The 57671-nt window shown below is 43.1% G+C and carries 39 protein-coding genes and 1 pseudogene (2 of these 40 only partly in view); 28 read left to right on the top strand and 12 right to left on the bottom strand.

Annotation, left to right across the window (positions count from 1 at the left end):
- The 7 genes from HB679_RS09720 to HB679_RS09750 form a co-directional block, all read left to right on the top strand.
- On the top strand, nt 1-254 hold the end of the coding sequence (locus tag HB679_RS09720; RefSeq protein ID WP_214071767.1) for a FecR family protein. It extends 898 nt beyond the left edge of the window; only the last 254 of its 1152 coding nucleotides appear in the window; the start codon falls outside the window, past its left edge; the stop codon is at nt 252-254.
- Nucleotides 255-615: 361 nt separating this feature from the next.
- The gene (locus HB679_RS09725; RefSeq protein WP_214071768.1) at nt 616-3981 is read left to right on the top strand and encodes a TonB-dependent receptor; all 3366 of its coding nucleotides are present in this window, start codon (nt 616-618) and stop codon (nt 3979-3981) included.
- Between the two features lie 11 nt (nt 3982-3992).
- Nucleotides 3993-5471 carry a RagB/SusD family nutrient uptake outer membrane protein gene (locus tag HB679_RS09730; RefSeq protein ID WP_214071769.1) on the top strand — a complete coding sequence of 493 codons (1479 nt, stop codon included), beginning with the start codon at nt 3993-3995 and terminating at the stop codon, nt 5469-5471.
- A gap of 44 nt (nt 5472-5515) precedes the next feature.
- Complete coding sequence (locus HB679_RS09735; protein ID WP_214071770.1) at nt 5516-8089, top strand: zinc-dependent metalloprotease; 2574 nt, start codon at nt 5516-5518, stop codon at nt 8087-8089.
- Between the two features lie 436 nt (nt 8090-8525).
- Complete coding sequence (locus tag HB679_RS09740; RefSeq protein WP_214071771.1) at nt 8526-9368, top strand: DUF2911 domain-containing protein; 843 nt, start codon at nt 8526-8528, stop codon at nt 9366-9368.
- Nucleotides 9369-9835: 467 nt separating this feature from the next.
- Nucleotides 9836-10681, top strand: a complete 846-nt coding sequence (locus HB679_RS09745) for a metallophosphoesterase (protein WP_214071772.1) — start codon at nt 9836-9838, stop codon at nt 10679-10681.
- A 76-nt stretch (nt 10682-10757) separates the two neighbouring features.
- Nucleotides 10758-11099 (top strand): HopJ type III effector protein, encoded by a 342-nt coding sequence (locus HB679_RS09750; protein ID WP_214071773.1) that lies wholly within the window; start codon nt 10758-10760, stop codon nt 11097-11099.
- Nucleotides 11100-11431: 332 nt separating this feature from the next.
- Here HB679_RS09750 and HB679_RS09755 read toward each other — a convergent pair whose 3' ends face one another.
- The 7 genes from HB679_RS09755 to HB679_RS09785 all read right to left on the bottom strand — a co-directional run bounded on the left by HB679_RS09755 (nt 11432) and on the right by HB679_RS09785 (nt 23505).
- A complete protein-coding gene (locus HB679_RS09755) occupies nt 11432-12820 on the bottom strand; it encodes a putative sulfate exporter family transporter (protein WP_214071774.1) in 1389 nt (462 codons plus the stop codon).
- 235 nt (nt 12821-13055) lie between these two features.
- A complete protein-coding gene (locus tag HB679_RS09760; protein ID WP_214071775.1) occupies nt 13056-13778 on the bottom strand; it encodes an SDR family oxidoreductase in 723 nt (240 codons plus the stop codon).
- Between the two features lie 137 nt (nt 13779-13915).
- Entirely contained in the window at nt 13916-14131 is a 216-nt protein-coding gene (locus tag HB679_RS09765; RefSeq protein WP_214071776.1) for a hypothetical protein, read from the bottom strand.
- Between the two features lie 72 nt (nt 14132-14203).
- Nucleotides 14204-15148: a type IX secretion system membrane protein PorP/SprF gene (locus tag HB679_RS09770; RefSeq protein ID WP_214071777.1), complete on the bottom strand. Its 945-nt coding sequence runs from the start codon at nt 15146-15148 to the stop codon at nt 14204-14206.
- A 20-nt stretch (nt 15149-15168) separates the two neighbouring features.
- A complete protein-coding gene (locus tag HB679_RS09775) occupies nt 15169-19500 on the bottom strand; it encodes an FG-GAP-like repeat-containing protein (protein ID WP_214071778.1) in 4332 nt (1443 codons plus the stop codon).
- Between the two features lie 320 nt (nt 19501-19820).
- Nucleotides 19821-20468, bottom strand: coding sequence for a response regulator transcription factor (locus HB679_RS09780; RefSeq protein WP_214071779.1), 648 nt, complete (start codon nt 20466-20468; stop codon nt 19821-19823).
- Between the two features lie 58 nt (nt 20469-20526).
- Nucleotides 20527-23505, bottom strand: a complete 2979-nt coding sequence (locus HB679_RS09785) for a triple tyrosine motif-containing protein (protein ID WP_214071780.1) — start codon at nt 23503-23505, stop codon at nt 20527-20529.
- 356 nt (nt 23506-23861) lie between these two features.
- Between HB679_RS09785 and HB679_RS09790 the strand changes: the two genes are divergently transcribed.
- The 16 genes from HB679_RS09790 (at nt 23862) to HB679_RS09865 (ending at nt 47644) form a co-directional block, all read left to right on the top strand.
- On the top strand, nt 23862-24965 hold the full coding sequence (locus tag HB679_RS09790) for a LacI family DNA-binding transcriptional regulator (RefSeq protein ID WP_214071781.1): 1104 nt from the start codon (nt 23862-23864) through the stop codon (nt 24963-24965).
- 115 nt (nt 24966-25080) lie between these two features.
- Complete coding sequence (locus HB679_RS09795) at nt 25081-25716, top strand: carbohydrate-binding family 9-like protein (protein WP_214071782.1); 636 nt, start codon at nt 25081-25083, stop codon at nt 25714-25716.
- Nucleotides 25717-25930: 214 nt separating this feature from the next.
- Nucleotides 25931-27043, top strand: coding sequence for a DUF5009 domain-containing protein (locus tag HB679_RS09800; RefSeq protein ID WP_214071783.1), 1113 nt, complete (start codon nt 25931-25933; stop codon nt 27041-27043).
- 65 nt (nt 27044-27108) lie between these two features.
- Nucleotides 27109-28614: a DUF4832 domain-containing protein gene (locus HB679_RS09805; RefSeq protein WP_255547569.1), complete on the top strand. Its 1506-nt coding sequence runs from the start codon at nt 27109-27111 to the stop codon at nt 28612-28614.
- 14 nt (nt 28615-28628) lie between these two features.
- A complete protein-coding gene (galE, locus tag HB679_RS09810) occupies nt 28629-29669 on the top strand; it encodes a UDP-glucose 4-epimerase GalE (RefSeq protein WP_214071784.1) in 1041 nt (346 codons plus the stop codon).
- Nucleotides 29670-29675: 6 nt separating this feature from the next.
- Nucleotides 29676-31661 carry a hypothetical protein gene (locus tag HB679_RS09815; RefSeq protein WP_214071785.1) on the top strand — a complete coding sequence of 662 codons (1986 nt, stop codon included), beginning with the start codon at nt 29676-29678 and terminating at the stop codon, nt 31659-31661.
- A gap of 137 nt (nt 31662-31798) precedes the next feature.
- Nucleotides 31799-32950, top strand: coding sequence for an aminoglycoside phosphotransferase family protein (locus HB679_RS09820; protein WP_214071786.1), 1152 nt, complete (start codon nt 31799-31801; stop codon nt 32948-32950).
- A gap of 37 nt (nt 32951-32987) precedes the next feature.
- Nucleotides 32988-34919, top strand: coding sequence for a glucosamine-6-phosphate deaminase (gene nagB, locus HB679_RS09825; protein ID WP_214071787.1), 1932 nt, complete (start codon nt 32988-32990; stop codon nt 34917-34919).
- Nucleotides 34920-34921: 2 nt separating this feature from the next.
- Nucleotides 34922-36307: a phosphoglucosamine mutase gene (glmM, locus tag HB679_RS09830; protein WP_214071788.1), complete on the top strand. Its 1386-nt coding sequence runs from the start codon at nt 34922-34924 to the stop codon at nt 36305-36307.
- Between the two features lie 329 nt (nt 36308-36636).
- On the top strand, nt 36637-37779 hold the full coding sequence (locus HB679_RS09835; RefSeq protein ID WP_214071789.1) for an aminoglycoside phosphotransferase family protein: 1143 nt from the start codon (nt 36637-36639) through the stop codon (nt 37777-37779).
- A gap of 64 nt (nt 37780-37843) precedes the next feature.
- On the top strand, nt 37844-41050 hold the full coding sequence (locus HB679_RS09840) for a TonB-dependent receptor (RefSeq protein ID WP_214071790.1): 3207 nt from the start codon (nt 37844-37846) through the stop codon (nt 41048-41050).
- Nucleotides 41051-41071: 21 nt separating this feature from the next.
- Nucleotides 41072-42538, top strand: a complete 1467-nt coding sequence (locus tag HB679_RS09845; RefSeq protein ID WP_214071791.1) for a RagB/SusD family nutrient uptake outer membrane protein — start codon at nt 41072-41074, stop codon at nt 42536-42538.
- A 45-nt stretch (nt 42539-42583) separates the two neighbouring features.
- Entirely contained in the window at nt 42584-43972 is a 1389-nt protein-coding gene (locus HB679_RS09850) for a DUF4832 domain-containing protein (RefSeq protein WP_214071792.1), read from the top strand.
- Nucleotides 43973-43991: 19 nt separating this feature from the next.
- Nucleotides 43992-44852 (top strand): PKD domain-containing protein, encoded by an 861-nt coding sequence (locus tag HB679_RS09855; protein WP_214071793.1) that lies wholly within the window; start codon nt 43992-43994, stop codon nt 44850-44852.
- Nucleotides 44853-44945: 93 nt separating this feature from the next.
- Nucleotides 44946-46235 (top strand): sugar MFS transporter, encoded by a 1290-nt coding sequence (locus HB679_RS09860; protein WP_214071794.1) that lies wholly within the window; start codon nt 44946-44948, stop codon nt 46233-46235.
- Nucleotides 46236-46294: 59 nt separating this feature from the next.
- Nucleotides 46295-47644, top strand: a complete 1350-nt coding sequence (locus HB679_RS09865; protein WP_214071795.1) for a Gfo/Idh/MocA family oxidoreductase — start codon at nt 46295-46297, stop codon at nt 47642-47644.
- Nucleotides 47645-47734: 90 nt separating this feature from the next.
- On the opposite strand, the gene HB679_RS09870 is transcribed toward HB679_RS09865, so the two are convergent.
- Nucleotides 47735-48667 (bottom strand): manganese catalase family protein, encoded by a 933-nt coding sequence (locus tag HB679_RS09870; protein ID WP_214071796.1) that lies wholly within the window; start codon nt 48665-48667, stop codon nt 47735-47737.
- A 172-nt stretch (nt 48668-48839) separates the two neighbouring features.
- Between HB679_RS09870 and HB679_RS09875 the strand changes: the two genes are divergently transcribed.
- Entirely contained in the window at nt 48840-49397 is a 558-nt protein-coding gene (locus HB679_RS09875; RefSeq protein WP_214071797.1) for a ferritin-like domain-containing protein, read from the top strand.
- 75 nt (nt 49398-49472) lie between these two features.
- Here the strand turns inward: HB679_RS09875 and HB679_RS09880 are convergent, their stop codons facing one another.
- Together HB679_RS09880 and HB679_RS09885 are read right to left on the bottom strand one after the other, a co-directional pair.
- Nucleotides 49473-50330 carry an RNA polymerase sigma factor RpoD/SigA gene (locus HB679_RS09880; protein WP_214071798.1) on the bottom strand — a complete coding sequence of 286 codons (858 nt, stop codon included), beginning with the start codon at nt 50328-50330 and terminating at the stop codon, nt 49473-49475.
- Nucleotides 50331-50542: 212 nt separating this feature from the next.
- Nucleotides 50543-51013 carry an Lrp/AsnC family transcriptional regulator gene (locus HB679_RS09885; protein WP_214071799.1) on the bottom strand — a complete coding sequence of 157 codons (471 nt, stop codon included), beginning with the start codon at nt 51011-51013 and terminating at the stop codon, nt 50543-50545.
- A gap of 147 nt (nt 51014-51160) precedes the next feature.
- On the opposite strand from HB679_RS09885, the gene HB679_RS09890 reads away from it, so the two are divergent.
- The 4 genes and pseudogenes from HB679_RS09890 (at nt 51161) to HB679_RS09905 (ending at nt 55856) form a co-directional block, all read left to right on the top strand.
- Nucleotides 51161-52219, top strand: a complete 1059-nt coding sequence (locus HB679_RS09890) for a cysteine synthase family protein (protein WP_214071800.1) — start codon at nt 51161-51163, stop codon at nt 52217-52219.
- Nucleotides 52220-52240: 21 nt separating this feature from the next.
- On the top strand, nt 52241-52693 hold the full coding sequence (locus HB679_RS09895; protein ID WP_214071801.1) for a protein-disulfide reductase DsbD domain-containing protein: 453 nt from the start codon (nt 52241-52243) through the stop codon (nt 52691-52693).
- Nucleotide 52694: 1 nt separating this feature from the next.
- Nucleotides 52695-54307: pseudogene (locus HB679_RS09900) on the top strand (cytochrome c biogenesis protein CcdA).
- A 178-nt stretch (nt 54308-54485) separates the two neighbouring features.
- The gene (locus HB679_RS09905) at nt 54486-55856 is read left to right on the top strand and encodes a tryptophanase (protein WP_214071802.1); all 1371 of its coding nucleotides are present in this window, start codon (nt 54486-54488) and stop codon (nt 55854-55856) included.
- Nucleotides 55857-55930: 74 nt separating this feature from the next.
- Here HB679_RS09905 and HB679_RS09910 read toward each other — a convergent pair whose 3' ends face one another.
- Nucleotides 55931-57658, bottom strand: a complete 1728-nt coding sequence (locus HB679_RS09910) for a trypsin-like peptidase domain-containing protein (protein WP_214071803.1) — start codon at nt 57656-57658, stop codon at nt 55931-55933.
- A 2-nt stretch (nt 57659-57660) separates the two neighbouring features.
- Nucleotides 57661-57671, bottom strand: the 3' portion of a protein-coding gene (locus HB679_RS09915) for a TlpA disulfide reductase family protein (RefSeq protein ID WP_214071804.1). Its footprint extends 1123 nt past the window's final position; 11 of the gene's 1134 nt are visible here — the last part of the coding sequence; its start codon lies beyond the right edge, outside the window; the stop codon is at nt 57661-57663.

The following is a 57671-nucleotide window of genomic DNA, read 5'->3' on the forward strand; positions in this document are numbered from 1 at the left end:
AGGTGAATGCGGAAGAAGCAGTAGCCTGGATGAATGGACTGTTCAGCTTTGACAAAACAGATATCCGCACCGTATTGCGGCAAATAGAAAGATGGTACAGTGTAGAGGTAGAATATGAGGGCGCGGTACCAGACAACCAGATAACAGGCTATATATCGCGCAGCTCAAATTTACCAGAGGTAATAAAAATGCTGGAGCTAAGCGGCGTTAAAATTGGAATCTACGGCAAGAAAATTAAAGTGTTTAACAATTAATCCCCCTAAAAATATGACCCCATGAAGTAATCAAAAAAAAGCTCATGAAAAAACCGGGAACGTACCACCATCCCCGGTTAAATGATTGAGGGTAAACAAAGAAAACGTTGAAGCAGTCTAATATTTAACCCTAAAGCAATGCAAACTTATGCAATTAAATGCTACTTGCACAAATGACCGTGTAAAATTTTACAAACGGTCTGGGCCGGCGGTGTTGTTAAAAACACCAAATGCGGTCCTCTCAAAAGAAAATACGGCACTCGCCGGGCAAAAAACAATAGCTATTAAGTATAAAGACACTCTTAGATACTTAATAAACGCGATAGCAGGATTTGGTATCGATAAAAAATTACTGTTACAAATGAAGATAATAATTGCGCTGTTATTTGTTGGATTTATGCAGGTACACGCCAGTACTTCTGCACAAAACATTACAATTAATCAGCGTAACACCTCTATTGAAAAAATCCTTACCGAGGTAAAGCGCCAAACGGGCTACCTTTTTGTGTATAACCCAGAGTGGATAAAGCTTTCAAAAAAGGTTGATATCAATGTAAAAAATGCACCACTAAAAGATGTGCTTGACCTGTCTTTCGCAGATCAGCCGCTTACCTATAGTATTGTGGACAAAACGATCATTGTGCAGTTAAAAAAAGCACCGGTAATAACTTACGTAGCGCCGCCAAACGTTGACGTAACCGGCCAGGTAAAAGATCCAAAAGGCGAGCCATTACCAGGTGTTACCGTGATGATCAAAGGTACCTCAATAGGCACCCAGACCGATTTCAACGGCAAATTCTCATTGCGCGTGCCTGAAAATGGTACGCTGGTTTTTAGCATGGTTAGTTTTAAAACCTTAGAGACGTCTGTTGGTGGGAAACAAACCTTTAGTGTAACACTTGAAGAAGCCCATAGCCAGTTAAATGAGGTGGTGGTATCAGGCTATACCACGCAAAACAGGGCCGAGTTTACCGGCTCTGCATCGCACATAGGTGCCGACGAAATAGCTAACAAACCGGTGCAAAGTTTTGAGCAGGCCTTAGCCGGCCAGGCTGCCGGCGTTAACGTTATACAGCCTAGCGGCGTGTTAAACAACAGCCCGGTATTTCGTATTCGTGGTTTTAACTCCATCTCTTTGGGTTCATCGCCATTAATTATTGTAGATGGGGTGGCTTTGTTTACCGGTACTGATGGTTCGTTTGCAGCCAACAACCCGCTGTCTGATATCAACCCTAATGATATCGAGTCGGTTGATGTGTTGAAAGATGCGTCGGCAACAGCCATCTACGGATCGCGTGCTGCTAATGGGGTAGTGGTTATCGTCACCAAAAAAGGGAAAAAAGGTACTTCAAAAGCAAGTTACGATGGTTGGGTAGGCTCAACAACAGCCTATAACCTGCCTAAAATATTAGATGCGCAACAGTACGTAACCATAAAAAACGAGGCCCTGGTAAATGCAGGCCTGGCTCCCGGTTACAAACTGCAGTACAACCCCGACGGTAGTTTGGTTGATACCAAATGGTATGATTATGCCTACCACACCGGTATATCGCACAACCACAACTTAAGCTTTAGCGGCGGTACCGACAAAACCTCCTACTTTATTTCATTAGGCTACAGTAATCAGCAAGGCATCCTGGTTGAGAATACGTTTGAGCGTAAAGTTGGCCGTGTAAACATAGAACATAAGCTAACCAGCAAATTAACCGTTGGTACCAACTTCTCTATCAATAATTCGATGAACCGTGCGCCAAGTACCGGCTCCCTTCCCGGACAGGCGGCACAGTTAACAGGTTTAGCGCGCGAGGCTATGGTATTACCGCCAAACGTATCGCCATATAATGCAGATGGATCTTACAACATCGTAGGCAACTCAATCGGCCCCGGCGCCAGCGACCCGAGCCTGATCAGCGGTTATTATAACCCGGTGGTCTTGCTGGATAAAGATAAATACTCATCAGAAACCAACGCTTTGATTGGCAATGTATTTGGCGAATTGGAGATTGTTAAAAATCTGAAAGTTAAAACCAGCTACAGCTTAGATCAGGGTACTATTGAAAACCTGCAGTTTACCAGTGCCGTACAAGGCTATCCGGGTTATGATGCGGGCGGCTCGGCCATTAACGCATCGGTTAAAAATAACCGTTGGGACTGGACAAATACCATCGTGTATAACCCAACCATCGGCAAAAAAAGCCATTTAAGTGTTTTAGGCGGTTATGAAGAGATTCAAACTACCAGCGTAGGCTGGGGCGCTACCCGTACTAAGCTAACAGATAGCTATTACAATACTTTCCAGGGTGGGTACAGTACTATTTTGGTGTCGGGCAATTCCCAGGGCGATAACAGGTTCCGCTCGTTATTCAGTAATCTTAATTATGATTTCGATAGAAAGTACCTGTTTAGTGCCAGTTTCAGACGCGATGGTTATTCTGGCTTAGCCATGGATCATAAATATGGTGACTTTGGTGGCGGCTCGATAGGTTGGAACGTCGCAGAAGAAGATTTTTATAAAGATCTGTCGCTGGCTAACGTCATGACTTCGTTAAAGCTACGTGCCAGCTATGGCCAGGTTGGTAACATTAACCTGGGTAATTATCCGTCATTATCACTGTATAATTCAAGTTTATATGGCGCGGTATCAACCCTGGGCTTTAGCCAGGCCGGTAATCCTGATCTGCATTGGGAAACCAGTAAAAAAACCGATGCGGGCATTAACGCAGGCTTTTTTGAGAATCGCATCGTAGTTGATCTGGATTATTACAACAACAACATTGATGGTTTGATCTTAGCAGCAGCGCAAGCACCTTCAAAAGGTATCCCAACCAACTCCATTACAACCAATATTGGTTCTATGTATAACCGTGGTGTTGAGCTAAGTGTGGATGCTCATATCATTACGCAGGGTGCTTTTAAATGGTCGGCTAACTTCAACATCAGTACCCTTAAAAATAAAGTAACTGCTTTGGCCAATGGCGTACCTATTTACGGTACAGGTTTAGATCCATCGAACATTACTACTGTTGGCGCTTCTTTAAGCTCGATATATGTGGTACAAACTACGGGTGTTAACCCCGCCAATGGCGACCGCATGTACATTAACCACAACGGCCAGATTGTTCAATACAACTACGCAGCCGCCCAAAAATGGACCTACCTGGACGGTACCCCGGCACCGGCAATGGACTCTAAAGCCGATGGCAGAATACAAGGCCCGTCAATACCAACGTACTACGGTGGCTTCAATAACAACTTCTCATACAAAGCCTTTGATATGGCGCTGAATATTGGTTTCTCTGGTGGTAATAAACTGTACAATGGTACCAAGACTACTTTAATGGACGGTCGTTTTTACAACAACAGCGTAGACATATTAAACCGTTGGACACACCCCGGTCAGGTTACTGACGTGCCGCGGGTGGTATTTAACGACAACTTTTCAAGCGGATCATCGCTGGCTAACAGCGCATCTGTTGAGGATGGTAGCTTCGTGAAATTGAGAAGCGCATCATTAGGATATCGTTTACCAAAAGAGCTGTTAAGCAAAGCAGGCATAGCTTCTATGCGTGTGTATGTACAGGGCACTAACCTGTTAACCATTACCAAATACACAGGTACAGACCCGGAGGTTTCGTCAAACGGCGATTCGAACACCACCGCAGGTGTCGAGAAAAACGCTGCACCGCAAGCCAGAACAATAACCTTAGGCGTTAACATCGGATTTTAATCAACATTAACATGAGAAAACTAATTACTTTATTCAATATGCGGGCTTCCAAAAGTGTTTTGGCGGGCCTGCTGATATTAGGTCTCGCGTCTTGTCAAAAAAACTTTCTGGATACGGTTCCCCTGACTCAGATCTCTGACGCGAATGCCTTTGATACGCCGGATCGGATCCTGGCGCAGGTAAACGACTTATATGCCACCGCTAAGACAGGTACTTTTTTAGGCGGACGTTATATTTTATACAACGAGACCCGCGCTGATGAATTCATCGAAACAAAAAATAATACCGTTACCGGCCTAAACACCTGGGGGCAAAGCGTAAGCTCAAGTACCGATGAGGTAGTTGCAACCTGGGCAAACCCTTATACGGTAATTAATAAGGTAAATACCTTTATAGCAGGTTTAACCTTAAATAAAACCAAGGTTAGCGATGCCCTATTTACGCAATATGTTGCCGAGGCTAAGTTTTTGCGCGCGCTTTGCTATTACGATCTGGTAAAAGTTTATGCCCGCCCATATACTACAGATGGCGGCAAAAGTCCTGGTGTACCATTGCGCTTAGTGTCAGAAAAAACCAACGACGATAATAACCTGGCGCGCAGCACGGTTGCACAGATCTACGCACAAATTTTAAGCGATTTAAACGACGCTGAAACCGGCCTGCCACTTACTTACAGCACCCCGCTTTTAAACACTACCCGTGCTCACAGAAATACGGCTATAGCTTTAAAAACCCGTATTTATTTAACCATGGCCGATTATGCCAGCGTGGTGACCGAAGCAAATAAAATAGTTTCTGCTACAGCGCCGTACCAGGCAGCTACCGGCGTAAACAATAAATTAGATGCAAGCCAGGCAGCCGTATTTACCGGCAGTTATACCGGCGCTGAAGCGGTATTATTCTTCCCATTCACTACGGCTGACGTGCCGGGTACAACCAGTGCGCTAGCTTATTTGTATACCAACTCACCAGGTAATGGTGAGTATTATTTAAACCCTGCGGGGACGATCTCCAACCCGGTTTATGGTGTTGCATCTACAGATACCCGCAAAGCCATGGTGGTAACAAACGGCGCCAACAAGTGGCTGAATAAATTTCACGGAGCTTCGCCTTACCCGGATTATATCCCGGTGATACGCTACGCAGAAGTAATGCTTAACCTGGCCGAAGCCGCTGCACAAACCGGTGATATGGGTACTGCTATAAATATGCTGAATGCGGTTAGACACCGGTCTGATCCTACTTACGTCTTTTCGCCGACAGATCTGGCTGCGGGAAATATAGTTAATACCATTTTAACCGAACGTAAAATAGAGCTGCTGGGCGAAGGTTTCCGCGTGCCTGATCTGCAACGTTTGCTGCAACCTCTGCCGGCAAAATCTGCCGGTGCAGCTACAGCACCTGCCGTAGCCGTAGCCGCATCTAACTATATCTGGCCAATATCAACCAATGAGCTGGCTATTAATAAGCTCTGCGCTCCAAACCCATAAGAAGAAACTGATCAACACATAAACACTAAACTAAAGGCTTTAAAATGAAACTAAAATCAACATTGATAGCCCTGCTTCTGGCAAGCAGTGGCTTGGCCCTGGCACAGGGCGGTCGCGGTGGCGGCGGTGGTGGCGAAAGAGGAGGAGCGGGCGCAGGCCCGGCAACTTCTATAGCGGCGGTTACCACAAACATGAAAAAATTTGATGGCTTTTTTAATTTCTATTATGATGAAAAAACGGCCCGCATTTTATTAGAGATCCCGAAGGAAAAAATTGATTTTGAATTTCTGTACGTCAATACCCTGCCATCGGGGCCTAACCGTGGTAATATCGGTGGTTTCCGTATCGTAAAGTTCATCAAAGAAGGCAACAAGATCCTGATGGAACAACCTAATTACGATTATCGCGCTATCAGCGATAACCCGTACGAAGTGAAGGCCGTTCAGGAATCTTTCCCTATGTCTATCATCTTCGGTTTTGCTCCCCTGGCTGTTGAGGATGGTAAATATTTGGTTGATTTAACTCCATTTTTGTTCCGCGATACGCATCATATAGCCGAGACCGCTGGTCGTGGCGAAGGTGGTGGCAGGGGTGGTCGTGGTGGCGGCCGACGTGGTGGTGGCGCCGAAGCAGCAGGCGGCGCAGGTGCCGGTGTTACCGGTGGTCGTGGCGGCGGTGGTGCTGCAGGTGGCGGTGCGTTCCGTTTAGACGAAACACGCTCATCTGTATACATCGAAAACACCAAAGACTTTCCGAAAAACAGCGAGTTTGAGGCTATGTTGACCTTTATTGGCAACGGCGGCAGCGAACAAAGTTACTTTGGCGGTGGCCCGGGTACCCCACCATCGGCACCAGACCCAAGTTCAATGACGGTACGTACGCATCAGTCTTTCATTGAACTGCCTGACAATAATTACAAGCCGCGCGAGTTCGACCCACGCTCGGGCTTTAACTCATTCGAGTATTTTGATTTTGCAACCCCTATAGATCAACCCCTGGTTAAAAAGTACATCAGGCGCTGGCGTCTTGAAAAAAAGGACCCGACCGCCGCAGTGAGCGAACCGGTTAAACCTATTATTTATTATGTTGACCGTGGCGCTCCTGCCGATGTTAAAAAAGCGCTGATTGAAGGCGGTAATTGGTGGAACGAAGCTTTTACAGCTGCAGGCTTTAAAAATGCTTTCCAGGTAAAAGAAATGCCTGAAGGCGCCGACCCAATGGATATCCGCTACAGCGTGATCAACTGGGTACACCACCCGGTGCGTGGTTTCTCAAACGGTGCGGGTATTTTTGACCCGCGTACCGGCGAGATCATTAAAGGCGAGGTTACACTGACCTCGATGCGCGATCGCCAGGATTTCCTGATCCAGACAGGTTTAAAACAAATTTATGGCGATGATAAAGATGCGCCTAAAAAAGCAGTAGAAGTTGCGTTAACCCGTATCAGACAACTGGCCGCGCACGAGATTGGCCACACCCTTGGTTTTTATCATAACCACATGGGTAGCTCAGAAGATCGTTCGTCTGTTGATGATTATCCGTTCCCTAAGATCACGGTAAAAAAAGACGGTACGTTGGATGTTTCTGAGGCTTATGCTAAAGGAATAGGGGCTTACGACAAACGTGCGGTGATGTGGGGCTATACCCAGTTTCCTAAAGGCTCTGATGAAAAAGCTGAGTTAGAAAAAATCATGCAACAATCTATCAAAATGGGTTTGGTATTTATGTTTGATATGGGTGTTCATCCAAACTCGGCACAGTGGGATAACGGCAAAGATGCCGGAGTTGAACTGACCCGTTTAATGGACGTGCGCCAGCATGCTTTGGCTAATTTCTCAGAAAAATCAATCCCGATGGGTAAACCAATGTCTACCATCGAAGATGTGTTGGTACCTGTTTACCTGTTGCACCGCTACCAGATAGAGGCTGCATCATACCTGATAGGTGGTCAGAACTTCAGATACGCGGTGCGTGGCGATGGCCAGCTGGTGACTGAAATGGTTGACCCTAAAGTTCAATGGAACGCATTCGACGCGCTGATGAGCACGTTAAAACCTGAAGAATTGGCTATCCCCGAAAAGGTGATAAAAATGATTCCGCCGACACCGATAGGCTACACCCGCTCAAAAGAGGATTTTGATGGCTATACAGGAGTAACTTTCGACCCTATAGGTGCAGCCGAGAGTATAGCCGACGCGACCCTGGATGGTTTGTTCGATGGTGAACGTGCTGCCCGTTTGATTGAATACCATGCACGCGATGAGGCCCAGCCGGGTTTAGTGCCTGTGTTGGATAAGATCATAGATCAGACCTGGAAAACACCGACAGTTACCGGCTACCCTGGCGAATTGCAGCGCGTGGTGCGTTATACCATGCTGAAGCATCTGTTGGGTCTTGCAGGCTCTGAAGAAACTGCCAGCAGCGTAAAGGCTATCGCTTTGCTTAAAGTAGAAGAGTTTAAGAAATGGGCGTCGGCTGGTGAAGCATCGGAAGCTAACCCTATGCTCAAAGCCGACTACTTATATGCTTTACAAATGATCGAAGAGTTTGAAAAGGACCCAAGCAAGTTTGTTCCTGAAAAAGCAGAAGCAATGCCTAACGGCGCACCAATTGGATAATTGGATTTGAAAATGATAAGAATTGTTTTGTTGATAAGTTGATAGCGCATGTAATGCATGCAAAGCGGGACAATGGAAGGAATTCCTTGTCCCGTTTTTTTGTTTTTTGGGGGATGGTGGTTTTGTGAAAAAAAAGTGGGGTGTCATGCTGAGGCACTCGAAGCATGAGCGCAATGGCCAATAGCGAGTGTTCAGGGTATCGGTTATTTCAAGATTTGTCATTCTGAGCGTAGCGAAGAATCTTATAAAAGCACATAGTAAGCATGGCATATAAGATCCTTCACTCCGTTCAGGATGACAAGTTATTTAAAAGGCTTCGCAATGACGGCTTTTATAAAATTAGCCTAATAAAGCAACTCCTTAGATCGATATTACGTATTACTGATAAATCCTGTAGTTTTACGGGTAACCGATTAACTGATCTTATTATAATTAAATGAAGAAATTTATCATAGGCGTAGCTATGCTACTATCAGCCGCCATTTTTACTGCTAAGGCGCAGGATCTGACCATTCCGCAACCCAGCACACAACAAACCATTATTCAAAACTTTGGCCTGGGGCAGGTTACTTTAACTTATTCGCGCCCAAATGTTAAGGGTCGTAAGATCTTTGGTTACATGGAGCCTTACGGCAAAGTTTGGCGCACCGGTGCTAACTGGGCCACCACCATAAAATTTAGTGACGATGTAACCATAGAAGGCAAACCGGTTGCTGCCGGTGAGTATGCTTTATTTAGTATCCCCGGGCAAAAAGAATGGGTGTTTATCCTGAATAAAACCGTTAAGCAATGGGGCGCTTATACTTACAAAGAAAGTGATGATGTGATACGCTTTACTGTCCCTGTTAAGACTACACCTGCCATTACCGAAAGCCTGACCATGGATTTTGCCGATGCCGGTATAACCGACTGTTTTTTGCAACTGAACTGGGAGCACGTACACACCGGGCTGCATTTGAAAATTGATGTAGATACTAAGATCATGGCCAATATAGACCGCGCCATGCAAGGCGCAAAGAAGCCTTATTATTTTGCGGCGATATACTATTACAACAACAATAAAGACCTACAAAAAGCATTAGATTGGATGCAGACTTACGACAAAGCGCAACCAAACTCAGATAATATTAAGTACTGGATTGCTCGCATTCAATTGAAAATGGGTGATAAAAAGGCGGCCATAGCCACCGCTACAGAAGGCGTGAACCTGGCCACAAAAGATAAAGACGAAGAGTATACCCGCCTGAACAAAGAAGTTTTAGCCGAAGCTCAGAAATAGATTTTAGTTTTTAGTTTAATAGGGTAAAAGTCCGCTGTTATGGCGGGCTTTTTTTGTTTTTTAGTGTTTTAAAGTGTTTCAAGTGGTTTTTAAATGATTTAAGATTGCCCCATTACCACCACGTCATCGCGAACGAGGAACGAGTGTGGCGATCTCCGGATCGCTTGTTTACCTTCTTGTTGTACAGAGATCGTCACGCTATGCTCACGATGACGTGGCGGCGAGTGAGTTGCGTCAAGATCACAAGTGAAACAAAAAATGACTTAAAAGTATTTTTTGCTGTTTCATTTTGTTTCACTGTATTTTTATAAAGCATTGTAAATCAATAAATTAACTTAAAATAGTGTTTCACTTGTTTCATTTGTTATACACCCACGTGAAACAAAACAACAGTCAGTCGGCGGCCGTGACACTTAAAACTAAGTTAACATACCAATGATATCTTTATCGCCATAATAGCACAAACTATGAGCAACAGACGTAATTTCCTGAAGACCGGCATTGTAGGCGTAGCCGGCCTTAACCTGTTACCGGCCGTAAACGCCTTTGCCGGCGAGGCTACCACTAAACCATCAGCCGACAAGTTTAAGTTACGTTTTGCCATAGCCTCCGATGGTCACTACGCACAACCGGATACCGACTCTGACCAGTTCTACACCGACCTGGTGAAGTGGATGAACAAGGAGCATGCAGATAACCATCTCGACTTTATCATTGTCAACGGTGATCTGGTGCATAACCGCCCCGACCTGTTGAAGAAGGTGAAGGAGACGTACCTTGACAAGTTCCCTGTGCCTTATTATACCATTCCCGGCAATCACGACTTTGCCGATGCTGCTGTTTGGAAGAGTGTGTTTGGTTATGAGGACAAGTATTCGGTAGATAAAGGAGATATAGGCTTAGTGTTTGCCAATACCGCTGATACCAAAGGTGGTTATGTATGCCCTGATTATAACTTCCTGAAATCGGCGCTGGACGCCTATAAAGACAAGCAGATTGTATTTGTGATCCTGCATATCCCCCCACACCAATGGACACCCGAGGAGAAGACCATCTTTGTTGATTGCCCGGAGATTATCGAACTGTTGCATAGCTATCCAAATATCAAAGCCACCTTCCATGGCCATGACCATACATTAGACGGTATACGCTATACCGGCAAGTTGCCACATCTGTGGGATTCGCACTTCGGCGGCAACTGGGGTACTGATTATAAAGGCTACCGCATAGTTGAAGTAAGCGCTAATAATGAGATCAATACCTACCAGGTTAATGCCAGCCAAAACCCTAAGTTGAATTCGAACAAGCTGTAATTTCAATTTGGGGCGACATTATCAAGCGTAGCTTCGTAGTTTTGTGCGCCGCTAAGGCAATATAAACACAATCAGCATGACAGCACAAGTAGCTAACCTCATCAATAAGTCAAAGAGTAAGTCGCTAAGTTTCAAAGAAGTAATAGACTTTATAGAAGCCCACTACGCACACCATCCAACCGCATTCAAAAACGGCGATGTCTATAATGAAGCCACCCAAAACCAGGGTAGTGCTAAGGTTTTCGCGTTTGCTCAACTCAATAACCTAAGTGCAGCCGATACGCTTTACCTGTTTGCTGAACACTACCAGGCAGTGTTGGACAATCCGGGCGGTACAGACCATCAAAACATCAGGCAGTTTATGGCTCATGGTTGGGATGGGATAGCATTTGAAGGGCAGGCGCTGATAGCGAAATAGACTATAAAAGCGAAAGACCGTCCTTTTAGGGCGGTCTTTCGTTTTTATGCAAAGCTTTAAGCTTTTATTTATCAACTCATGTTCTCTTCGATTGCCTGGTTGTACTCGGACCTACGGTGTGTGAAGTGGGGACAGCTATCATGGGCAGAAAGATAAAGCTCATTATAACTGCAAAAGCCATCCTGGTCGCGCACGGAAGCATACCCCGAACTCATGGTCTTAAGCCCGGGATAAACCGCTTCTACAAACGCCGGATCATTCTCAAAATGAGCACATTGCTTGCAAGTTGGTCCCGAAGTGCCTAGCTGAAGTAAGTCGAAAAGTTTCATTGCTTAGTGTGTGACAATTGAGGCCCAGTAATGGCCGAATACCAATATCGACAGTACATAACCTAAAGCCACGTTCACCACAACACCAGCCGTAAAAGCAGCAAAAGGCTTAATACCGGCAGATGCCAAATCGCGGAAACGAGTAGTTAGGCCAATACTCAGGAAACTAAAGGTAAATGCCCAGGTGCGTAATGCGGTGATTGGCAGTATAAGCGATGGCTTTACTATTTTGTTATACTCGCCCAGTGTATTGCTATGTACAATCAAAGACGTTAATATTGACGCGATTAAGAAGCCGATCACAAATTTAGGAAAGCGCCACCAGATCTGGCCAACCTGAACTTTTGATTTAGTTTCGTTACGCTCCCAATAAGTTACCGAAATAAGTGCTAAAGCTAAAGACCAGATACCAATCCATACATCACGGCCAATAACTTTAATTAAAGTGTAAGCTGCGATAGCTTGGTCTGCGGTGCCGGCAACTATGTGTGAGCCAGCCAGGCCGCCATAAGATTGTGCGGCAGCTAAACCAGCGGCATCAGCAAATTCTGAGGTGCCTATCCAGGCTCCGGCTACGCCTGTAGGCAGGTTAAGCAATCTGCAAACAAACGGCAATGTGAAAATAAGAATGATAGCATAAAACACTACCAAACTAATAGCTATTGGCGGATGCTCTTTTTTGGCACGTACCGCACCTGCAACGGCAATTGATGCAGAAACGCCGCAAACAGCGCCGCCTGCTCCTAAAACTGCTGCTAGTCTATGGTCTAATCCCAGTTTCCTGGCCACAAAGAAGATAGTTGCAAACGTAACGATAGATACTATAGAAGCCTGTAAAATAGCTACCGGGCCGGCCCATATAATTAAGGTAAAAGGCAATGTCGCACCTAATAGTACTATACCTAGCTTAATATAAAATTCAACGCGGAAACCTGCATCCAGCCAGCGGGGTAAACCTACAACGTTAGAGAGAATAAGCCCTACTCCTAATGCCAGCAATGGCGGTTCAAGATTATACTTATTAGCCTGATCCCAACTACCTATAATGTAGATGACAAAAGAAATTACAAATATAAAAATGAAGGCGGGGATAAACGCTTTGGCTTTCTGCCCAACAAACGAAGTTACGATGGTGAAAAGTACCAGGAAAGCGGCCAACAATGCCACATATTTAATGCCGTTCTTTGATAGCTGCGTGCCCAATTGAGACAGCGTAGACCATTTGCCCGGCGATACGGCAATCCAGCCGATGCTTGAGCCGCCCAAATAAAATGCATAGGCAATTACAACGATGCTTAGTCCAAGCCAAACAGCCCACCAGTCTTCTTTCGACCAGAATTCTGACCAGCCCGAGGGTTTTGATTCAGTTGTTTCAGTATTGATTGTTGTCATAATAATTGTTTTGTTTTAAGATTAAGTATTATCGACGACAATTATAATTAAATATGGTTAATCTATCAAATTAGTAGACATTAAGTTTATGTTAACAAATTGGGTTTTGTTTACATTGCCTGTTTTTGTACGCGCAGTGGCGTTTATTAGAAATGCCTTCGGGCGTTATCCCAAAACACACAAGGCTATCCCTTTAAGATAGCCTTGTGTGTTTTGGGCGATTTAGTAATGCTGTTTACCAGGGTACTTCACCGCCGTCTTTGAAGAATCTGGCGATACCGGCAGGCAATAGTTGTGTTGCCAGTTTGACGATTGGCTTTGCACCTTCTTCCACGGTTTTTGCGCCTTGAAATTGGTTAAGGTCTGTAGAGGTGTAGCCAGGTGTAACACTATTAACGCTGATGCCTTCGTCGGCGAGCTCATTTGCCAGCATTGCCGTAAAACCATTTAGCGCAGTTTTGGATGACCCGTAAGAGTGGTATTTAGCACGATTAGGGTTTCGTTCTGTTGCAGTATGTACGGCAAGAGAACCCAATTCGCTGGATACATTGATGATGGCCGGTTGCCCGGATTTTTTTAACAGCGGCAAAAACTCATAGGTGGTTTGTATAACGCCAAAAAAATTGACATCGAATATTTTGCGCAAATTATCTACATCGCCCGTGGCGAAATCTTGTGGTTGCTCACCGGCAATACCGGCATTGTTGATCAGAATATCTAAAGAATGCTGTTTATTCTCTAACTCCTCCCTTGCCTGGCGTACCGATACGATATCTGCAACATCTATCACTACCAAAGCTACGTTGGTTATGCCCTGGTCATTAAGATTTTTGATAGCTTCTAATCCGTTTTCTTTATTCCTGCTACCCAAATAAACAAAATAGTCTAATTGCGCCAATTGCCTGGCGGTTTCAAAACCAATTCCTTTATTTGCGCCGGTAATTAATACTGTTTTCATGGTGGTGTATTTTGATTGATGCTTTAGTTATGCAAAGTAAGCTGCTCAATCGTTATATCACAATGTATCATTTGCGGCAGATATAGGATTTTTCACGGTTTAATAGCCTTTTATAGCGATTATAGAAAATGCCGGGTTTAAGCCGGTGCAATTATAGGCTGATAATAATCAACGTATAATTTTACCTTCCGCGAAGTTTTAAAGGAAGCTATGATCGCTTCAAAATCAGCCGACATCAACAAAAAGTCTGATCTTAAATCCTGGATATGTTGCTCGTTTTCTGTCAGCTCTTCCATAATATACTCTAACTCGTCTATTTTGTTGTCTAGCTTGTTCTCCAAAAATAAGTCCATTTTTTAGGGGTTAAGCACTATTGCTTATTTGTAACACATTAATAGACCGGCGGTTTCGTTCTTTGTTAGCCATTAATTGAATAACACATATCTTAAATCAAGCTCGAAAGTGTTATTGGCATAGGTTCTTAATGGCCCGGTATTATTGGTATATGAAATCATGATACCAACTGCATTTAGGTTCAACCCTAATAGAAGTGTAGCACTCTTGTCTGAATGATATATGCCCGAAATATCGAAGTGGTTCTCATCCACAGCAACATTTGCACCAGCATCTACAATATTACCGAGCCCTTTTGCTCCGCGAAATGCTATTTTAGGCTCAATACTGGTGCTTTGCCCATTATCTATTTTATAACTCACAGCGGTGTAAAAGGTAGATCTGTTGATATCCAGGTTATCTGTCTGGTTTGGAAAAAACAAACTTTTTAAGTTAGGCACTGCGGCTTGAACATTAAAACTGTTACTGGTATAAGCGAGGCCCAAATCACCATCTACATACGCGCCGCGTTGGTTAAAACTCTGTGCCGATTGATCTCCAGGGTCGGCTACTATTTTGTTGTAATCGACATGATTATCCTTAAAACCTAAGGATACGCCGAAATTTAACTTCTGGTCATCCTCATTTAACGGCAAGTGATAGGCATATGTGGCCATGGCCCTTGTTCGGCTAATCAGGCCGGCACTATTATTATCAATCATTAGCCCTACGCCGACACGATTTCCTGCGTTGTACTCGGCAGTAAGGTTTTGCAAAACCGGGTTGCCCGGTATGGTTGTCCATTGCTGTTGGTAGCCGGCATTTAGTTTTAAGCCTTTGTCGATACCAGCCATTGCGGGGTTGGCCAAATATTGGTTTTGAAAATATACCGACTGAAAATCTGCCGACTGCGCATTGGCCTGTTTTGCGCCAAGTATGATAACGGTAATCAGGCATATCAAACGGCCCGGCCATTTAAATATTTTTACTGGCGATATGATCATTTTAATTTCAGAAATATGGTGAGGTTGTAGCATTTGTTTTTAATGTTGATGTACTATTTATCTGTTAAAATGGTAATGAAGCCCTTAACGGTTCCTTGGCCGGGTCCTAAGTCTATGGCGTAGTAATAAGTGTCTTCGTTAAGTACTGCTCCATGATATGTACCGTCCCAGTCGTTGGTGTAGCCTTTTTTCTGGTATAATATTTTACCTGTTTTATCAAAAACGGTCACCGTGTTATTGGGGTAGTTAAGAATGTTTTGAACCACCCACGTATCATTCTTACCATCGCCATTTGGCGACATGAAATTGTTGGGTACTACAGCTGTTTTTTGCAAATCCGCCCTGGTTACTGTCAGGGTATAGGTTTTTTTGGTGATGCCGTCTTGCGCGGTTACAACCGTGGTGATGATATTGTCGCCCACGTTTAAAGCGATGGGGCCGCTTGCCAATCCATTATTTACTGCCACACCATTTATTTTCACAGCCGCTGCAGCATCTGCCAGTGTTGGTGTAAGTGTAATGTTGCTGATGCTATTATCTACGGCAGCAGTATAACTTTGTGTAGTGCCAATAAATACCGGTGATAAAGAGCCACTGCTGATGGCAAGGTTGGAAAGCATCGCGTTAGCAGAAGTTGTAGCTAAAACGGTTAACGCGGTGCTGTTGGCAGCGGCTTGTATAAACACATAATTTGCAGCGCTTAAACCTGTACCGGTAATATCATAGCTACCTGCGGGGCTGTTTGTAGTAGCCGAAGTTATAAAACTAAGTGTGCCGGTTGTGGCCAACGTTTGTGTATCTGAACCGACGAAACCGGTTACTGTGCCCGTAAAGGCTGGATTAGCGGTTCCTGCATTTCTGGATGCAGCTACGGCAGTATAAGTTAGGGTAGCAGCAGTTATTGCGCCTGTGGTATTTGGTACATAATTTATACTGTAATTATTACCGCTGTTGCCATCATTTATAACTAAGCCACTTGCGGTAAGAGTTTTGTCTGTACCAACGCTGGAAGAGTTAAAAGTTTGTGTAAGTGTAGCAGAAACAGCATCTGAGCCAAGCAAACCGGTTACCACAGGTGTTTTTGTCGAAACCACATCGGCACTGTATACTTTTGTATCGGCTTGAGCGGTTACAGTGGCCACAGCCGGCGTTATAACGCCTGACGTATTTGATACATAAGTTATAGCATAGTTATTACCGCTATTGCCGTCATTTATTATCAATCCGCTTGCGGTAAGTGTTTTGCCAGTACCCACATTACTATTATTGAAAGTTTGTATAGCGGGGGTGGATGCTGCATCTGTGCCCAATAAACCGCTAACAACCGGGGCAACTGTCGACGTTGTAGTTTTAGTATATACCTTACTATCTGCCTGAGCAGTGACGGTAACCGGTGCCGTTGTAATATTTGCCATTGTGGTGGCGGTGGCGTTTACTGTATAATTGGCTGCCGCCGCTCCATTGATAGTTATGCCGGTAACATTCACCGGCTTGCCGGTGCCAACGTTTTTATCGGCAAACGTCGCTGTATAATTTGTTGTAAATACATCTCCGCTAACCCGGTTATCGGTTAAGGTAACCGTTGCATTGGTAGTGTTGTCAAACGTTTTGTTCACCCCGGTTGCATTAATAGTCAAAGCTGATTTACTTACCGTACCATTGTATGGCACATAGGTAATGGTATAATTACCTGCCAGAAAACCGCCTAACCCGGTTGCTGCCGATGGGGTTATCTGGTAAGTTGCTCCGGCAGGCGTATTGGCCGCAATACCAGCTGCGTCTGGAGTCAGGGTGACGCTGGTTACAGTGTCGCCCGATAAAGTTGGTGTATGTGTAAAGTTAGTACCCACGCCTGCTGTAAGCGCCGTGCCGTACGGTTTGGGCGAACCAGTGGCAGTAATAGTTAGCGGTATTGGCGTTACCGTAATATCGCCGGGAGTATAGGTAATATTATAATTAGTTTCTGTAAAAGGTCGCTGGCCGATAGGTGCGCTTGGTACTATAGCACCTGTATAATTTGCCACCGGCGCACCTATAGTGCCGCCGGTGATGTAAGTGATGGTTATACTGTCTATAGTTTGTCCGTTTTGTAGCCCGGTTGCTGTAAATGCGGTAAACCCACTTCCGCTAGTCAGGGCCGTTCCGTAAGCTTTTGTGGTATTGCCAACCGAAATAGTTAAGGGCGCTTTGCTAACGGTACTTGGTACTGCTGTAACATCAACTTCGGTAGCATAGGAGCTGCTTAGCGCTATGACACCAGAATACCCAGCTGCCGGCGCGGTAGCCGATAGCCTGATGTACACAGGCGTAGATGGAAGATCGCCACCCGCACCGCCTATAACTACATTATCGGCAAATCCTGTGGTGGGGTTATCGCTTACCTCATATCCTTCGGGCGGCGTAACGGTTATACCATCTACCAGATTAGTGCCCGATACATTAAAACTGCTAACCGCCGACGCTGTCCCGTAAACCGTACTTAATGCCGAAGGGATGCCTGACGATGCAATAACGGGCGAAATGGTTGTTATAGTTGCCGGATTGCCGGCGGCGGCTGTTGTTAGATATTGTTCATTTCCCGGTGTTCCGTTATATTCCATCACCATTACAGTGTAGGCTGATCCCAGGTTAAGGCCAGAAATATCTACTGTGTTACCCGTGCCATTGTAAACGCAATACCAGCCTGTATTATCAATTTCGTTTCCCCCTAAGAAGGTAGAAACGCCTGTGTAAGGCGTGCCATTAACCGGCGTTGGCGTGCCGTTGGCTACTCCTGCATATACAAATACTCTTCTCGATGTGCCATTTCCATTTGTCCAGGTGGCTGTAGTATAGGTATAGGTTGTACCTGTGAAAATGATATTACTTGCCGGTATATCCGGCGTATGTAACGGACTATTACGCAATACAGCCAGAATAGGGGTGAGGTTACTCGGTACAATAATATCCGGTTTTCCGTCACCGTCCAGATCTGCTATAGCTACCCCACCAGGTGCTGACCCTACAGTAAAATCTACTTTTGCAGCAAAAGATGATGCTGAAAGGGTACCGCCTGTACTTAAATTGCGAAATAGCGATACCGTATTACCCGCGCCGCCATTATTGTTGGTTACGGCAAGGTCCGGCTTTCCATCGCCATCAATATCGCCTATAGCAACCCATTCCGGGCCATGATTGGTGGCTATATCTACTCTAACCGAAAAAGTTGAAGCGTCTATACCAATACTTGTTGATGTGTTTTGTAATATAGAAATTGAGTTTCCGTTAAAATTGGATACCACCATATCGGGTTTTCCATCGCCATCCAAATCGCCTATTGCAACGTTTTCAGGCTGAGCGCCTGTCGCGAAATCAACCTTAGCAGCAAATGAGATAGACCCGCTTGCCGATTGATTATGATATATCGATATAGTGCTTTGCGAAATATTATCTACTATTATTTCTGGTTTGCCGTCGCCATCAAGGTCGCCGGCGGTAAGGCTGTAAACATGCAAATCTGTTGTGTAATCAACATGCGCGGTAAATGAAGAACTGGTAATAATACCACTTACCGAATTATTCTGTAAAACAGATAAAGAGTTACCATAATTGTTGGTTACTGCCAGATCTGATTTTCCGTCGCCGTCAAAATCGGCAATAACTACGCTGCCAGGGCCGCTGCCTGTAGCAAAATCTACTTTAGTATCAAAATTGATGGTGCCCGGCGTGGATGAATTACGCAACACAGAAACGGTGTTGGCGCTTTGATTTGAAATCACGACATCGGGTTTGCCATCGCCGTCAATATCACCAACGGCTAAGCCTGTAGGATATAAACCGGTAGCAAAATCGACTTTGGCAGCAAAAGAGGATATGGTGATGCTGCCGCTTACTGAAGTATTACGAAATACCGATATTGAATTAGCATTGGCATTTGCTAAAATGATATCGGCTTTACCATCGCCGTCAATATCGCTTACCACAACGGTGTAGGTGCTGCCACTGGATGTAAAATCTACCTGATCTGCAATGTCATTTGCTGTAATGACATTTTTAGAGTTAAATGTTACTGCAAATGGCTTAGCCGAATAACCAATAAGGTGTGTACTGCCGTTTAGTACGCTAATAGCCTGGTAAGTTGCACCGTTTGGAACGGTTACAGTAAGACTGGTGGCACTTGCTGCCGTCACCTGGGCCATAGTGGCGCCAAAAAAAACGATATTGTTTGCGGCCGTTGTGTTGAACCCACTGCCGATTATGGTTACCGATGTGCCCACAGGGCCACTGGTCGGACTAAATGAAACAACTGCAGGGGGGGCGGCAAGAGCCTGAGAAATAGATATAAAGATCATTGCCAAGAGCAACAATAATTTTTTTGAGGTGGGTTGGGTAATGGTGTTGTCCATATACTATAAGTGTGAATGGTGGTTAAAGGCTTGGCTAATAAATTAAAAAGTAAATGAGTACATATACAGATATGAGTACAATGCAGGTTATTAAGGCATCCCTGCAGGTCTTTTTTTGTATCGGTGTTAGGTACATATTGGTACAGAATGTTTAATAATTAAACACGTGCGTTATGATACACAGCGCACGTGTTTGGTTTTGGTATTGATTAATAAGCAGTTATGAGTTGGTTGTTTTATAAAGACGAAAGTGTGGATTATACCAAGGTCGGTCAATCATATAAGCTTATGATATTTGGGGTAAGAATGGGAGAGAGGCTTTAAATGCTGTCGTTTGTCAGGCGTTCGCGGATAGCTTTTGCCACAGCTTCTGATTTGGAGTTAACATGAAGCTTTTTGTAGATATTGGTAATATGCGTACAAACTGTCCCCATGCTGATAAAGCACCGGGCGGCAATCATTTTATAACTATCGCCCTTTACCAGGCAGCTTAGTACTTCTTTCTCACGGGTAGAAAGATCGTAAGCGTTTTCGGTAATGTTCTTCTTTATACTAAAAAACTCGAGTACCTTACGGGCAATACTGGCATTCATTGGCGCGCCGCCCTGGCTCACCTCTGTAATAGCTTCCATTATTTTAGCGGGTGTGGTTTTTTTTAACAGGTAACCTGTAGCGCCGGAATGCAGCGCATCGAAGATCTTAGCGCTATCGTCATATGAGGTGAGTATTAATACGTTTATATGGGGAAAATGACTCTTGATTAAGGCGGTGGCTTCAATGCCGTTTAAGCCTGGCATATCAATATCCATCAGTATAACATCTGCCTCGTCATGTTGCAAATGCTCCAGCACCTGATTGCAATCCGGGTAGATACCGGCTATCTTAAAGCCCGGCGTACCAGAGATAAGGTAGTATAAACTGTCGCGTAGAGAGCTATTGTCGTCAAATACCGAAACCCTGATGTCCAAATTCTATACAGTTAATAAGCAAAGATAACGCGGCTTAATTGCTTGTTCAATAATATGTTTATATGATATTGAGCAACAATGTAATAGTAGTGCCTGCCCCCTGCTGTGAGGTTATATTTAATGTGCCGCCAATTTCTGCTGCGCGTTTGTGCATGTTTTTTAACCCATTGCGTATGTGCGGTGCGTCAATGTCAAAACCTTTTCCATTATCGTTAATAATCAGTTCGAGTTGACTATTCTGTTTGCTGACTGTTACTTTCATCACCGTACAATCGGCATGTTTAAGTATATTGTTTATGGCTTCTTTAAATACCAGGAATAAATTTTTCCGGGCTTCCATTTTGAGCCGGGTATTTAGTATGTCTTCAGATATACTAATATCGAACTTTATATTTTTGGCTTCTAACAGCGGTATCGCAAACTCACGCATGCGTATCGCAAGGTCATTAAAATGGTCGTTTTTCGGATTTACGGCCCAGATAATATCGTCCATCGCATCAAGCATGGCGCGCGATTGGGAAGAAATATGACTGATAATTGCCCTGGTGTCTTCCGGTGGCGATTGTTGTTGTAACTGTTTGTCCGCCACCTCGCTAAATATGGAAATGCTGCTTAATGCCGAACCAATATCGTCATGAAAGTCTGAAGCTATCCGCTCCCTTATTTTTTCAATTGCTAAAATGTGATCAATCTTATAACGATATAGCCGGTATAAAATTAACGCAACTGCCAGAGTTACCAATACTCTGAACCACCAGGTTTCCCAATAGGGTGGAGTAATTATAAAATTAAAAGCGGCTTGATGACTGTTCCATACCCCATTTTTATTACCGGTTTGCACATAAAATGTATAATTGCCTGGCGGCAACTGTGCATAATTGGCGCTGCGTTGATCTGTAGTATATTGCCACGCCGGTTCTGCGCCTTTAAGCCGGTACCTGAATTTGATATGATCAGGATCAGTATATAAAAAAGCAGTAAAGGCTATATTTACAGCATTATTTGTGTGACTAAAGGTTAAGTTGCCGGTATTTTGACAGGTTGGATATTGGGGCAGAACCAGTTTGTTGTTTACATGTACACTTTCAATAACCGGATCGGAAGGAACAGAAGCATTTTTTAGGCCCGGTGTGAAGTAGACAAAACCGTTTCTAAATCCTAATATAATATCATTACCTACAATTGCAAATGGCGAACCGGGAAAAATTGGCGTTAAAGGTGTTTCATACACAGCTTTTTCAGAAGAGTGAGTAGCCAGATCGTAATTTAATATTCCGGCATCGGTATTTATCCATGCCGTATTATTTATGGCGACAATACTTTCACAATCGGGTTTATTAAAATTGGCCAGTTTGTTTACTATGCTAAAGGCCTTGGTCTGTGTATTAAAAATAGCTATTCCATCGCCCGACGCGCACACTATTTGGTTATTGGGCGCTTTGGCGATATGAAAGAAATAGTAATCGGCATTGTTGCCTTTTCCTTTATATATCGCGCTTGATCTGGTAGCCGTATTATAACTAAATAATCCATCTTTTGAACCTATCCAAAGTACCCCATCATCATAAAAACCATTAATAAGATCATAACTTAGGTCGTCCCCTTTTTTTGCGGGATCTTTTTCAGCAACCAAAGTAATATTGTGGGTTAGTAAATCATATTTAAATAAGCCCAGGTTAGTGGTTATATAGCAGGTATTTGCATCAGCCATAATTATTTTATGGATATAATAGGCCAGCTGACTAACATCAGTTTCAGGCAGGCTTTTTTTTGCGAGAATGCCTTGTTGGGGGCTCCATTCTATGATGTACTGCTGTGTTATTAAAAGCCATTTGTTTTTAGCTATCTGTTCAAAGTCAATTAGTTTTTGTATGTCCTGGCCGATGTGGTAAGTGCTTTCGATTTTTTTAGTCTTCCAGTTCATGCAAATCATTTCCTGGCTATAGCTCGACATCCAGACCTTTGTGCTATCGTACTTATCCCGCGCTATTTTACTGATGTATAGTCCGTCGGTATTACGTTGGTTGATATAACGCGTTTTCCATTGCTGATTAGATATATCAAGCATGCTTATCCCTAAGGCTGTGCTCATCCATACCCGTTGTTTCTTGTCTACCAGAAACTTCGATATGATATTACTGGGCAGGCTATAAGGGTTATTGTCATCATGGAGATAGTCGAACTCAATTTTCTTTGACCGCGTGTTATAAACAATCACACCTCTTTCATCGGCAGCTATAAAAAGATATTTTTTCTCCTTATCCTGTGGTAAAAACAACAAGTCATCTGTTTCGATATCTTGTATTGCAGGCGTGGCCAGCGAAACATCATACAGGTTTCTATAAATAAATAGCCCATGATTGGTACCTATAAAAGTTGCAGCACCATTTTTAACAAGGGAAAAAACTTTAAGCAATGATCCCTTATAAAGCAAGGTATTTGCTGCGTAAGTATTTTTCTGAATGTTGTAGGTATAGGTTTTTTCGCGGCTTGATACCAATAAGGTATTATCATCAAGCAAAAAAACACCCAAAGGATTAACAACTTCATTCAAAGCAGTATAAGTTACCTGCAAGGTATTCACATCTATTTTAGCCAGGCCGTAGTTGCAAACAAACCACAGGTAGTTTTTTTGAACAAAAAAGCTATTAACATATAGTATGGTGTGTTTTGCATCGTTTTTTATGTAAACAAACCTGTTGCTTGCATCGTCATAGTAACATAATCCGGATGAGTTTACCCAAATTCGCCCATTATTGTCTGTTATAACGTCGGTATTATTAGTTCTTATTGTGCCCTTAGTTTCATCGAAACTGTTGAAAAAGGTTGTTTTATATCCATCAAACCGCTGCACACCCCGGCTGCAAGACCACATGTAGCCATACTTGTCTGTTGCAAGGTCAAGGATCTCGTCGTTAATGAAATGATTTTGGCTGTTAAAATTCTCAAACCGCCAATCAGGATCAGGCGTAAATGATTGAGCAAGTAGCTTATATGGCAGCAATAGTAACAATAAGCAAAACTTAAATCTGCCCATGAGTATTTAGACGGTTGTGAAAAAGGTTTAAGGTTACATTTTTAAACCGATGGGATAAATATAGCTAAATACTGATAATTAATTAGTTGTAGGCGATTGCAAATGTATGGACTTAATTTTTAAGCATTCCTGATGGATTCAAATCATTTTTATACCAAATTTTGATAGCAAAAAAGTTAATCTATATTTTAGCAATGAACAGCCTTTCTTTCGGTATTTATTTCATTACTTTGTCCGTTTTAGCGAAATATTGATTGAAAAGCTGTTACAGAATGTTTTAACTGCATTTTTAATTTAAGATTGCTTATAATGATCAGTTGGATACCTATTCAACACTTTGACTTTAACACGCACAAATGAAAAAAGATCGCCCGCAGAAAAATACTGTTGTCCGCATAAAAGATATCGCGCTTAAAGCCGACGTTTCTACTGGAACGGTTGACCGGGTGATTCATAACAGGGGTAGGGTTGCAGAAGATGTAAAGAACCGGGTTTTAAAGATCATCAAAGAGTTAAACTACGAGCCTAACCTGATGGCCCGCATGCTGGGCTCGAAAAAAGAATATCACTTTGCTGCCTTATTTCCGGATCACAATTATGACGCGTTCTGGACAGCACCAAAATCGGGCATTGAAAAGGCCGAGCAGGATTTTAAGCAATATAACGTCTTTGTAGAGCAATATGTATTTGACCCGCAGGATGTCAATGACTACGTTAAAAAAGCGAATGAGTTAACCCGCAAAAAGCCTGATGGTATTTTATTGTCGCCTATTTACTATAAAGAGACGTTGTCCTTTTTTGAAAAATGGAATGCCGATAAAATCCCCTTTGTGTTGTTTAATACCCAAATTGCCGATTTTGACCCTTTGAGCTATATTGGGCAAGATTCTTATCAAAGTGGTTTGCTGGCGGCTAAACTGGCGCATTATGGCAATCCTGACTCATGCTCTATGCTTATTGCTCATATTGATGAGAAAATAAGCAATGCGCAGCATTTGGTTAAAAAAGAACAAGGCTTCAGAAACTATTTTGCCCAAAACAATCTAGACCATAAATATAAGATCGAAAGCGTTGAGCTTACCCGCGCAAGCCAGTCTAACTTTATTAAAACGCTGGACGCATTGATTGAAAGCACATTTGACCTTAAACAGATTTTTGTAACCACGTCGCAGGCTTATGACATTGCTAAATACCTTGAGCAACGGCATATTAACCATATAAAGCTGATAGGTTATGATTTGATACCGCCTAACCTACATTACTTGAATAATGGCGCCATCAGCTTTTTAATTAATCAAAATCCTAAGGGGCAAGGCTATTGGGGTATTTATCAATTGGCCGAGCATTTGGTGTTTAAAAGAGAAGTGCCCATTATTAAATACCTGCCTTTAGATGTGGTGACCAAAGAGAACCTGAATTATTTCCTGGACGAAAAGGATCAGCTGTTCATCGAAATTTAAAATACCTATCATTTTTTCAACTGTTAACTTGTTTGTTTCCTAAACAAGCTTAAATTTGTGTTCGGACACGCAGATGTCTGCTTGTGTCGTTTATATTACACTTAAGTTTCCATCAATGATCAAACAGTTTGATTGCCAGTTTATTCCGGATGAAAAGCTAACCAACGATGTCTCATCGTTATTGAATGAATACCCAAGGCAGGCAATTGATAACTTATTGTGGAGCGATAATGGCTATTTCCCTCAGGTTGAGTTTAGTATGGCCTATACAGCGCACAGCTTCCTCTTAAAATATTTTGTAAAAGAAAAATACCCGGTAGCCACCCATACGCAGGTTAACGACCTGGTGTATAAAGATAGTTGCGTAGAATTTTTTGTGTCCTTTGACAATGGTGCCAATTATTATAATCTGGAGTTTAACTGCCTGGGTACACCGTACGGCGCTTATGGCGCGGGTAATCCTGGCCGGGCAGAGCTTCCGGTTGATGTGGTAAATCAAATAAAAGTATCAACCTTTATAAATGATGTTGAGATCGAGGGGGTTACAGAATGGGAAATTAGCCTTGATATACCTTTCAGTGTGTTTATTTACGAGAATGTTACATCGCTTAAAAGTACAGCGTGCAAAGCCAACTTTTATAAATGCGGCGATGAAACGCCCGAACCCCATTACTTGAGCTGGAACAATATCTTAAGCAGCAGGCCTAATTTCCACGTTCCGGAATTCTTTGGAAGCATTAAATTTATGTAATCAAGCCTTGTTTAAAATGGTGCTATAGCCTCATTTTTCAGTTTAAAGTTTTGTTAAAATAAGATAAATAAAAATATTTTTAAAAAATGTGTGCGAACACGCAAAATGTTTATATATTTGATTTAACGATTTAATAATCGCTTGGTACTGATTTTTACGAGTTTATAAATAATATATTTATTAAAGACGATTTGTTGATTAGTTGATTTAGTACATGGAAAAAGAGGTTAAAACACCAACACAACGCCTGGTTTCGCTTGATGTGATGCGTGGCCTTATTATGATCTTGCTGGCTGGCGAAAGCTGTTTAGTTTGGGAGTCATTAAGGAATATGCACATAGGCAAAGGGGCGGATATGGTTATAGACCAATTTTTCCATCATCCATGGCATGGCTTGCACCTGTGGGACCTGGTGCAGCCTGCCTTTATGTTAATGGCCGGGTCGGCTATGTACATATCCTATCAATCAAAATTAAAAAAGGGTATAAGCTGGCAACAAAATTTCAAACACATTGCCATAAGGGCGGTAAAGCTGTTTTTGTTAGGTACAGGTCTTCATTGTATTTACGCAGGTAAATTAGTCTTTGAGCTATGGAACGTGCTAACACAGCTTTCTTTTACTACGGTAATAGCTTATTTAATTATTAACAGATCATTTTGGTTCCAGGTAGGGTTTACTGTGGTATTGCTGCTGATAACCGAGATCTTATACCGCACCATCCTGATGCCGGGTTTTAACCAGCCTTTTGTCGAATATCATAATTTCGGTGCTTACTTTGACACCGTGCTCATGGGTAAGATTAATACAGATGGCTGGGTGGCCATCAATATTATACCTACCGCTACCCATACAATCTGGGGTGTGTTGGCGGGCAGATTGCTGATCTCATCAATACCTGCTAAAAAGAAAATAACTTATTTAATTATAGCAGGCATAGCTGGCCTGGTTTTAGGTTTTGGGCTTGATTATGTAAATATTACGCCTATTATAAAAAGGATCAGCACCAGTTCATTCGCCCTGGCGTCTGCCGGTTGGGTTTTATTATTAATGGCTTTCTTATACTGGCTGGTAGATGTTAAACAGGTAAACAAACAGGCGTGGATCTTTACCGTAGTAGGTATGAATGCCATATTTCTGTATCTGTTTTTTGAAACGGTTGGTGCGCAGTGGTTTAACGGTGCGGTGGGCGTATTTATAAAAGGTGGCTTGGGCCTGGTGGGTGTTGCGGGGCCGTCAGTTGCACTGGTATCTGCAGTGGTTACATTATTTGCAGAGTGGGGTATTTGTTACTGGTTAAGCCGTAATAAGATCTTTATTAAGATATAATAAAAATTCCAATATAAAATCGCCTTGCGGAATAAACTGCCTGGCTAAAAAAACACACTTGAGCTATGAAGCGATATTCAATAGTAATAGCATTGCTATGCCTTGTCGGAAGCAGTGAAAATGCGTTGGCCATGCGCGCAGACACCACTATAACCTATACCGAAAGTATAGTAGACATAGTGAATCCCGAAAGAGGATTTTACCATCAATTAAATGTGTTTGCGTCGCACTATGAACCATTAGACAAAAACACTTTAATGGCCTATCGTACAGACCAAAAAATTAATAAGGCTTTATATTCTGCAGCTACCAGTTTGATTTATGTAGAATACGTGCTGGATAGTTTTAAAGGCTCGCCTATTTCTGCAGACTTTTTGAAAAAATTTAACAACGATTGTGCCACAGCCCGCGCGGCAGGCGTGAAACTTATTGTGCGTTTTTGTTATGTTAGCAAGGCGCACGGAGGCGATTGTGGCGATGGTATTTGCCCGCCTTATGGTGATGCGCCTAAGGCTGTGGTGCTTAACCACATTAAACAGTTAAAACCCTATTTGCAGCAAAATGTAGATATCATAGCCTGCATGCAGATGGGCTTTATAGGTATCTGGGGAGAAAATTATTATTCTGACTATTTTGGCGACGCCTCGAAAACCGGCAACGGAAAGGTGCTTGACAGCAATTGGCGCGACCGTACCGAAGTGCTTAAAGCCCTGCTAAACGCATTGCCAAAATCAAGAATGATCCAGGTGCGTGTGCCCCAGTTGAAACAGCGCTTTGTATATGGTGTTTCAGCCGGTGTGGAGTCGGCTGCACTTACTGAGGCAGAAGCATTTAGTGAGACCGACAAGGCGCGCATAGGTTTTCATAATGATTGCTTTTTATCAGGCCCTACAGACTATGGTACTTATAACGACTATGGTAACTCTGCCTCGCCTCAAAAAGATGCGACCCCTGCTTTGAAAAAATTCGAAATGGCCGACAGTCGCTATACCGTAGTAGGTGGCGAAACCTGCGATGACGCTTTTAGCCCCCAAAATGATTGCGGGCCAACCGGTCGTGCTCAACAAGAGTTTGCAGGTTTTCACTATAGCTTCCTTAATTCGGGCTATAATACCAGTGTAAATGACGATTGGGTTACCGGGGGCTGTATGGACGAGATCAAAGAAAAAATGGGCTATCGTTTTGTACTGCGTACCGCAAAAATATCAAACAAAGCCAAAAAGGGCGGTATTGTTGAGGTGGCTTTGAATATGGACAATATTGGCTATGCTTCGCCCTTTAACGCCAGACCGGTGCAATTGATATTGAAAAACAAAGCAGATGGCAGGATAGTAGTAATTGCTTTCAAAACCGATATCCGCAGATGGTTTACAGGAGCCGTGAATCTGCATCAAAAACTGGCTTTACCTGCTGCTTTAAAAGCGGGAATTTATGAGGTTTATCTCAATATGCCTGATGCTGCTGCAAGTATTTCTACCAGGCCCGAATATAGCATCCAGCTGGCTAACAATGGCCTGTGGGAAACCGAAACCGGTTACAACAAGCTGAATGCGACTATACAAGTGAATTAAATAATAAATAAAGAATGAGCGGCTCAAAAAAAAGCAAAATACTAGTTACCGGCGGCACAGGTTATATTGGTGCCCACACGGTTGTCGAGCTGCAGCAAAGCGGTTATGAGGTTGTAATCATAGATAATCTGTCCAATTCCAATATCAAAATCCTCGACCAGATAAAAACCATTACGGGTGTAATGCCCGTTTTTGAAAAACTTGATCTGCGGAACAAAATAGGCGTGTTTGAGTTTATCCGGTCGCTGCCTAATCTGGGGGGTATTATCCATTTCGCAGCATCCAAATCGGTGGGCGAATCGGTTAAAGAGCCTTTGCTTTACTATGATAATAACATCTGTACTTTGGTAAACCTGCTCAACGCTATTAAAGGCCGGCCATTAAACTTTGTATTTTCTTCATCATGTACCGTTTATGGCGAGCCGGATGTATTGCCTGTGAACGAAGTGGCGCCTGTAAAAACGGCCGAATCGCCCTATGGTAATACCAAACAAATTGGCGAGGAAATATTGAGAGAAACAGCTAATGCAGGCCAGAAATTAAAAGTAACTGCACTACGTTATTTTAACCCGGTGGGCGCTCATGCTTCGGCGTTAATTGGCGAACTGCCTATTGGCGTACCACAAAACCTGGTGCCCTTTGTTACCCAATCGGCCATTGGTAAACGCGGGCAGATAACTGTTTATGGCGACGATTATGATACAGCCGATGGAAGTTGTATTCGTGATTATATTCATGTAGTAGATTTGGCCAAAGCTCATGTTGCAGCCATTAAACGCATGGAAGCCAGGCAGACGAAAGCCGTTTACGAGACTTTTAATGTAGGCACAGGTAAGGGTAATTCTGTATTGGAAGTAGTTAACGCTTTTGAACGTGTAACAGGCGTAACGCTAAATTACCGTATTGGCAACCGCCGTGAAGGCGATATTATTAAAATTTGGGGCGATGTTACCAAAGCACAAAATGAATTGAACTGGACTGCCCAATCAGGCCTTGACGAGATGTTGGCATCTGCCTGGGCATGGGAAAAATATATAAACGAAAATCCTTTTTAGATAACGATGATCGATCTTAGAAAATACATTTTAGCAGGGCTTGCCTATCTTTTTCTAGGCTTACAATACAGTAATGCACAGGTGGTTTACCCCGGCATTGCTCCTGGAAAGCCAATTGTAAAAAAGCAAAGTAATACGGTATTATTACAAAACGATGTGCTTAGTTTAAGCCTTAAAAGCGCAGCGGATAAACTAACCTTGAGCAGTTTTCAGGATAAGCAAAGCCACGAGCGTGTATTATTAGATGCGCCGGTTTTTGAACTTTTGTTGGCCAACGGCACTGTTGTTAACTCCAATGATTTTACGCTGAATGGTTCGCCGATTTTAAGCAATGGCCCAGGCAAAGAGATTTACGCAGCAAACCTTCAAAGCAGTAAATTAGACTTAAAAGTACACTGGGAAGCATCATTAAGAAACGACGACAATTTTGTAAAACAGGTATTTACTTTTGAAACTAAAGATTCTATAAAGATTAGCAAGATCACGTTGATCAAATTACCAGGTGCTGTAGCCGCAAAAAAAGTAGGCACCGTAGATGGCTCACCATTGGTGCATGGTAATATGTTTTTTTCGGTCGAGCACCCAATGAGCCAAATCTCAACTGATAAAGCTTACACCACGGCTTATTTGCCGCGGTTAGAATCGTTAAGATCTGATAATCCTCTAACCATATCCTCAGTATTTGGCGTTGTGCCCACCGGGCAGTTGCGCCGTGGGTTTTTATATTATGTAGAACGTCAACGCGCCCATCCATATCGCCAGGTATTGCATTACAACTCGTGGTTTGATCTTTCATGGGTGGACAGAAAACTAAGCGACAGTGTTTGTTTAGACCGGATAAAAATCTTTGCAGACAGTCTCATCAACAAAAGGGCCGTAAAGCTGGACGCCTTTTTGTTTGATGACGGCTGGGATAACAATAAAAGTCTCTGGCAGTTTAATCCGGGTTTCCCCGACGGGTTTACCAACTTAAGCAAAGCAACCAAAGCAGTCAACGCGCAATTGGGCGTATGGATCTCGCCATGGGGCGGATATGACGAACCCAAGGCACAACGACTGGCGTATGGTAAAAAACAAAATCCCCCGTTCGAAACCAACAAGAATGGATTCTCATTAACCGGGCCTGTTTACTACAATCGTTTTAGAGACGTTACGTTATCATTCATTAAAGACTATAATGTATCGATGTTTAAGTTTGATGGAGTAGGGGCCGGCAACGGCGCCAGCGGGGCGAGTATCACTTATCAAAAAGATATAGAGGCATTTTTAAAACTCATCACCGAGTTAAGAAGTAATAAGCCTGATTTATACCTAAGCTTAACGGTAGGCACCTGGCCATCGGTTTATTGGTTAAAATATGGCGATGCCATCTGGCGTGCCGGTGATGATACCGGCCTTGCAGGCGATGGCCCTAAAAGACAGCAATGGATAACTTACAAGGATGCGCAGGCTTACAAGAATATTGTAAAACGTGCGCCGCTTTTTCCGCTTAACTCCATCATGTATCACGGTATTTGTATCGCCGATAACGGGCTGCCCGGAAAATTAGAAATGGACGATAAAGATGTCGCTGACGAGATCTGGGCATTTTTTGGAACGGGTACAGGCTTGCAGGAGCTCTATGTCAATCCACACAAACTAAGTAGTAACGACTGGAATACTATTCGCGACGCGGCAAATTGGTCGAAAGCCCACAAGAAACAATTGGCAGATATACATTGGGTAGGCGGCGACCCGGCAAAAGGTCAGGTATATGGCTACGCCGGTTGGGCCGATAATAAAGGCGTACTTACTTTGCGTAACCCAACAGCAATACCACAGTCAATAAGTGTCAATGTAAAACAGGTATTTGAAATCCCCGCAGATTTAAGCGATAACTATAGTTTCTATGACGCCCGGACATCATCAGATGGAAAAACATACGCCGGGAAAACCATCGTTGTGAAATTGACGCCTTACGAGGTGAAGGTAATGAACGCCAATTCTCTTTAAACTGACTCAATTTTTTTAAAGAAATAAATATTTGAAATTTGCGTGTACGTACACGCAAAAATGTGTTATATTTGTAGTGTAACTTTTTATAATCTTCAAATCGCCCTAAAGCGATCTTGAAATACCGAATTTTAGTAATGGATAACAGAGCAGCAGCTTACAACTTTGCAGATATTATTGCACAATTTAATACCGGAGGCAGTGAATTTGAGGTAAAGACTTTTGGGTCCGGGCATATCAATGATACGTTTATCATCAAATCGAAAGCTAAGAATGGAGCCGACTTTTTGCTTCAAAAAATTAATCAGTTTGTTTTTAAGGATATAGACAGCCTGATGAACAATATGGTTTATGTCACCAATCACCTTAAACAAAAAATAGCCAAAACCGGTAACCCCGAAAAAGAAGTACTAACGCTAATTAAATGCAATAACGGTAAATACTATTGCCAGGATGCGCAGGGCGACTATTGGCGTATGACCAATTTCTTACATAATACAAAAAGCTACGACCTGGTAACCAATATTAAACAAGCGCAGCAAGGCGGCGTAGCTTTCGGCAGGTTTCAAAATTTACTGTGCGATTTGCATCCAGACCTGCTGGAGAGCACCATACCTGATTTTTTGAATATTGAAAAGCGATTAAACGATTTTAATAGTGCGATAAAAAATAACAGCGCGCAAAGGCTATCGTCTGTAACGGAGGAGATTGAATTTTTGCTAAGCCGTGCCGACAGCATGAACGAGATCTTGCAACAAGGCAAAGCCGGTATACTTCCGCTGCGTATTACGCATAACGATACTAAGTTTAATAATATCCTGCTTGACCAAGCCGACGAAATTCAATGTGTTATTGACCTGGATACCGTAATGCCCGGCTATGTGGCGTATGATTTTGGCGATGCCATTCGCAGTATTATCAATATGGCTCCTGAGGATGAAAAGAACCTTGATGCTATACAATTAAACATCCCGCTGTTTGAGGCTTTTGCTAAAGGTTATTTAAGCCAAACCATTTCATTTTTAACCGAAGCTGAATTGAAATCGCTGATGATGGGTGTACTATTGCTTCCCTACATGCAGGCCGTCCGCTTTTTGACTGACTACCTGGAAGGCGATGTGTATTACAAAACACAGTTTCCGGAGCATAACCTGCAACGCACACGTGCACAGATACAACTGCTTAAAATGCTGGAAATGAGTAAAGAGAAGCTAAGCGGTATCATCCAAAATGAATGGTTAAATCTGAAAAACACATCAAAAACCGGGGCCGAAATGATTGCCGGCTAACTAATAATCAATCACCTTCTTACATTACAATTAAACTATGCCACGCTTAAATCTTTTAGAAGAAACCCGATTTGAAAAACTGCCTGTTAAGGTTTATTCAGATATGCTTACTGCGTCAAAAGCGGTAGCACAACGTATTGCAGGTATTATCAAGCAAAAATCAGAAAAAAAAGAACAGGTGATACTTGGCCTGGCTACAGGGGTAACGCCGATAGCCGTGTATAATGAATTGGTTAGGCTGCACCGCGAAGAAGGGCTAAGCTTTAAAAACGTGGTGACTTTTAATCTTGACGAATATTATCCCATGAGTCCGGATGCGTTACAAAGCTATAAAGTGTTTATGTATAAGCATTTGTTTAGCCACGTAGATATCGATCCTGAAAATGTACACATTCCTGATGGTGCTTTAGCGCAGGACGACATAGCCGCTTTTTGCCTGGATTATGAGCAAAAAATAACTGCCTATGGTGGACTGGATCTGCAAATATTAGGAATAGGCCGTACGGGCCACATCGGCTTTAACGAGCCGGGTTCTGCGCCAAACTCAGGTACGCGATTGGTAACCTTAGATGAACTTACCCGCAGCGACGCCGCACATGATTTTGGCGGTAAAGCCAACGTGCCTACCAAAGCCATTACCATGGGTATAGGCACCATCTTTAAGGCCCGCGAAATTATATTAATGGCCTGGAACGCTAAAAAAGCTGAGATCATTAAAAAAGCGGTAGAAGGAGAGATCTCTGCCGATATTCCGGCAACTTATTTGCAGCATTCAGACCATGTAGAATTTGTATTGGATACCGCAGCAGCATCGGCACTAACCCGCTTTGATACGCCCTGGCTGGTAAAAGATTGTGTGTGGGATGAGCAACTGATTAAAAAAGCGGTGATATGGCTGGCTAAGACATTGAATAAGCCTATTTTAAAATTAACCGATGATGATTATAACAATCACGGTATGGCGCAACTGGCGACGGAAAAGGGGCCAGTTTATAATATTAACATACACATCTTCAATAAATTGCAGCATACTATAACCGGCTGGCCGGGTGGTAAACCCAATGCTGATGATACACAGCGGCCAGAACGGGCAGAGCCGGCAAGAAAGCGCGTTATCGTGTTTTCGCCGCACCCTGATGATGATGTAATCTCTATGGGTGGTACCTTTCTTCGCCTGGCAGATCAGGGGCATGATGTGCATGTGGCTTACCAAACATCCGGCAATACCGCGGTTTGGGATGATGATGCATTGCGTTTTGTAGAATTTGCGATTGATTTTTCGCGCTCGCAAAATATCGAAGACAAAAAGATGGAGGAGATTTACAAGAACATGCGAAGCTTCCTTCAAACAAAACAGCCTAATCAAAGAGATCCGCAGGAAGTTGAAACCATTAAAGGTTTGATTCGTAAAGGCGAAGCCATAGCAGGCGCCCGGTTTGTAGGCCTTGACGACGCGCATATCCATTTTCAAAACCTACCGTTTTATGATAAGCGCAAAACGAGCAGGGAAGTATCATATGAGGATGATATCCTACAAACCATGGCGCTTCTGCAACAGGTAAAACCGCATCAAATCTATTCGGCGGGAGATTTTGCCGATCCGCATGGAACGCATAAAACCTGTTTTGATATTTTACATGAATCGTTAAAGCGCCTTGGCGAAACCGAAGATTGGGTTAAAAATTGCTGGTTGTGGCTGTATCGCGGAGCCTGGCATGAATTTGAAACCTATGAAATAGAAATGTGTGTGCCGCTATCGCCAAAAGAGGTAGAACGCAAACGTGTAGCTATTTTTAAGCACCAATCGCAAAAAGACAGGCCGGTTTTCCCGGGTGATGATGCACGGGAATTTTGGATGAGGGCAGAAGATCGCACCAGCGAAACTGCAAATATTTACAACCAGCTCGGTCTGGCCGAATATGAGGCAATGGAAGCGTTTGTGCGATTTAAATTTAACGATACCCTTTAATCATGACGCTGATAAAATCAATCTCAGGTATCAGGGGTACTATTGGCGGTACTATTGGTGACGGACTAACGCCCGCCGATATTGTAAAATACGCCGCAGCCTACGGTCGTTGGGTTATTGAAACTACGGGCAACCGCAAAGTAGTTATAGGTCGCGATGCACGGATCTCGGGCCAAATGGTAAACCACCTGGTAACCGGCACTTTAATGGGCTTGGGAATCAGTGTAATAGATCTTGGCCTTTCAACCACCCCAACTGTAGAGATTGCTGTGCCTGATGAACAAGCCGGTGGCGGTATCATTATCACGGCTAGCCATAATCCAAAACAATGGAACGCACTTAAACTACTTAATTTTAAAGGCGAGTTTATTAACGACGACGAAGGTAAAAAGGTACTTGAACTTGCCGAAGCTACCGACTGGCAATTTGCCGAAGTAGATCAATTAGGCTCAGTAACTAACAATGATTCGTATCTGCAAAAGCATATTGACAAAATACTGGCCCTGCCATTGGTTAACGTCAGCGCTATAAAAGCAGCTAATTTTAAAGTAGTTATTGATTGCGTAAACTCAACCGGAGGACTTTTTTTACCTCCCTTGCTGAATGCTTTAGGTGTAACGCAGATTGAAGAACTATACTGTACGCCAAATGGCGATTTTCCGCATAACCCGGAGCCGCTACCGGAAAACCTTGGTGCTATTTCGGCAAGGGTTTTGGAGACAAAGGCTGATTTGGGAATAGTAGTAGATCCGGATGTTGATCGTTTGTGTTTTGTGAACGAAGACGGCAGCATGTTTGGCGAGGAGTATACGCTGGTTGCCGTTGCAGATCATATTTTACAAAATACGCCCGGTAACACAGTTTCCAACCTGTCATCAACCCGTGCTTTGCGCGATGTTACCGAGATACTCGGTGGCGTTTATCAAGCTTCGGCTGTTGGCGAAGTTAATGTAGTAACCAAAATGAAGGCTGTTAACGCAGTAATTGGTGGTGAAGGCAACGGCGGAATTATCTATCCTGAGTTGCATTACGGTAGGGATGCGCTGGTAGGTATAGCTTTGTTCCTTACCCATTTGGCTCAATCAGAAAAAAGTATTTCAGCTTTAAGAGAAACTTATCCCGCATATTTTATTTCGAAAAACAAGATCACCTTAGAAGCGGGGATGGATATTGACGGCTTACTTAAAAAGGTTGAAGCAAAATATCAGCAACAACCCTATAGTACTATTGATGGATTGAAAATAGAGTTTGGCAAGCAATGGGTGCACCTGCGCAAGTCAAACACCGAACCGGTGATCAGGATCTATACCGAGTCTGACTCCATGCAAAGCGCCGATGAATTAGCTCAAAATATCATTAAAGATATACAGCATTACCTGGGCAGCTGATACACCGTCAATCATTACAATCTACAGAAGAGGTTGTCAATTCATTTTGACAACCTCTTTTCGTTTAAAATAGGTTGCGAGCGGATGTCTGTGAAATGTAAATGTGTTCGTTTACAGGATGTTTTTAAGTTCAATTCCATATTAAATATGGCTAATTATAGCCATATGCGGAATTATATTTACGTAATGTTAACTTTTTTTTAAAATAAATTTGCATTTGTGTGTGCGAACACACTATATTTAAGAAATATATAACAAACTGGTATATAGTATTTAAGTGTACGAACACATAAAAGTATTTTATCAGTAAAAACAACCAAATAGTATTAATGAACACACATGACTTTGATATAGCCGCTATTGCGCTTAAATTCCAAATAACGGGAGAGGTTTCTGAAGTGCGGAATTACGGTAACGGGCATATAAATGATACTTTCTTATTAAAAAACAGTAACCCTGCCGGTCCGGATTATTTATTGCAACGGATCAATCATCATGTGTTTAAAGATGTGTTGGGTTTGATGGAGAATATAGCCAGGGTAACCGCACATCTTCAAAGTAAACTCGGCGCTGACAATAATCAGAAATTATTACAGCTTATTGATACCAAAGACGGCAATACCTTTTACCGGGACGAAGGCGATAATTATTGGAGGCTTTATTTTTTTATCCCCGGATCCAAAAGTTATGATATAGCAGAAACAGCGCGGCAAGCTTATGAGGCAGGTACTGCCTTCGGTCGCTTTCAATCCATGCTATCAGATATGGACCCGACGCTGCTGTCAGAAACCATTGTTGACTTTCATAATATTGAGAAAAGGCTTAAAGATTTTCATGAAGCGGTAAAAGCTGATAAAGCTGGCCGGGTTGAAACGGTAGGCGCAGAGATAGCTACCATCAGCCACCATGAGCAGGCTATGAGTACAATTAATCAATGGGGCCGCGCCGGATTGTTACCTAAACGGATTACCCATAACGACACCAAATTAAACAACGTTTTGCTTGACGCGGATGACAACGCTATCTGTGTAATAGACCTGGATACAGTTATGACAGGTTATGTAGCATCTGATTTTGGCGACGCGATCAGAACTATAACCAATACCGCTGCCGAAGACGAGCCTGATCTGGAAAAGATCCAGGTAAACGTAGACTTATTTAGGGCCTACACCGAGGGGTATATCAAAACAGCCATAGGTTTTTTAACCGAAAAGGAAATAGAGTCGCTTTCATTGGGGATGTTGCTTTTGCCTTATATGCAGGGCGTGCGGTTTTTAACCGATTATTTACAGGGCGATACTTATTATAAAATAGCTTATCCGGAGCATAACCTAACACGCACTAAAGCCCAGTTGTGCCTATTTGAAAAGTTGCACGAAAAAAGTCCGGAGCTAAGACAGATCATTGCCGATACGGTAGCTGCCAATAAAGAAATTTTAACAGGAATCAATACACAATTATCACACAATTAATGAATTAATTTTTACTAACGTACCACCTAAAAAACCAAGTATGTATAACAATTATTTACACAAAATGAAGCCCTTTATTGCGGTACTGCTGCTTTTAAACTTGCAGTATTTACCGGCAATGGCTAAAACCAGAGCCAGGGCTGTAGCTGATGAACGCCGGCAGGGCCCCATCAGCGGCACGGTAACCGACGCAAAAGGGCAGCCACTTCCCGGCACGGTTGTTTCTGTTAAGGGTACCCAAACGGCTACCACTACAGATGTAAAAGGTAATTTTACCATCGAGGCGAGTGCAGGCGATATTTTAGTGGTTAAGCTTATTGGCTTTACTACTAAGGAAATTGCGGTTAGCGGTAGCGCTGCCTTAAACATTGCGCTTGAAGAATCAAATACCGGCCTTAATGAGGTGGTGGTAATTGGTTACGGTACAACAACTAAAAAGGACCTTACCGGTGCAGTTTCGTCTGTAAAAACCAGCGATTTGGTGCTTGAACAAGGCCCGGAGATTGGTAACATGCTGAAAGGTAAGGTTGCGGGTGTAACTATAGTACAAAACAGTGCACAGCCGGGCGGTGGTTTGGATATATTGGTGCGCGGTAATGGTAATGGTAACAATGACGTGCACGGCAGTTCAGAGCCATTATATATTGTCGATGGTTTCCCTATCTCAGATTTAACACAACCAGGAACCAACAATAGATACGATGGCGGTACCCAAAGCGTGTTAACCTCTTTTAATCCGAATGATATAGAATCTATTGAGGTATTAAAAGATGCGAGTGCTACTGCTATATATGGTTCGCGTGCTGCCAGCGGGGTTATTTTGATAACTACTAAGCACGGAAAAAATGGCCAGGCTAAAGTTGATTATAGCGCAAACTTTACTTATCAGAAATTTAAAAATCCGTTTGATGTACTGCCGCTTAATGAGTGGATGCAGGTGCGGAATGATCAGGGGCAGGAGCAATGGAATTTTGATAACCACATTGCGCCTTACGGAACAAATACTGCCGCAGATGCTATCGCATCTGGAGTTACGCCTTATCGTAAGCTTTATACCCAAAATGCAATTAATAACGTGGGCCGCGGTACAGACTGGATAAAACTAGTTACCCGTGACGGTAAAACGTTGCAGCAGAATGTTTCTATTTCGGGCGGTTCGCAAGCAACTAAATATTTTGTATCAGCTAATTATTATGACCAAGATGGTGTTATTAAAAACTCTGGTTTAAAACGCTACTCTTTACGTACCAACATAGACCAGGAATTAAGCAAGTATGTAAAGCTGAGCGTTAATTTAACGGCCAGCCGAATTGATAATTTAAATAGTCAGCTAGGCGGACAGCAATATGAAAACTCTGGGATTTTAAGAGCTGCTATTCAGCAGGGGCCGCATATTCAGGCTATAGACGAAGACGGCAATTATCCAATTAACCCGCAATTAGCCTTACAGCCTAACCCATACTCTTTACTTACTATTACAGACCAGGGTAGGGTTGAGCGTATGTTGTTAAATACATTTTTGGATATTACACCAATAAAAGACCTGGTTATCCGCCTGAAAGCTGGTGTAGACAGAGGCTCTACGCTGCGCGAAACCTATATACCAACCTCCACACTGGCGGGTGCCGAAGTGGACGGCTCGGCATTTATTGGCAATACCAGTAACGATAATTATCTGTTAGAGGCTACAGTAAATTACAAAAAGACAATTGCTTACCACAATAATTTTGAAGTGTTAGGTGGTGTATCTAAGCAAAAATTTATTGATCAAAGCTCTACTGCAGGTGCTAACGGCTTTATTACGGATGCTTTTCTGTGGAACAATCTTGGTGCAGGTGTTAATCAACAAACGCCAACATCATTTGGCGATAACAACGAGATAGCTTCTTATTTTGGTCGTTTTAACTACAATTACGATAGCCGGTATTTATTTACCGCCACTGTACGTACAGACGGTTCCAGCGTCTTTGCCAAAAATAATAAATGGGGTACGTTCCCTTCGGCAGCCGTTGCCTGGAATATAGCCGAAGAATCATTCTTCGCTAAAATGAAGAATACAGTATCGCAATTAAAGCTTAGATTCAGCTACGGTCAAACAGGTAATGCATCTATTGTAAGCAACAATATTCAATATGCTAACTCATTCGCTGCTTATACCGCTTATAACGCTTATTTGTCTGGTTCAGACGCCAAGCTTACCGGCGTTTCGCTGTCAAGACTTGAAAACCCTGATTTGAAATGGCAAACTACCACCGCTGCCAACTTAGGTTTAGATTTCTCGCTTTTTAACGGCAGAGTTGATGGATCGGTCGAAGTATTTCGTAGTATAGTATCTGGCTTGCTGGATGTTAAGCCATTGAACTCATATCAGCCAATCAATACCGTTCTATACAACGTAGGCTCGACATTGAACAAGGGTATTGAGGTGAGCTTGAACGTTCGTAATATTAAAACACAAGATTTCCAATGGAGAACTTTATATACTTTTTCGAAATATAAAAATAATTATAGAACGCGTTCGCCGGATTGGAAACCTAATGTTTATGAAAGTGCTACTGATCCTATCAGAGCTAACTTTAATTACGTTTCTGATGGTATTTTACAGATCGGCGAAACACCGCCGGTTTCGCAACCAGCCCTATTACCAGGCATGATCAAAGTCAAAGATATCAATGGCTATGTCCGCGATGCTAACGGCAACCCGGTGGTTGATGCCAATGGCCGATTCTTGCTAACAGGCAAACCTGACGGTATTATTGATAACGCCGATGAAAAATTATTCGGTACCACAGACCCAAGCGCAATGATAGGTGTTACCAATATTTTCACTTATAAAAGGTTCTCGCTTAATTTTGATTTTAACGGATTGTTAGGCAGGTCAATGGAAGACCCTAATTACGTAAATTACGGCGTGAGCGCTTACGGTATATATTCACAAGGGTATAATGCTTTGCAAACGGTTAAAAACAGATGGACACCAACCAATCCAACTAATTCGCAGCCTAGTTCTTTCTACGGATTTTCGCCATACCCGGTGGGTAACTTCTTTATGGAGAACGCCTGGTTCATCAGGTTGCAAAACGTTTCAATAGGTTATGATATCCCGGTTAAATGGGCAAAAGGATCGATTTCGTCTATCCGCTTCCATTTAGATGGTCAAAACGTGTTTGTGATAACACCATATAAAGGTGTCGATCCGGAAACAGACTCATATACAGCTGCTTACCCTAATATCAGGTCGTTCTTAGCTGGTATAAACGTTACATTTTAATTAATATTAAAATTTATAAAGATGAAAAGATATAAATTTATAATTGCGTCGATAGTCATACTGCTAAGCAGTTGTACGAAGGATCTTGTATCTGTCGACTATTCGGAGATAAACCCTGCTATTTTCCCTAAAACAGAGGCCGATATTGAAGCTATGGTTATCGCCGCATATCATCCTTTAAGAGGTGGCTACGCTGATGGCATTTTCAACACTGCAGAAACAGGGGTGATGTATATATCAGATGCTACCACAGAAATTTTGTATGGACCTTACGGTGATCAAAACAAGGCAACGCTGCAAAGCTATTTGCCGGCTGATAATGCATTCACCCATTATTATGATGATTATTATAATAAGATAAGTATGATGACCAACACCATTGATCTGATCCAAAGATCAACAGTGAGTGATGCCATTAAAACAAAAGCAATTGCCGAAGTGCGTTGCGCACGCGGCCTCTTAGCTTATACTTTGTATGATTTGTACGGTCCGCTTGTAATAGCACCGCTTAGCGCTTTGCAAAACCCTTTAAAAGAGACCATACTTCCACGTTTATCAAACGCTGATATGGTAGCTTATATTAAAGCCGATTTGGTTGCAGCTGCAGCCGATTTGCCTGCACCTGCTGATGCCGAATACGGCCGTTTCAGTAAAGGGCTGGCAAAAATGATCCAGATAAGATTAGATCTGCACGAAAAAAACTACGCCGAGGTTGCAACTTTATGTAATGACATTATTGCTTACAACTACTACACCATTGATCCTAATTATGTAGGTATGTGGGATCTGGAAGGCGCTAAAAACAGTAAAGAAGTTATCTGGGCCATACCGTGCGATTATGCAGGTACCAGCGAAAACCAATGGCAGTTAATGGTATTGCCTGCAGTGTTTGCTCCAAAAGGCGGCTTCGGTACCATACAAAGCACCTGGTATTTTTATGACAGCTTTGAAGATGCCGATATCCGCAAAACAATGATGATAACGCAATTTACCGGCACAGATGGTATTACTTACAGCAGGGCTAACCCGGGTACGCTGATCAATTACGGGCCTATCCCGCTAAAAATAAACCAGGATGCTGATCGTACCACCGGTTTAACTACGGTTGATATTATTATGTACCGTTATGCCGATGTATTGTTGTCAAAAGCAGAAGCACTGGCCAATGTCGCCGGCGCGCCAACTCAGGAAGCTATGGATTTGGTGAACGTTATTCGCAAAAGAGCCGGGCTGGCGCCGAAAGCGCTGGGAGATTACGCCTCACTATCTCAATTTAACGATTTGATTTTATTAGAGAGAAGCCATGAGTTTTGGTGCGAGAATGGCCAATACCGGGCAGACGAAATCCGGATGGGTAAGTTTATATCACGCTGCCAGGAAGTTAAACACTCAACACTTACTGCCCCTTATAAAGTGCTATATCCTTTCTCGCCGAATCGCGTTGCCGAAGGCAAGGGTAAGTTTATTCAAAACCCGGGATATAACTAGGATTGCTTTAAGTGATTGTGATTAGAAGACTAAAACTATAAGATGATGAAGATGAAGAATTTTAATAAACTAATTGGCGCGGGCGCTATAGTTGCTTTACTGAGCTGCGGCATATTTGTAGCCTGTAAAAAGAGCGCCGCCGGTGGCGGAAGTAATCCTCCTGTTGTTACAACAGACGAAGGCGTTAAATTTGACCTTTCGACAGATATATTCCCAAACCCTGAACGGGGATTTACAAAAACATATACCACAAATACCCCTCTCGATCCGGTATCATTAAATACTTTTCGTGTAAATCAAAATACAACGCTTGTAGTCAGAGATTTCTATTTGTCAGATTATAAAAACAAGGCAATTGATCAAACCTACCTCGATTTTATCCAGACAGACCTAAACACAATTCGCAATGCAGGCCTTAAAGGCGTTGTACGCTTTGCCTATACTGAAACTGATACCGATGCCCCACTTGCTATAGTTGAGCAGCACATGGATCAGCTAAAGCCTATTTTAGAAGCAAACAAAGATGTGATAGCATTTGTGCAGGCAGGTTTTATTGGCGATTATGGCGAATGGCATGACTCGACCAACGGTTTAGCTACCCCAGATAACGAAAAGACCATACTTACTAAGTTACTGAGTGTGGTACCAACTGATATAATGGTACAGGTACGTACCCCGACACAAAAACAACAGGTTTTTGGTACCGCGGTGGCTATTACTGCAGCTCAGGGTTATTCAGGAACGGATATAGCGAGGGTAGGACAGCATAACGATTGTTTCTTATCAAGCGCCGACGATTACGGCACTTATGTAAACGCCACTTTAGAGAAGCAATATATTAACAACGAGGGTTTATATGTACCGGTAGGCGGCGAAACCTGCCCGCCGATTGGTGACTACGCAAACGGATGTGACCAGGCCAGAACTCAGATGCAACTTTTACGTTGGACCTACCTGAACATGGATTACTACCAGCCAACACTTAGCGCATGGAAAACATCAGGATGTTTTAACGAGTTTCTGAGAAACCTGGGGTACCGACTGGCATTAGTTAACGCGGTATTGCCGGCCCAGGCCACTGTAAACGGAAGTTTAAAATTGGGCATAAACATCACCAATGTAGGTTATGCGCCCCTTTACAACAAAAAGAACACCAGTATCATCTTAAAAAACACCACAACAGGTACTTACTATGAAGCGCCGCTTACTTATGATATCCGCGGTATAAAGCCGGCTGCTACGGTTAAGTTGGATGAGTCTGTAAGCCTGAGCGGTATACCTGCAGGTACTTACTCACTATATCTGCGTATTGCAGATCAGGCTCCAAACTTAAAAAGCAGGATAGAATATGCTGTAAGGTTGGGCAATGTGGGTACCTGGGTTGAAGATAATGGCGGGATGAATGATTTGAAATCGACTTTAAAAATTATGTAATCTTTAAAATATTAAAACAATGAAAAAGACTTTTATATACCTATGCTGTATAGCGTTAATTACGCTGGGCATAAACGCCTGTAAAAAGACGGACGGGGGCAGCGGCACCAAGGCCGTGTTTAGTTACGTTGCCGATGGTTTTAACGTTAATTTTACCAATTTCTCGCAAAATGCATCGACATACAGTTGGGATTTTGGTGATCAAAGTGGCGAAACATCAACCAAAAGATCTCCGCAACACATCTTTAAAAGCAAGGGCGATTTCCTGGTTACTTTAACCGCAACGCAAGGCTCTAGCGTGAGTAAATTTACAGATACGGTTAGCATCATTGGCCCAAACATCAAGATAGATGGCGATTTCTCAGATTGGCAATATGTTGATTATGCATATACCAATACTGACGTGGTGAACGGCGGTACTTTATTAGCTATTAAAACTTTTGCTTCGCCAACAGATATTAATGTTTACCTGGAAGGCACCCCGGCTATGCAGTTTGCTATTATGGATATGTATATAGATGCCGACAATAACGCTAAAACAGGTTTTGTAACCGCACAATACCCTGCAGGTGCAGGTGCCGAGTTTTTGTTTGAAGGCAGCTTGGTTGGCGGCTGGGGCAGTTTATATGTACATAGCGGCGACCCTGCCAGTTTCTCATTCTCGCCGATATTTGACATTGCCGATGTATTGCATTATTCTGCCATAAAATCTGTAAGTGGTAAAAATGTTATAGAGTTTTCTATACCCAAAGCAAAACTTGGTACTTTAAAAACAGCAATCAATTTGTGCATTGTTGAAAGTACATCGGGCTATGCGCAATTAGGAGCTATCCCTTCTAATAATTCGGCTACGTCTGCATTTTTACAAATAAAATTATAAGATATAACAACCCCAAACCCACACCGGACTCTGTATTGCAGGGTTGGTGTGGGTTTATTTTACCCGATAAATTAAATCGCTTAATATTTTTCGATGACAACAGCTCAGCTTCCGCCACAGCAAATCAAAAAAACAGTCAACCCTATAGTTATTATTGGGGCGCTCTTTTTTGTTTTTGGTTTTGTTACCTGGCTAAATGGTACACTCATTCCTTTTTTGCAGCTGGCTTGCCAACTCAATACTTCGCAGGCTTTGCTGGTAACATCGGCGTTTTATATGGCTTATTTCTTTCTGTCGATACCATCATCGCATATCCTGAAAAGAACGGGCTTCAAAAATGGTATGTCGCTTGGTTTATTTGTTATGGCTATTGGGGCGTTGATATTTATACCGGCTGCTAATACCCGTACGTTTTCACTGTTTTTAATCGGACTTTTTGTACAGGGGATGGGTTTGTCATTACTACAAACTGCATCTAACCCATACATAGCCATTGTAGGCCCTATTGAAAGTGCTGCACAACGTATCAGTATAATGGGTATCTGTAACAAGGCAGCCGGAGCGCTTAGCCCGTTGATATTAAGTGCATTGGTGCTAAAAGGCGCACAGGGTATTGAAAATCAACTAAAAACAATTACAAACGCAGCTCAAAAAGAGGCTTTATTGAGTCAGTTGGCAATGCGTGTAGTATTACCATATGTAATTATAGCCGTAGTGTTGACTACGCTGGCGTTATTGGTTAAATATTCATCGCTGCCAGAGATTAATACCGAGAAAGACCATGTTGATGGAAACGGAGCAGTTGTAGCTTCCAGAACCAGCATCTTTAAGCATCGTAACCTTACTTTAGGTGTGTTGTGTCTCTTTCTCTATGTAGGGGTTGAAGTTATGGCGGGCGACGTGATTGGCACCTACGGCAAGTCATTAGGTATGAGCCTTGATCAAACCAAGATTTTTACCTCTTATACGCTTGCGTCAATGGTGGTAGGCTATATTATCGGTATAGCAACCATTCCTAAATATATAAGCCAGGAAAAAGCTTTGATGATCTCGGCCATTGTTGGTATCTTGTTTAGCATTGCAGCTTACCTTACCCATGGCTATATCAGTATTGTATTTATAGCGCTGTTGGGTTTTGCTAACTCGCTAATGTGGCCTGCCATTTTTCCGCTGGCCATAAAAGGGTTGGGTAAATATACCAAATTGGGTTCGGCCCTGTTGGTTATGGGTATAGCAGGAGGGGCCGTACTGCCGCAGGTTTATGCAGCTTTAGCTAAATCGTTGCCAACGCAACTGGCGTTTTTATGCACGGTAGTGCCCTGTTACGCTTATATATGTTATTACGCTGTTTCGGGTCATAAGGATACTCTGGGCAAAGCTTAAATAAATAAAAATCAATATCATTCGCCTCAACGGATGGTATATCAATTTATACACTGAATATGGAAAGAAGAACATTTTTAAGAACCGGTGCAATTGCCGCTGCAGGTATAACCATACTGCCTGCCGGAAGCCTTTTTGCGTCTGCACCTCAAAAAGTCAGATTAGGTTACATAGGCGTTGGCGCGCGCGGCATGAACCACGTAACAGAAGGTTTACTGCGTGATGACGTGGAAATTGTAGCTGTATGCGATATCCAGGAAAGCTCATTAAAAGTTTTCCGGGAGTTTGTAGCCAAGCGCGGCCATGCACCAATAAAAGAATATACCGGAGGGCTGGATGCTTATAAGCAGTTGCTTGACCGTAAAGATATTGATGCGGTAATTATAGCCACGCCGTGGCAGTTTCACCATCCACAAGCCATTGATGCTATGAAGGCAGGCAAATATGTGGGCTGTGAGGTGATTGCAGGCCTTACCGTCGAAGATCATTGGGATATTGTACATACCTCAGAGAAAACCGGGATGCCTTACATGACGCTTGAAAACGTGTGCTATCGCCGCGATGTGATGGCTGCCCTGAACATGCAGCGCCAGGATCTGTTTGGCGAAATTGTTCACTTAGAAGGTGGTTATCAGCATAACCTCCGTGGTGTATTGTTCAACAACGGTAAACAATATTACGGCGGCGGAGTTGAATATGGCCCTAACGCGTTAAGCGAGGCGCAATGGCGTACCCAGTTTAATATCGATGTCGACGGTGATATTTACCCTACTCATGGTGCAGGCCCTTGTATGCATTACGCTAATATTAATGCGGGAAACCGTTTCACCAACCTGGTGTCGGTAAGTTCGAAGGCCAGAGGATTGTCGTCTTACGTCGAGGAGTTATCGCCGGGCAATAAAACCGCCAAGATAAACTTTAAAAATGGCGACGTAACTACCACCATGCTTAACTGCGCCAATGGCGAAACCGTATTGTTGAGCCATGATACACACTTGCCAAGGCCATATTCTTTAGGTTTTAGAGTACAGGGTACTAAAGGCCTTTGGATGGACGTAGCCAATAGTGTTTATATCGACCATAAATCAAAAGAAGACGATGCCTGGGACCCGGCGAAAACCTGGTTTGACAAGTATGACCATCCACTATGGAAAAAATATGAAAAGTTTGCCGAAGGCGCGGGCCACGGCGGTATGGACTGGTTTGTATTTAATGCCTTTGTTGAATCTGTTAAGCAAAAGAAACAAACCCCTATTGATGTTTATGATTCTGTTACCATGAGTGTAATTACACCATTGTCTACAAAATCATTAAAAGAAGGCAATGCACCGCAAGAGTTTCCGGACTTTACCCAGGGTAAATGGAAAACCAAGAAAAATACCTTTGCGCTGGATGATAGTGGATTTTAAATAAATCGAGTTTTATTATAAAAGGCTGCCTTATTTAAGGCAGCCTTTTATGTTTATTACAGCGCCGCCAGGACACTAACTTCAATAAGTTTAACCTTTGTAATCACTCCATTGCGCAATACCTTTTGGTTCTGCGTCTTTCACTTCTGCACTTTTTTCGGCGCTCATTTGTTTATCTAATTTCTCTTTGTCTTTCAGTTCTTTACTGAAGTCTTCCGGCAATTTGGTTTGGCCTTGAGTTCCTCTGGCCTGTTGTAACGGATTTTCAACATAAATAAAGTCTTTACCCAAGCCTTTTATTTCGCCTTGATTCCAGGGACCGCGTACGGTGCCGTCAGACAGGTTATAAGTGTTTTGCAGATAACGCGGATCGGCAGCCAACACGCCCGGCGGGAAATTATTAGGAATGCTATCCAACGCTGCTTCAAACATTTTATAATGTGTTACCTCCCTGGTCATCAAAAAAGACAGGGTTTCATGAATATACGGATCATCGGTAAATTTCATCAGGTGCTCGTAAACCAATTTTGCTCGCGACTCAGATGCCAGGTTGCTGCGCAGATCGACCGTCAGATCGCCATTTGAGTTGATATAAGACGCGCACCAGGGGATGCCCTGGCTATTTCGCGGCGTTACACCACCACCTGTAATGATAGGAAACTGCGGATTAGCGCTTAATGCTGCATGTATAATGCTTTCTTTAGCAGCTTTGCCATCCATTACCTGCATGATCTCGCTTTGGTCGGCAGCATCTTTTAGTTCGCCGTTAACACCTTTGAGCAGCATTTGGATGGTTGCGCCCACAATTTCCAGGTGACTGAATTCTTCGGTGGCAATATCCATCAACATATCATATTTGTCAGGATGTGGAACCTTAGCGCCGAATGCCTGGGTGAAATATTGCATAGCCGCAGCTAATTCTCCGTTTTCGCCACCGAATTGCTCTAATAATAAATTGGCAAAACGTGGATCGGGGCGGGATACCCTTGCATTAAATTGTAAATCTTTTACATGATGAAACATAATAGTAAATTTTAGTGTGTTAAATTGATATCAGCAGCGGCTAGTAAGATCTGGAACGGACGTATTGATACAACTATTGGTGATAAACTATGTTTCGAATTAAAAAAATAAATTAATAGTAAAAATGGAACGCGAATTGCATGATGGCGGTACATAAAATAAACTTAACATTATGCCTACAAAAACAAACAAGAAAGCGTCTGCAGTAGCTGCAACACGTACACCAGAAGCCGAAAGCGCTTTAAAAGAATTATTCGTTGACGAGTTAAAAGACATTTATTGGGCCGAGAAACATTTAGCTTCTGCCTTACCTAAAATGATCAAAGGCGCAACGTCCGAAGATTTAAAACAAACCATTACTACGCACCTTGAAGAGACAAAAAATCAGATTACTCGCTTAGAAAGTGTATTTGATTCGATAGGTGAAAAAGCGGTAGCCAAAAAATGCCTGGCAATGGAAGGACTGCTGAAAGAAGCTACCGAATTATTAGAAGATACCGAAAAGGGCACCGAAGTACGTGATGTAGCGATCATATCAGCCGCACAGAAGGTTGAGCATTACGAGATAGCTTCGTATGGCACCCTGCGTACCTTAGCAGGCACTTTAGGTTTAAGCGAAGCGCAAAGCTTATTGGATGAAACTTTAGCCGAAGAGAAAAATGCTGATTCCCTTTTAACCCAGGTAGCCGAAAATTACGTGAATGACGCCGCCGCCGCTGAAGTAGAATAGATAATAAAAATGTTATTAAAAAAGGGATGCTGAGAGGCATCCCTTTTTAAGTGAACGTATTTTTATTTTAATAATTTATAAATAAGATTGGAGCAATTGAGCTTTAGTGCCCTGGCGTAAGCGGTTAAGCGCTTTATCTTTGATTTGACGGACACGTTCACGGGTAAGGTTGTATTTTTCACCTACTTCTTCCAGCGAATGCGATGCGACACCGTTTAAGCCAAATATAAGTACCAATACTTCTCTTTCGCGTTCTGCTAATGAACCGAGTGAACGTCTGATCTCTTGAGCCAAAGAATCCGTCAATAAATCGCTATCCGTTCCCGGTTCAGAATTTTGTAAAACATCCAGCAACGTATTTTCTTCTCCCTGTACGAAAGGAGCATCCATAGAGATATGACGACCGGCGTTAGCCATAGAGTCAGTGATCTTATCAACGCTGGTTTCCAAATCCTCAGCTACCTCTTCGGGAGTAGGCGGGCGTTCGAATTGTTGTTCCAGCCTGGATGAAGCGTTCCTGATCTTGTTAAGCGAACCTACCTGGTTTAGCGGTAAACGCACAATTCTTGATTGCTCTGCTACGGCTGTCAGGATAGCCTGGCGGATCCACCAAACTGCATAAGATATGAATTTGAAGCCTTTCGTCTCATCGAAACGACCGGCAGCTTTAATTAAACCCAAGTTGCCTTCATTGATCAGATCACCTAAAGTAAGTCCCTGATTTTGGTATTGTTTGGCAACCGAAACCACAAAGCGCAAATTAGCTTTGGCGAGACGTTCCAGCGCAACCTGATCTCCTTCACGGATCTTTTGTGTCAATCTAACTTCTTCCTCCGCGGTAATCAGTTCGACTTTTGCTATCTCTGAAAGATATTTATCAAGGGATTGCGATTCGCGGTTGGTAATAGATTGGGTGATCTTAAGTTGTCTCATGGAGGGCAAAGATACGCAATATTAAGTGGACTGGATGTAATTAAACGGGGGCGCGGGGTTTTAATCGCTGGTCCAATGCGTTTCAATATTTTCAACCTGTTCAGTCATGCTACTTTACAGCAATTAATTTAAGGAAATTTACCAATAATAGCTAAAAACCGCTCAATGAGGTTAAGCTTAAGTAAAAAGTGTTGTTTGGCACCCTAATACCTTTAAAGCGGATAAGCAGTATCGCTTTTAGTTTGCGAGAGCACAAAAAAGCTTTCCACCGTTTTGATATTGGGTAAGATTGCCAGTTTATGCCGGTAAAAATCATGATAAGCATCCATATCGGGAGTGGCAATACGTAAAATAAAATCAAACGCCCCAGTCATTTGAAAGCACTCCATCACTTCCGGAAATTTGGCAACTTCCTGCTCAAATCCTCCCAACGTCTCCGCGGCGTGATCGCTCAATAATACCTGGCTAAAGGCAATCAGGCTGCGGTCAATCTTTTTGCGGTCAAGGATAGCCACAACGCCTTTAATATAACCCTGTTCTTTTAGTCTGCGGGTACGTTCATGAACGGTGGCTACAGATTTTCTGAGTTTAAAGGACAGTTCTTTATGAGTCTGCGAGGCGTCAACTTGCAGTAATTTAAGCAGGGCGATGTCAGTCGCGTCAAGAGAACTTATGGTGAGCATTTGGAAATAGAAACAAGTTAGAGATCAATTAATACCGCAAACTGTAAATACAACTAATTTTTTAATAAATATCCGTAAAATTTTCGGATTTAAGAGAAATAATTGTTAGAATAATTACCGTTGCTGATTTTTACTGAAATAAATATCATGAAATTGACAGCGGAAACAGCCTTGGCACCCGAAGAGGAAAATCAGTTTAAAAACTTATGGCACCTGGTGGGAAACACACCCATGATTGCCGTTAGTTACACCTTTAAAGGCAAGCCAGGAAAGATCTACGCAAAATGCGAACATTATAACCTTACAGGTAGTGTTAAGGACCGTATGGCGCTGTATATATTATATCAGGCCTATCTGCAAAGAAAAATAAAAAAGGGAGATACCATTGTTGAAGCGACTTCGGGTAATACCGGCATCGCTTTTGCCGCGATAGGGAAAGCGCTGGGCCACCCGGTAAAGATAATCATGCCCGACTGGTTAAGCCAGGAGCGTGTAGATATTATTAAAAGCATGGGAGCCGAGGTTATTCCGGTAAGTAAAGCGCAAGGCGGTTTCCTGGGTAGTATCCAACTGTCCGAGCAAATGGCCAGAGCTAGTGACGACGTGTTTTTGCCGCGTCAGTTCGAAAATGATTTCAACGCCGAAGCGCATGAGAAAACAACCGGCCGTGAAATTTGGCGGCAGTTGGCTGCTAACGGCATAATGCCCGACGCTTTTGTTGCCGGCGTAGGTACCGGCGGCACCGTGATGGGGGTGGGGCGCTACTTAAAAATGCTTAATCCTAAGGTTTGCATCCATCCGCTTGAACCTGCCGAATCTCCTACATTGACTACTGGCCATAAAGTAGGCAGTCACCGTATTCAGGGAATTTCTGACGAGTTTATACCAGCCATTGTTCATTTAGATGAATTAGATAAAGTTAGCCAGGCCAGCGACGGTGATGCAATTATCATGGCTCAAAAACTAAGTAAGCAATTGGGATTAGCAGTGGGTATATCGTCCGGAGCCAACGTAATCGGAGCTATAAAGCTTAGAGAAGAAATGGGCGATGACGCTGTGGTGGTTACCCTTCTGTGTGATAGTAACAAAAAATACCTGAGTACAGACCTTGTTCGTGAGGAGCCGGTTAAACCAGGCTATTACTCAACCGACACCGAGTTTGTGAATTATCAACCTATGCCCCGTTTAAACGAACCGAATCAATAAATCTACTAACACTACTAAAACATGAAAAAATTACTGCTAGCAATAGCCTTATTATTAACCGGCACTGTTTTAAAAACATCGGCACAAATATTAACCCCGGTACGTTGGAGCTATGGCGCCAAAAAAATCAATACTCATGAAGCGGTTGTTTTCATGAAAGCTTCCATTGATGATGGTTGGCACTTGTATTCCCAATTTGTAAAAGACGGCGGCCCGGTTAAAACCACTTTTATGTTCGATACCTCTAAAGCATATACGCTGGTTGGTACCACGCAGGAGCCAACCCCTATTACACGTAACGAAAAAGCTTTTAACATGGATGTCAGCTTTTTTGAGCACGAAGCTATCTTTCAACAAAAAATCAAGCTTAAAGCAGGTCAGGCTGTAGTTAAAGGCAAACTGGAATACATGACTTGCAATGACAAGCAATGCCTTCCACCAGACGATATTGAATTTAGCATCCCTGTAAAATAGCATGAGGAAGTTTCTCTTTGTTTTTATTTTGTTGATTGTTCCGGCATTTTGGGCGGTTCCCCAAAAGCCGGATACTGCAGGCGTTACTTTTAGCACAGATACACCGGCTGCTGTTGTAAAACCTGTGGTCAAAAAAATTACATCCGCTGCTATTGTTTCGGCAGATCATGCGCAGAAACAATCTTTATGGGCTATTTTTTTGGCAGGATTAGTAGGCGGCTTCGTAGCACTGCTTATGCCTTGTATCTTCCCGATGTTACCGCTTACAGTGAGCTTCTTTACTAAAAGCGCAGGTAAAAAAAGCGGGGCAGTTGGCAAAGCATCTTTATACGGCTTTTTTATCATCGCTATTTATGTGATATTGGGGCTGATTATTACTGTAATATTTGGCGCAGATGCACTAAATAGCTTGTCTACCAACGGCGTTTTTAACTTTTTCTTCTTCTTGCTATTGGTTGTTTTCGCAGCCTCCTTCCTTGGGGCTTTTGAAATTACTTTACCAAGTTCATGGGTTAACAAAATGGACTCAAATTCCGACAAAGGAGGCTTGGCTGGAATGTTTTTTATGGCGGCTACGCTTGCGCTGGTATCATTTAGTTGTACCGGGCCAATCATCGGCACCCTGTTGGTACAAGCCGCCACTACCGGCGCTTTACTGGGCCCTGCCATAGGTATGTTTGGTTTTGCGTTGGCTTTGGCAATTCCGTTTACTGTTTTTGCCTTGTTTCCTTCGCTGTTGCACGCGCTGCCTAAATCCGGTGGTTGGTTAAACAGCGTAAAGGTGGTACTGGGCTTTTTGGAACTGGCCCTATCATTAAAATTTTTAAGTAATGTCGATCTGGCTTACCACTGGCATTTATTCGACCGTGAGATTTTCCTTGTCCTCTGGATTATAATTACCACGCTGGGCGGATTTTATTTATTGGGTAAGTTGAAATTCTCGCATGATAGTGAGATGAACTTTGTTAGTGTTCCGCGTTTGTTTCTGGCTATAATCGTATTAGCTTTCGCACTATACCTGATGCCGGGCCTTTGGGGAGCGCCGCTAAAGTCTGTAAGCGCGTTCTTACCGCCAATGGCTACGCAGGATTTTGATTTGTCGGCTAATACCGGGCAAAGCGCTTTTGTAAGTACCGATACAACTCCACATAAGTACACAAACCTGTTTGACAAACCCAAAGGCTTCAATCCTTATTTTGATTACGACGAGGGTTTGGCTTACGCTAAAAGATGCACAAACCGGTGATGATTGATTTTACAGGCCATGCCTGTGTAAACTGCCGCAAAATGGAAGCAAATGTGTGGACAGATGAACAAGTAGGGCAAACCATTAACCTAGACTATGTTTTGATACAACTATATGTAGATGATAAAACGGATCTCGCTCCGGCCGAGCAAACGGTTACGCCCGAGGGGCGAGCTATTAAAACCATAGGTAACAAATGGAGCTATTTGCAAACCAGTAAGTTTCAAGCTAACTCGCAGCCCTTTTATGTATTGTTAGACCCCGAAACGCAAACAGCGATGGTACCACCTCAAGGTGCAAATTATGACCCGATCAATTATTTGAAATACCTACAAAGCGGATTAACCGCCTACCATAAACAACAATAAAAAGTCTTCAATCGTTCTTAAGATAAGTTAGTAGTTAATAGACCCCCTGAAAAGCATCTCCTGAAGCGGATGTTTTTTTTAAAACCTATGAAATCTCACTGGAAAAATATCATTAAGCGTCCTGATTGAAAGCTGTATCAACTTGCAGTTTATTCATTCAGTATTAATTTATTTTTTCATGAAAACCATCATAGAACCATTTAGAATTAAATCGGTTGAGCCGATTCATTTTACCAGTGCCGGGCAACGCCGGCAATTGCTGCAGGAAGCAGCCTACAATCCCTTTTTATTAAAAGCCCGCGACGTTATTATTGACCTGCTTACAGACAGCGGTACGGGTGCCATGAGCAGTGCTCAATGGGCCGGCATCATGAATGGCGATGAAAGTTACGCCGGCAGTGACAGTTTTTTTCGCTTTGAAGAGGCTGTACGGAACCTTACAGCTATGCCCTATATTATCCCGGTTCACCAAGGGAGAGCTGCAGAAAAGATTCTCTTTACTGTCAAAGGTGGAAAAGGCAAGTATGTATTAAGCAACACCTTGTTTGATACCACCCGCGCCAATATTGAATTCTCAGGAGCTACGGGCGTTGATTTGTTATGTCCTGAAGGACATGATCCAGCGGTAGCAGCACCTTTTAAAGGAAACATAGATCTGGACGCGTTAACTGCGTTTATCGGGCAACATGATCCGGCTGATATATCTATGGTGATCCTTACCGTTACCAATAATTCGGGTGGCGGCCAGCCGGTAAGTATGGAAAATATCAAGGCAGCCCGGGCAATATGCAACCAACATCATATCCCATTTTTTATTGATTGCTGCCGTTTTGCCGAAAACTGTTATTTTATTAAACATCGCGAGGCTGGGTATGCGCATAAAACAGTTTTGGAAATAGCGCAAGAACTGTTTAGTTATGCCGATGGCTGTACCATGAGCGCCAAAAAAGACGCCTTTGCCAATATCGGCGGTTTCCTGGCATTGCATGACGCGCAACTGGCGGAGGAATGCCGTAACCTATTGATCATTACTGAAGGCTTCCCAACCTATGGTGGCCTTGCGGGCCGCGACCTGGATGCAATAGCTATAGGCCTGACGGAAATAGTTGATGAAGATTACTTGAAATACCGCATTCGCAGCATTGAGTATATAGGAGAGAAGCTGGAGAGCCACAATATTCCGTTTCTAAAGCCGACAGGTGGTCACGCCATTTATCTGGATGCTAAAGCATTTTTAGATCATATCCCTGCGCATCAATATCCCGGGCAGGCGTTGAGTTGCGCCCTTTACCTTGAAGGTGGCGTACGTGGTGTAGAAATAGGATCTGTTATGTTTGGAAAATATGATGCCGATGGAAAACTAACCCCATCAGCTATGGAACTGGTCAGACTGGCCATCCCGCGACGAACTTATACACAAAGTCATATGGACTACTTAGCGGAAGTTATCATTGCAGTTTATGAGAACAGGTCGGCCATCAAAGGGTTGAAAATTACTTACGAGACTCCGTTTTTGAGACATTTTACTGCCAAATTTGAGACGGTTTAACATCGTCAACCAAATAGCAAAGCCATAAATCGTAAGACTTATGGCTTTTGCACACTATTAACTATTACTATTTATTAACTTCTCGGTTTGGTGTTGTCAACGCTATTATTCAAGAATTGAATGACATCACTTACACTTAATATTACGGTGCAAGCGCGGCTAAATCGTGCGATATTGATCCCGCGAAAATTACCGTTGATGTCGAACACAGGACCACCGCACTGGTCGGCTTTTAAAACAGCATCATACACATAGACGCTATTAAAACCGTCGCGTCGCAGGCTTTTGCCGCCTGCGAAGTTCTCGGCGGGGTGGTCATGCTTTATCTGAGGTGGATAAGTTAATGCAATTGACTTTACAAATTCCTCAGACCCTCTTTTCAATTTTATGGTGACTATATCTCCCGGCCAATAGGTTGACATCGAGTCTAAAAATCCGGCTGCATTTTCGACGGGTTTACCATCGAGCTGGGCAATGATGTCGCCCACCCGGAAATCATTCTTTGCCGCGGGCGATCCTGCTCGGACAAAATACAACTTAGCTGGCTGGCTGGCATGTTGCGCTGTAGCACCCAAAAAGCCTGCGCCGGTTACTTTAGGCAGATCAAAACGATCGCTACCCAAAATGCCAACTACAGCAGCAGTATCAATCCCTGGCGAGATCAAAAAAGTGCCTTCAGCTATATTTCCCGAAGATGTCCTTTTCAAATCAATGCCGCCAGGAAAACTTACACCCGGACGCAGCATCACCAGGTCGGTTTCTTTGTCCCGCTTGATTACTGTTGCCTTCTTACCGGCGACGGTGATATCTGTATCGCCAACCATGGAGCTTTTGGAAATGACTACAAAAGATCCTAAAGCCTTTTCTAGTGAAGTCCCTTTAAGAGAGATCAACGTACCCGCTATCGTCTGATTTCTGCCCTGTAAAACACTGGAGATGGACATAATACTTTTTTGATAACTTTTACCAACACCGGTAAACGATGCCATATCCTGAAGTAAAGAAGTACCTGCCGGTTGTTTTTTTCCGGAGAACTCGTCCATAGTATTGGTTGCCTCGGGTAGCGTATGGTATACCATGGCCACGTTCAATGCCGCCCAATATTTTTTATAAGAGTTAACCGGCACGTCATAGTTGTCTGCTTCCGGTATTTCTATAGCGCTGTGCAGGCCAATTACTTCGCCGTCGGCATTAAATAGCGGGCCGCCGGAATCGCCGGGTTCCATCATACAGGTAGACTTAATAAAACCCCGCGTTACGCGGGGCTCTGTAATATGGCCAAATCTTACGGTTGGCGGTGATTGGTTAAGCGTTTCCGGATACGAAATGCTCAAACATGGCTGGTTTGGCTTAAGCTCGGCCGAATTACCCATCTCTGCATATGGCCAGTCGCCGATGCTTACCATCTTCATAAGCGCCACATCGGGGCGGGTTTTATCTTCTGAAAGCTCAATCTTGCCTAATGCTGTGGCAATTCCCACGCGTCCGTCAGGAAACATAACCTGATAGGTATTTCCCGGGGCAGAAACATGGGCGGCTGTTAATATATAACCATCCTTAATTACCACGGCGCTAAATTGTGCGCTTGTGCGTTGCTGAGCCAGGGTATCAAATCCCCACATGCGTACACAGGCCGGTTTAACCCGTTTAATTACTGAGGATAATTGCTCCTGTAGTTTTAGAGCCTGGCTTTTTTGTGCAGATGAAACCTGCGGATAAAAGACGCAGAGTACCAGCGCCACGGCAAACGTTAACCGGTAAATAACTTTCACTATTTTAAAACTTTGATGTACAATAGTCATCACTAGTCTTTAA

Origin of the sequence: Mucilaginibacter sp. dw_454 (genome assembly GCF_018449775.1) — a bacterium.
Lineage (GTDB): Bacteria > Bacteroidota > Bacteroidia > Sphingobacteriales > Sphingobacteriaceae > Mucilaginibacter.

What these genes read in the sequence shown, in the direction of transcription:
- HB679_RS09815 (WP_214071785.1), top strand. Translation starts at nt 29,676, where the DNA reads ATGATCGATCTTAGAAAATACATTTTAGCAGGGCTTGCCTATCTTTTT.
- HB679_RS09905 (WP_214071802.1), top strand. Translation starts at nt 54,486, where the DNA reads ATGAAAACCATCATAGAACCATTTAGAATTAAATCGGTTGAGCCGATT.
- HB679_RS09800 (WP_214071783.1), top strand. Translation starts at nt 25,931, where the DNA reads ATGGAAAAAGAGGTTAAAACACCAACACAACGCCTGGTTTCGCTTGAT.
- HB679_RS09885 (WP_214071799.1), bottom strand. Translation starts at nt 51,013, where the DNA reads ATGCTCACCATAAGTTCTCTTGACGCGACTGACATCGCCCTGCTTAAA.
- HB679_RS09740 (WP_214071771.1), top strand. Translation starts at nt 8,526, where the DNA reads ATGAAGAAATTTATCATAGGCGTAGCTATGCTACTATCAGCCGCCATT.
- HB679_RS09735 (WP_214071770.1), top strand. Translation starts at nt 5,516, where the DNA reads ATGAAACTAAAATCAACATTGATAGCCCTGCTTCTGGCAAGCAGTGGC.
- HB679_RS09840 (WP_214071790.1), top strand. Translation starts at nt 37,844, where the DNA reads ATGAAGCCCTTTATTGCGGTACTGCTGCTTTTAAACTTGCAGTATTTA.
- HB679_RS09845 (WP_214071791.1), top strand. Translation starts at nt 41,072, where the DNA reads ATGAAAAGATATAAATTTATAATTGCGTCGATAGTCATACTGCTAAGC.
- HB679_RS09835 (WP_214071789.1), top strand. Translation starts at nt 36,637, where the DNA reads ATGAACACACATGACTTTGATATAGCCGCTATTGCGCTTAAATTCCAA.
- HB679_RS09770 (WP_214071777.1), bottom strand. Translation starts at nt 15,148, where the DNA reads ATGCTACAACCTCACCATATTTCTGAAATTAAAATGATCATATCGCCA.
- HB679_RS09725 (WP_214071768.1), top strand. Translation starts at nt 616, where the DNA reads ATGAAGATAATAATTGCGCTGTTATTTGTTGGATTTATGCAGGTACAC.
- HB679_RS09855 (WP_214071793.1), top strand. Translation starts at nt 43,992, where the DNA reads ATGAAAAAGACTTTTATATACCTATGCTGTATAGCGTTAATTACGCTG.
- HB679_RS09895 (WP_214071801.1), top strand. Translation starts at nt 52,241, where the DNA reads ATGAAAAAATTACTGCTAGCAATAGCCTTATTATTAACCGGCACTGTT.
- galE (WP_214071784.1), top strand. Translation starts at nt 28,629, where the DNA reads ATGAGCGGCTCAAAAAAAAGCAAAATACTAGTTACCGGCGGCACAGGT.
- HB679_RS09805 (WP_255547569.1), top strand. Translation starts at nt 27,109, where the DNA reads ATGAAGCGATATTCAATAGTAATAGCATTGCTATGCCTTGTCGGAAGC.
- HB679_RS09880 (WP_214071798.1), bottom strand. Translation starts at nt 50,330, where the DNA reads ATGAGACAACTTAAGATCACCCAATCTATTACCAACCGCGAATCGCAA.
- HB679_RS09775 (WP_214071778.1), bottom strand. Translation starts at nt 19,500, where the DNA reads ATGGACAACACCATTACCCAACCCACCTCAAAAAAATTATTGTTGCTC.
- HB679_RS09760 (WP_214071775.1), bottom strand. Translation starts at nt 13,778, where the DNA reads ATGAAAACAGTATTAATTACCGGCGCAAATAAAGGAATTGGTTTTGAA.
- HB679_RS09795 (WP_214071782.1), top strand. Translation starts at nt 25,081, where the DNA reads ATGATCAAACAGTTTGATTGCCAGTTTATTCCGGATGAAAAGCTAACC.
- HB679_RS09870 (WP_214071796.1), bottom strand. Translation starts at nt 48,667, where the DNA reads ATGTTTCATCATGTAAAAGATTTACAATTTAATGCAAGGGTATCCCGC.
- HB679_RS09875 (WP_214071797.1), top strand. Translation starts at nt 48,840, where the DNA reads ATGCCTACAAAAACAAACAAGAAAGCGTCTGCAGTAGCTGCAACACGT.
- HB679_RS09755 (WP_214071774.1), bottom strand. Translation starts at nt 12,820, where the DNA reads ATGACAACAATCAATACTGAAACAACTGAATCAAAACCCTCGGGCTGG.
- nagB (WP_214071787.1), top strand. Translation starts at nt 32,988, where the DNA reads ATGCCACGCTTAAATCTTTTAGAAGAAACCCGATTTGAAAAACTGCCT.
- HB679_RS09730 (WP_214071769.1), top strand. Translation starts at nt 3,993, where the DNA reads ATGAGAAAACTAATTACTTTATTCAATATGCGGGCTTCCAAAAGTGTT.
- HB679_RS09860 (WP_214071794.1), top strand. Translation starts at nt 44,946, where the DNA reads ATGACAACAGCTCAGCTTCCGCCACAGCAAATCAAAAAAACAGTCAAC.
- HB679_RS09890 (WP_214071800.1), top strand. Translation starts at nt 51,161, where the DNA reads ATGAAATTGACAGCGGAAACAGCCTTGGCACCCGAAGAGGAAAATCAG.
- HB679_RS09745 (WP_214071772.1), top strand. Translation starts at nt 9,836, where the DNA reads ATGAGCAACAGACGTAATTTCCTGAAGACCGGCATTGTAGGCGTAGCC.
- glmM (WP_214071788.1), top strand. Translation starts at nt 34,922, where the DNA reads ATGACGCTGATAAAATCAATCTCAGGTATCAGGGGTACTATTGGCGGT.
- HB679_RS09750 (WP_214071773.1), top strand. Translation starts at nt 10,758, where the DNA reads ATGACAGCACAAGTAGCTAACCTCATCAATAAGTCAAAGAGTAAGTCG.
- HB679_RS09765 (WP_214071776.1), bottom strand. Translation starts at nt 14,131, where the DNA reads ATGGACTTATTTTTGGAGAACAAGCTAGACAACAAAATAGACGAGTTA.
- HB679_RS09850 (WP_214071792.1), top strand. Translation starts at nt 42,584, where the DNA reads ATGAAGATGAAGAATTTTAATAAACTAATTGGCGCGGGCGCTATAGTT.
- HB679_RS09910 (WP_214071803.1), bottom strand. Translation starts at nt 57,658, where the DNA reads ATGACTATTGTACATCAAAGTTTTAAAATAGTGAAAGTTATTTACCGG.
- HB679_RS09865 (WP_214071795.1), top strand. Translation starts at nt 46,295, where the DNA reads ATGGAAAGAAGAACATTTTTAAGAACCGGTGCAATTGCCGCTGCAGGT.
- HB679_RS09790 (WP_214071781.1), top strand. Translation starts at nt 23,862, where the DNA reads ATGAAAAAAGATCGCCCGCAGAAAAATACTGTTGTCCGCATAAAAGAT.
- HB679_RS09820 (WP_214071786.1), top strand. Translation starts at nt 31,799, where the DNA reads ATGGATAACAGAGCAGCAGCTTACAACTTTGCAGATATTATTGCACAA.
- HB679_RS09785 (WP_214071780.1), bottom strand. Translation starts at nt 23,505, where the DNA reads ATGGGCAGATTTAAGTTTTGCTTATTGTTACTATTGCTGCCATATAAG.